The 57,671-nt window shown below is 40.2% G+C and carries 42 protein-coding genes and 4 pseudogenes (2 of these 46 running past the window's edge); 24 read left to right on the forward strand and 22 right to left on the reverse strand.

The annotated features are described in order from the left end of the window. On the reverse strand, nucleotides 1-1,449 hold the 5' portion of the coding sequence (locus tag IPI59_04415) for a transglycosylase domain-containing protein (protein MBK7526797.1). The gene continues 1,086 nt to the left of window position 1, outside the view; the window shows 1,449 of its 2,535 coding nt (coding positions 1-1,449); its start codon is at nucleotides 1,447-1,449; its stop codon lies off the left edge, out of view. A gap of 260 nt (nucleotides 1,450-1,709) precedes the next feature. Between IPI59_04415 and icd the strand changes: the two genes are divergently transcribed. From icd to IPI59_04430, 3 genes are all read left to right on the forward strand, one after another. Next, complete coding sequence (gene icd, locus IPI59_04420; GenBank protein ID MBK7526798.1) at nucleotides 1,710-2,921, forward strand: NADP-dependent isocitrate dehydrogenase; 1,212 nt, start codon at nucleotides 1,710-1,712, stop codon at nucleotides 2,919-2,921. Between the two features lie 214 nt (nucleotides 2,922-3,135). Then, nucleotides 3,136-3,900 (forward strand): methyltransferase domain-containing protein, encoded by a 765-nt coding sequence (locus IPI59_04425; protein ID MBK7526799.1) that lies wholly within the window; start codon nucleotides 3,136-3,138, stop codon nucleotides 3,898-3,900. 111 nt (nucleotides 3,901-4,011) lie between these two features. Next, nucleotides 4,012-6,132, forward strand: a complete 2,121-nt coding sequence (locus IPI59_04430; GenBank protein ID MBK7526800.1) for an Omp28-related outer membrane protein — start codon at nucleotides 4,012-4,014, stop codon at nucleotides 6,130-6,132. Nucleotides 6,133-6,305: 173 nt separating this feature from the next. On the opposite strand, the gene IPI59_04435 is transcribed toward IPI59_04430, so the two are convergent. Further along, nucleotides 6,306-8,579, reverse strand: a complete 2,274-nt coding sequence (locus tag IPI59_04435) for an aconitate hydratase (protein MBK7526801.1) — start codon at nucleotides 8,577-8,579, stop codon at nucleotides 6,306-6,308. An 882-nt stretch (nucleotides 8,580-9,461) separates the two neighbouring features. Between IPI59_04435 and IPI59_04440 the strand changes: the two genes are divergently transcribed. The 4 genes and pseudogenes from IPI59_04440 (at nucleotide 9,462) to IPI59_04455 (ending at nucleotide 12,578) form a co-directional block, all read left to right on the forward strand. Next, entirely contained in the window at nucleotides 9,462-10,976 is a 1,515-nt protein-coding gene (locus tag IPI59_04440; protein MBK7526802.1) for a hypothetical protein, read from the forward strand. A 468-nt stretch (nucleotides 10,977-11,444) separates the two neighbouring features. Next, nucleotides 11,445-11,732 carry a transposase gene (locus tag IPI59_04445; protein MBK7526803.1) on the forward strand — a complete coding sequence of 96 codons (288 nt, stop codon included), beginning with the start codon at nucleotides 11,445-11,447 and terminating at the stop codon, nucleotides 11,730-11,732. Between the two features lie 16 nt (nucleotides 11,733-11,748). After that, a pseudogene (locus tag IPI59_04450) lies at nucleotides 11,749-11,970 on the forward strand (IS982 family transposase). A 218-nt stretch (nucleotides 11,971-12,188) separates the two neighbouring features. Next, nucleotides 12,189-12,578 carry a T9SS type A sorting domain-containing protein gene (locus IPI59_04455; GenBank protein ID MBK7526804.1) on the forward strand — a complete coding sequence of 130 codons (390 nt, stop codon included), beginning with the start codon at nucleotides 12,189-12,191 and terminating at the stop codon, nucleotides 12,576-12,578. A gap of 209 nt (nucleotides 12,579-12,787) precedes the next feature. Here IPI59_04455 and IPI59_04460 read toward each other — a convergent pair. The 5 genes and pseudogenes from IPI59_04460 to IPI59_04480 all read right to left on the reverse strand — a co-directional run bounded on the left by IPI59_04460 (nucleotide 12,788) and on the right by IPI59_04480 (nucleotide 17,712). Continuing rightward, nucleotides 12,788-13,380 (reverse strand): annotated as a pseudogene (locus tag IPI59_04460) (molybdopterin-dependent oxidoreductase). Nucleotides 13,381-13,450: 70 nt separating this feature from the next. Next, the gene (locus IPI59_04465) at nucleotides 13,451-15,463 is read right to left on the reverse strand and encodes a TonB-dependent receptor (protein MBK7526805.1); all 2,013 of its coding nucleotides are present in this window, start codon (nucleotides 15,461-15,463) and stop codon (nucleotides 13,451-13,453) included. A gap of 103 nt (nucleotides 15,464-15,566) precedes the next feature. Further along, complete coding sequence (locus IPI59_04470) at nucleotides 15,567-15,908, reverse strand: winged helix-turn-helix domain-containing protein (GenBank protein ID MBK7526806.1); 342 nt, start codon at nucleotides 15,906-15,908, stop codon at nucleotides 15,567-15,569. A 100-nt stretch (nucleotides 15,909-16,008) separates the two neighbouring features. Beyond that, nucleotides 16,009-17,508 (reverse strand): serine/threonine protein kinase, encoded by a 1,500-nt coding sequence (locus IPI59_04475; protein MBK7526807.1) that lies wholly within the window; start codon nucleotides 17,506-17,508, stop codon nucleotides 16,009-16,011. A 36-nt stretch (nucleotides 17,509-17,544) separates the two neighbouring features. After that, complete coding sequence (locus IPI59_04480) at nucleotides 17,545-17,712, reverse strand: hypothetical protein (protein ID MBK7526808.1); 168 nt, start codon at nucleotides 17,710-17,712, stop codon at nucleotides 17,545-17,547. 59 nt (nucleotides 17,713-17,771) lie between these two features. Between IPI59_04480 and IPI59_04485 the strand changes: the two genes are divergently transcribed. The 3 genes from IPI59_04485 (at nucleotide 17,772) to IPI59_04495 (ending at nucleotide 21,083) form a co-directional block, all read left to right on the forward strand. After that, the gene (locus tag IPI59_04485) at nucleotides 17,772-19,646 is read left to right on the forward strand and encodes an ATP-binding cassette domain-containing protein (GenBank protein MBK7526809.1); all 1,875 of its coding nucleotides are present in this window, start codon (nucleotides 17,772-17,774) and stop codon (nucleotides 19,644-19,646) included. Between the two features lie 60 nt (nucleotides 19,647-19,706). Beyond that, nucleotides 19,707-20,279: a hypothetical protein gene (locus IPI59_04490; GenBank protein ID MBK7526810.1), complete on the forward strand. Its 573-nt coding sequence runs from the start codon at nucleotides 19,707-19,709 to the stop codon at nucleotides 20,277-20,279. Nucleotides 20,280-20,342: 63 nt separating this feature from the next. After that, nucleotides 20,343-21,083 (forward strand): GNAT family N-acetyltransferase, encoded by a 741-nt coding sequence (locus IPI59_04495; GenBank protein MBK7526811.1) that lies wholly within the window; start codon nucleotides 20,343-20,345, stop codon nucleotides 21,081-21,083. A gap of 48 nt (nucleotides 21,084-21,131) precedes the next feature. Here IPI59_04495 and IPI59_04500 read toward each other — a convergent pair whose 3' ends face one another. Next, nucleotides 21,132-22,712, reverse strand: a complete 1,581-nt coding sequence (locus IPI59_04500; GenBank protein ID MBK7526812.1) for a PQQ-dependent sugar dehydrogenase — start codon at nucleotides 22,710-22,712, stop codon at nucleotides 21,132-21,134. Between the two features lie 347 nt (nucleotides 22,713-23,059). On the opposite strand from IPI59_04500, the gene IPI59_04505 reads away from it, so the two are divergent. From IPI59_04505 to IPI59_04525, 5 genes are all read left to right on the forward strand, one after another. Continuing rightward, entirely contained in the window at nucleotides 23,060-25,639 is a 2,580-nt protein-coding gene (locus tag IPI59_04505; GenBank protein ID MBK7526813.1) for a T9SS type A sorting domain-containing protein, read from the forward strand. A gap of 54 nt (nucleotides 25,640-25,693) precedes the next feature. Further along, on the forward strand, nucleotides 25,694-26,896 hold the full coding sequence (locus IPI59_04510) for a hypothetical protein (GenBank protein ID MBK7526814.1): 1,203 nt from the start codon (nucleotides 25,694-25,696) through the stop codon (nucleotides 26,894-26,896). A 462-nt stretch (nucleotides 26,897-27,358) separates the two neighbouring features. Continuing rightward, nucleotides 27,359-29,680, forward strand: a complete 2,322-nt coding sequence (locus tag IPI59_04515; protein ID MBK7526815.1) for a M4 family metallopeptidase — start codon at nucleotides 27,359-27,361, stop codon at nucleotides 29,678-29,680. Between the two features lie 5 nt (nucleotides 29,681-29,685). After that, complete coding sequence (locus tag IPI59_04520; GenBank protein ID MBK7526816.1) at nucleotides 29,686-30,339, forward strand: hypothetical protein; 654 nt, start codon at nucleotides 29,686-29,688, stop codon at nucleotides 30,337-30,339. A gap of 210 nt (nucleotides 30,340-30,549) precedes the next feature. Continuing rightward, complete coding sequence (locus tag IPI59_04525; protein ID MBK7526817.1) at nucleotides 30,550-31,197, forward strand: hypothetical protein; 648 nt, start codon at nucleotides 30,550-30,552, stop codon at nucleotides 31,195-31,197. A gap of 313 nt (nucleotides 31,198-31,510) precedes the next feature. On the opposite strand, the gene IPI59_04530 is transcribed toward IPI59_04525, so the two are convergent. Next, complete coding sequence (locus IPI59_04530; GenBank protein ID MBK7526818.1) at nucleotides 31,511-32,128, reverse strand: IS982 family transposase; 618 nt, start codon at nucleotides 32,126-32,128, stop codon at nucleotides 31,511-31,513. Between the two features lie 332 nt (nucleotides 32,129-32,460). On the opposite strand from IPI59_04530, the gene IPI59_04535 reads away from it, so the two are divergent. The 5 genes from IPI59_04535 (at nucleotide 32,461) to IPI59_04555 (ending at nucleotide 35,507) form a co-directional block, all read left to right on the forward strand. After that, the gene (locus IPI59_04535) at nucleotides 32,461-33,108 is read left to right on the forward strand and encodes a hypothetical protein (protein MBK7526819.1); all 648 of its coding nucleotides are present in this window, start codon (nucleotides 32,461-32,463) and stop codon (nucleotides 33,106-33,108) included. Nucleotides 33,109-33,272: 164 nt separating this feature from the next. Further along, entirely contained in the window at nucleotides 33,273-33,722 is a 450-nt protein-coding gene (locus IPI59_04540) for a transposase family protein (GenBank protein MBK7526820.1), read from the forward strand. Continuing rightward, entirely contained in the window at nucleotides 33,719-33,841 is a 123-nt protein-coding gene (locus tag IPI59_04545) for a hypothetical protein (GenBank protein MBK7526821.1), read from the forward strand. The genes IPI59_04540 and IPI59_04545 overlap by 4 nt, the downstream gene beginning before the upstream one ends. Nucleotides 33,842-33,887: 46 nt before the next feature. Continuing rightward, entirely contained in the window at nucleotides 33,888-35,201 is a 1,314-nt protein-coding gene (locus tag IPI59_04550) for an IS1380 family transposase (protein MBK7526822.1), read from the forward strand. Nucleotides 35,202-35,273: 72 nt separating this feature from the next. Then, on the forward strand, nucleotides 35,274-35,507 hold the full coding sequence (locus tag IPI59_04555) for a transposase (GenBank protein ID MBK7526823.1): 234 nt from the start codon (nucleotides 35,274-35,276) through the stop codon (nucleotides 35,505-35,507). A 198-nt stretch (nucleotides 35,508-35,705) separates the two neighbouring features. On the opposite strand, the gene IPI59_04560 is transcribed toward IPI59_04555, so the two are convergent. Beyond that, nucleotides 35,706-37,964, reverse strand: a complete 2,259-nt coding sequence (locus IPI59_04560) for a VCBS repeat-containing protein (protein ID MBK7526824.1) — start codon at nucleotides 37,962-37,964, stop codon at nucleotides 35,706-35,708. A gap of 258 nt (nucleotides 37,965-38,222) precedes the next feature. On the opposite strand from IPI59_04560, the gene IPI59_04565 reads away from it, so the two are divergent. Continuing rightward, nucleotides 38,223-38,645: an ATP-binding protein gene (locus IPI59_04565; protein MBK7526825.1), complete on the forward strand. Its 423-nt coding sequence runs from the start codon at nucleotides 38,223-38,225 to the stop codon at nucleotides 38,643-38,645. A gap of 29 nt (nucleotides 38,646-38,674) precedes the next feature. Here IPI59_04565 and IPI59_04570 read toward each other — a convergent pair whose 3' ends face one another. Then, on the reverse strand, nucleotides 38,675-39,628 hold the full coding sequence (locus IPI59_04570) for an acetyl-CoA carboxylase carboxyltransferase subunit alpha (GenBank protein MBK7526826.1): 954 nt from the start codon (nucleotides 39,626-39,628) through the stop codon (nucleotides 38,675-38,677). 225 nt (nucleotides 39,629-39,853) lie between these two features. Here IPI59_04570 and IPI59_04575 point away from each other — a divergent pair, with 225 nt between their 5' ends. Further along, nucleotides 39,854-40,546 carry an SOS response-associated peptidase gene (locus IPI59_04575; protein MBK7526827.1) on the forward strand — a complete coding sequence of 231 codons (693 nt, stop codon included), beginning with the start codon at nucleotides 39,854-39,856 and terminating at the stop codon, nucleotides 40,544-40,546. 122 nt (nucleotides 40,547-40,668) lie between these two features. Here IPI59_04575 and IPI59_04580 read toward each other — a convergent pair whose 3' ends face one another. The 3 genes from IPI59_04580 to IPI59_04590 form a co-directional block, all read right to left on the reverse strand. Continuing rightward, the gene (locus IPI59_04580; GenBank protein ID MBK7526828.1) at nucleotides 40,669-41,286 is read right to left on the reverse strand and encodes a hypothetical protein; all 618 of its coding nucleotides are present in this window, start codon (nucleotides 41,284-41,286) and stop codon (nucleotides 40,669-40,671) included. 230 nt (nucleotides 41,287-41,516) lie between these two features. Further along, nucleotides 41,517-42,380: a methyltransferase domain-containing protein gene (locus IPI59_04585; protein ID MBK7526829.1), complete on the reverse strand. Its 864-nt coding sequence runs from the start codon at nucleotides 42,378-42,380 to the stop codon at nucleotides 41,517-41,519. 31 nt (nucleotides 42,381-42,411) lie between these two features. Continuing rightward, nucleotides 42,412-42,936 (reverse strand): hypothetical protein, encoded by a 525-nt coding sequence (locus IPI59_04590; protein ID MBK7526830.1) that lies wholly within the window; start codon nucleotides 42,934-42,936, stop codon nucleotides 42,412-42,414. Nucleotides 42,937-43,026: 90 nt separating this feature from the next. Between IPI59_04590 and IPI59_04595 the strand changes: the two genes are divergently transcribed. Beyond that, nucleotides 43,027-43,368 carry a YegP family protein gene (locus IPI59_04595; GenBank protein MBK7526831.1) on the forward strand — a complete coding sequence of 114 codons (342 nt, stop codon included), beginning with the start codon at nucleotides 43,027-43,029 and terminating at the stop codon, nucleotides 43,366-43,368. A gap of 135 nt (nucleotides 43,369-43,503) precedes the next feature. On the opposite strand, the gene IPI59_04600 is transcribed toward IPI59_04595, so the two are convergent. Both IPI59_04600 and IPI59_04605 read right to left on the reverse strand, forming a co-directional pair. Then, nucleotides 43,504-44,826 carry a RagB/SusD family nutrient uptake outer membrane protein gene (locus tag IPI59_04600; protein ID MBK7526832.1) on the reverse strand — a complete coding sequence of 441 codons (1,323 nt, stop codon included), beginning with the start codon at nucleotides 44,824-44,826 and terminating at the stop codon, nucleotides 43,504-43,506. A gap of 176 nt (nucleotides 44,827-45,002) precedes the next feature. Further along, nucleotides 45,003-46,994, reverse strand: coding sequence for a TonB-dependent receptor (locus IPI59_04605; GenBank protein MBK7526833.1), 1,992 nt, complete (start codon nucleotides 46,992-46,994; stop codon nucleotides 45,003-45,005). A gap of 209 nt (nucleotides 46,995-47,203) precedes the next feature. On the opposite strand from IPI59_04605, the pseudogene IPI59_04610 reads away from it, so the two are divergent. After that, a pseudogene (locus IPI59_04610) lies at nucleotides 47,204-47,979 on the forward strand (hypothetical protein). Between the two features lie 208 nt (nucleotides 47,980-48,187). Here the strand turns inward: IPI59_04610 and IPI59_04615 are convergent. From IPI59_04615 to gyrA, 6 genes and pseudogenes are all read right to left on the reverse strand, one after another. Further along, nucleotides 48,188-49,178, reverse strand: a pseudogene (locus IPI59_04615) (carboxypeptidase-like regulatory domain-containing protein). 278 nt (nucleotides 49,179-49,456) lie between these two features. Further along, nucleotides 49,457-51,184 (reverse strand): T9SS type A sorting domain-containing protein, encoded by a 1,728-nt coding sequence (locus IPI59_04620; protein ID MBK7526834.1) that lies wholly within the window; start codon nucleotides 51,182-51,184, stop codon nucleotides 49,457-49,459. Between the two features lie 67 nt (nucleotides 51,185-51,251). Beyond that, on the reverse strand, nucleotides 51,252-51,917 hold the full coding sequence (locus tag IPI59_04625; protein MBK7526835.1) for a T9SS type A sorting domain-containing protein: 666 nt from the start codon (nucleotides 51,915-51,917) through the stop codon (nucleotides 51,252-51,254). A 68-nt stretch (nucleotides 51,918-51,985) separates the two neighbouring features. Beyond that, nucleotides 51,986-54,823 carry a hypothetical protein gene (locus IPI59_04630; GenBank protein ID MBK7526836.1) on the reverse strand — a complete coding sequence of 946 codons (2,838 nt, stop codon included), beginning with the start codon at nucleotides 54,821-54,823 and terminating at the stop codon, nucleotides 51,986-51,988. A gap of 644 nt (nucleotides 54,824-55,467) precedes the next feature. Then, entirely contained in the window at nucleotides 55,468-55,608 is a 141-nt protein-coding gene (locus tag IPI59_04635) for a hypothetical protein (protein MBK7526837.1), read from the reverse strand. Nucleotides 55,609-55,649: 41 nt separating this feature from the next. Further along, nucleotides 55,650-57,671: the 3' portion of a DNA gyrase subunit A gene (gyrA, locus tag IPI59_04640; protein ID MBK7526838.1), read on the reverse strand. Its footprint extends 510 nt past the window's final position; 2,022 of the gene's 2,532 nt are visible here — the last part of the coding sequence; its start codon lies beyond the right edge, outside the window; its stop codon occupies nucleotides 55,650-55,652.

Consider the following 57,671-nt stretch of genomic DNA (forward strand, 5'->3'; position numbering starts at 1 on the left):
CTTAAAAGTTGAACCTACCTGCCTGTGAGCTTGTACATGGTCAAACGGAAAATATTCGTGGTCAATACTGCCTACATAGGCTTTTACAAATCCGGTTTGCGGGTCAATGGCTTCAAATCCGGCATTTAAAAACATAAGATGGTAAGCTACGCTATCTAACGGGGTCATTGTTTTTGTTATTTCATCGCCGTAGCTAAACACGTTCATTTTAACTGGGGTTTTAAATGCCTTGTCTATTTCTGTGCGGTTTGCCCCAGCATCTGCCAAAGCTTTATAGCGGTTCGAGCGTTTAATGGCGGCATCTAAAATGTCGGTGGCGTTAGTCCAAGGCCTATTTTTGCCCCAATGTTTTTCAAAATCGGCTTGTAGGGTTTTCATGTGTTTGGCTACTGCTTGTTGGGCGTACTCTTGCAAATTAGCATCAATTGTCGTGTAAATTTTAAGGCCATCGGCAAACAGATTGTATTTCGAGCCATCGGGTTTTGGGTGTTCATCGAGCCATTTTTTTACTTGTTCCCTAACTCTGTCGCGCAGGTGGGCGGCTACCGCCTCTGAGGCCGAGCGTCTTTTATACTTCACTTCAATGGGTTTTGCTTTTAGAGATTCGGCTTGAGTTGGGTTTAAATAATTGTAACGCACCATTTGGTCGAGTACAACATTTCGGCGACTCAAAGATTTATCCGGATTTAGCCTTGGATTAAAAGTTGTTGTAGCTTTTAACATTCCCACTAAGACGGCACCTTCTTCTACTCTTAAATCTTTAGGTGCAACAGAAAAATACCGTTGCGAAGCAGCTGCTATGCCATACACGTCTTCGCCAAACGAAACCGTATTAAGGTAAAGGGCTAAAATTTCATCTTTAGTATATATATTTGATAAACGGCGGGCAATAATTGCCTCTTTCATTTTAACAACCGGAAGGGTTAGCAAACCGTACGATTGCCTTGGGTACAAGCTTTTAATTAATTGTTGGCCAATGGTACTGCCGCCCCCGCCCGATTCGTCTCCTAATAATATTGACCGGATGAGCACACGTAACAAACTGCGGGCATCAACGCCCTGGTGTTGGTAAAAGCGGGCATCTTCGGTGGCCACTAAAGCTTGTATAACGAAGGCGGGTATATCGTTGTACGAAATTATTTGCCGGTTCTGGTAGTAAAAACGCCCCAAAACTTGGCCTTCGTTGGCATAAATAGTACTTGCCGTTGGAGTTTTAATCGCACGCAAGTCGGCATAATTTGGTAACTCGCCAAACATGCCCTGCCGAACCATGAAGTAAAAACTAATCAACAAAAACGCACTTATTAAAAACAACGAGCCCAAAAAGCGCAGTAAACGCCATCCAAAAGAAGTTTTTTTACCAGATTGCCGGCTGTTTTTGCCGTTGTTATTGTTTTTGTTCGGTTCGGGTTGGTTGTTTAAGGACGATAAAATGCGGGTTTGAGTCATGACAGATAGTAAAGATGGGGTTGTGTTTGCCCAACAAAGATAAAACGCTTAGCATAAATATTTAGTTCTTTGTGAATAAATTTTGATAATTATAAACCTACTGCTTTGCTATTGTTAGTTTATAAACATAAACGGCGTAAACTACTGAAACAAAAAAGGTTGGTTAAAACTGTAGTTTCTTGTTATTCTTGCTATACTTGGTAAAACTCCGTAACTTTGCAGTCTTATTTAAAACTTATAAAACATAACACAATCTTATTATGAGTGGTCAAAAAATCCGGATAGAAAATGGGAAATTACAAGTTCCCGATAACCCCATCATTCCATATATAGTAGGCGACGGTGTAGGCGTTGATATTTGGCCAGCCGCGCAGATGGTATTCGATGCCGCCGTTGAAAAAGCATACAACAAAACACGGAAAATTGAATGGGTTGAGACCCTTGCCGGAAAAAAAGCCTTCGATGAAGTAGGCGACTGGCTACCCCAAGCAACTGTTGACCTTATAAACGACTGTCTTTTTGCCATTAAAGGCCCCTTAGAAACACCAGTTGGCGGTGGCTTGCGGTCGTTAAATGTGGCATTACGCCAACAACTCGATTTATACACTTGCCTTCGGCCGGTAAAATATTACCCCGGCGTGCCATCGCCAAATATTTATGCCGATAAAGTTGATATGGTGATATTCAGAGAAAACACCGAAGATATTTATGCCGGAATTGAATATAAGACAGGAAGCCCAGAAGCAGAAAAACTATTAGCATTTTTACAAAACGAATTAGGAGTTAAAAAAATTCGCTTCCCCGAATCCTCATCGTTTGGTATAAAACCCATTTCAAAAGAAGGCACTATGCGTTTGGTTCGCGAGGCTATAAAATTTGCCATCGAAAACAACCGCAAATCGGTAACTTTGGTACACAAAGGCAATATAATGAAATTTACCGAGGGGAGTTTCCGCGATTGGGGCTACGAGCTGGCTAAAACCGAGTTTGGCGCTACCGAAATTGACGGCGGCCCCTGGTGTCAACTGCCCAACGGCATTATTATTAAAGATTCAATTGCCGACGTATTTTTACAACACCTGCAACTGCGCCCACAAGATTTTGACGTAATTGCCACTATGAACCTAAACGGCGACTATATAAGCGATGCCTTAGCTGCAATGGTGGGCGGTATTGGCATTGCCCCTGGTGCCAATATTAACTACCACACTGGGCATGCCGTTTTTGAGGCTACTCATGGCACAGCTCCCAAACATGCCGGATTAGACAAGGTAAATCCAAGCTCCGTTATACTATCCGGAGTTGTGATGCTCGAATATATGGGCTGGAAAGAAGCTGCCGACCTCATAGAAAAAGGTTTAACCGGCGCAATCGCAGCCAAAACCGTTACCTACGATTTTGCCCGCCTCACCGAAGGTGCTACCGAAGTTAGCTGCTCGGGGTTTGCCCGCGCAATTATTGCTAATATGTAAACGAAAGGCAAAAAAATATTTAATTTTAAAATGTGTGCCTCGCCTACTACAAAAGCAAGGCACACATTAAGTTACAAAAAGAAAAACAGCTACTTCTGCTTTTTACTTGCCTTATAAACAAGTAAGTAAATTATGGAGCCAAGCAAACAAACAAGTTAATTTAGTTTAGTTTGTTTTAACAACGTGTTTTTAGTAATATTGTTGAATTAAAATTATGTTCGATACATACCAGTTAAAACAATTAGTAGAACCAATAATTCCGCGTAAATATTTAAGAGTAGCTGGCATGTATGCTATGCGGTTAACCGGATTATTCTATTGGGGTAAAAAATATACTTGTCCTTGCTGTGGCCATAGCTATAAAAAGTTTGCCAGTTATGGGCTGGTAAAACGCCAAAACGCTTTGTGCAGGTGGTGCTTATCTTTAGAGAGGCATAGAGGTTTATGGCTTTATTTCCACGAAAAAACAAATATTTTGCAACAAAAACTGCGTGTTCTACATTTTGCCCCCGAGCACCAGTTCCAAAAACTGTTTAAAAATAGCCCTAATTTAACCTATTTAAGTGCCGATTTAGACATGCCAACGGCGATGGAAAAAATTGATATTACCAATATTCCAAAACCCGACAATAGCTTTGATGTAATAATTTGCAATCATGTGTTAGAACATATTCCGGATGATAAAAAAGCAATGCATGAACTATATCGCGTTTTAGCCCCAAATGGCTGGGCAATTTTACAAACACCACAATTAGACTCCAATCAAACAATTGAGGATTTAACAATTACAGACCCCAAAGAGCGCGAGCGTTTATTTGGGCAAAACGACCATGTGCGTATTTATGGAAACGATAAAAAAGAACGGCTTGAATCTGTTGGCTTTACCGTAATTTTAGACAACTACTTATTACAACTTCCGGAAGAAATTGTACAAAATTATGCCCTTGTTCGCGAACCAATATGGCTATGCAAAAAATAGCAATTAAAGGTCAAAATTTTTTCTGCCATATTAAATAAAAATTGTTTAAAAAAGCGTAGCTTGGCCGCAAGTTTTACCATCAGAATCATTCTCTACAAACATTAAAAAAATATGCAAAAAATTTTTTACTCCTTAGTTGTAATCTTGTGTTTTTCGTTAATAAACCAAGATACATTTGCACAGTGTTCGGGCTTAAAGGCTGTTGTGGTTAGCATTACCACCGACAATACCCCCGCCCAAAACTCGGGTAGCGTAGTTGATGCCGTTACTGGCAGCGTTTACCTTAATTTTGGCCCCTATGCCTTTGCCGACAAAAACAAAACTTTTAACTACAATATTAACTTGCCCAACACTGCAACCGTATTGTTTTCAATTTACGATACCGGCGGAAATGGCGGTGCATCCTTCTCGGTTACCTCAGGCAGCGATACCTATGTGTCGGGGTCGGGCAACTGGGGCGATGAGTACAAGCGTTATTTTACTACTTGCGCCGTTGAATACGATTTAATGGTTTACGATTCAAATATTAAACCTTTGACACTTGGCGGCGAATATTATGTTGTAGGCTATGTACAAAACCTTGGCTCAAAAAGTATAACCAAAGCCGATTTGCATTACCGCAAAGATAACGGCCCCGTTGTTTCGAAGTTTGCCCATAATTTTACACCTCCTATACAACCCGGACAGACAACTACATTTTTGCATAATATTAAAAAATGGTGCGCCGATGGTGGCGACCACGATATAACCATTTGGGCATCGAACCTTAACGGCACCAACGAAGACCAACGGCAAGATAATGATAAATTGATAGTTCACACCCAAGTTCCAACTGCGTTTACCTATACAACCGTTTTGGTTGAAGAGTTTACCCAGGCATCATGCGGCCCTTGCGCCTCGCAAAACCCAGCTTTTAACGCGCTGCTTGAAACGGTAAAGGACAAAATAGCCGCTATTAAATATCATACTTGGTGGCCTGGATACGACCCCATGTATAACGAAAATACCCCCGATAATAACACCCGAATTGGGTATTACAATGTAAACGGCGTTCCGCATGTTGAGTTACAAGGCAACGTTAAGGAAGGCTCACCTTCATCCTATACCGCCAATGATTTTAACGATATTTACAACAACCCAAATAGTATGGCTTTTGAGGTTGATGAAACCCTTAGCGGCTCGACTGCAAATATTAGCGTAACGGTAAAACCTTTTGCCGATATTAATCTGAATAATTTACACCTACGAGTTATGATAATTGAAGATCCGGTTTCTTATTCTACACCACCCGGAACGAATGGCGAGACGGTATTTCCACACGTTCTGCGCAAAATTGTACTTGACCAAACTTTGCCCCCTCTTACAGCTAATAACAACCTTACTTACAGTACAGCTTCATACACCTTCCCAAGTTATGTAGTGCCAAGCAAGTTACGCACCGTTGTATTTATTCAGGACGACTCAGATAAAGCCGTGCTTCAATCGTATGTTACGCCAAACCAAACCGGCACTAACGTAGATGTCGGCAATACCATCTACTATCCGGCCAATTGCCCTCCCGATGTAACCACCGATGTACCCGTAAAAGTAAAATCGTACTTGCAAGGCGCTTTCGATGCAAATACCTCCGAAATGCGCACCACCTTGTTGGCAAATAATATGTTGCCCACTGCACAACCATTTAACACTACCCCATGGAATTATAATGGCACCGAAACAGTTGCTAATTTCCCTACAAATACCGTTGATTGGGTATTGATTGAAGTGCGCGACCCCGTTAGCTATGCCTTAGTTGACCAAAAAGCTGGCTTGCTGCAAAAAGATGGCACTGTGCTTAACGTTGATGGCAACGATATACTAATGAACGACGTATTTGCCAATACGGTTTATTATCTTGCTATCCGCTCGCGCAACCACCTCGATATTTTAGGTGCACGCCTGGTAAGTTTGCCTAATGTCAACACCTACGACCTAACCGACCCCAACGCTGTTGCCGGTACTAACCAAGTTGTTAAATTGGGTAATACTTCTATCTACGGGATGCGCGCCGGCGACATCAACGGCGATGGTTATATTACAGTTGCCGACTATAATCTATACTCGGCAAATGCCTCAAAAATTAATATTTACCATCCGAGCGACTTAAATTTAGACCGCAATATAACCGTATCTGATTTTAACTTGTATCAACCCAATTCAAGTAGTATTGCCGTTTCGCAAATGCGTTATTAAGAGGGATAGTTGATATTTAGCCCTTTCCTAATTAAAAAACTACTAGAACAAACAAAATCCCTGCTGTTTTTTAGTTAACAGCAGGGATTTTAGTTTATATCAGTTTTAGTTTTTAAATAGTCTAAACTGAGTACTTTGTTTGCAGTTTCTATACGATGGTGAACTGTTACTGCTTATCCGGCAATTTGTTTCCGGATTAAATTTAAGGCGCTGCCAGCCTTAAACCACTCCCATTGGGCTTGGTTATACATTTGTTTTACTTCAAAACTTTCGGTGCTGCCATCGCTATGATGCAGGGCTATGGTAAAGTTTTTTCCGGGTTCAAAATGCTCAAGCCCTAAAATATCTATAGTATCATCTTGCCTGATTTTGTCGTAGTCGGCGTGGTTTACAAAAGTTAGGGCTAACATACCTTGTTTTTTAAGGTTTGTTTCGTGAATACGGGCAAACGATTTTACCAATACTGCGCGTACGCCTAAATGTCGGGGTTCCATGGCGGCATGTTCGCGGCTGCTGCCTTCGCCGTAGTTAAACTCGCCCACCACAATAGTTCCAATGCCAGCGGCTTTATAGGCGCGTGCGGTAGCGGGTACAGGGCCAAATTCTCCGGTAAGTTGGTTTTGCACCATATCTGGTTGGCCGTTGAAGGCATTGGTGGCACTAATTAGCATATTATTCGATATATTGTCTAAATGGCCGCGGAATTTAAGCCATGGGCCAGCCATTGAAATATGGTCGGTGGTGCATTTGCCTTTTACTTTTAGGAGCAGTTTTAATCCGGATAAATTTTTGTTGTCCCATGCTGCAAATCCCGCTAAAAGTTGCAGGCGTTCGCTATCGGGTTTTACCACCACGTTTATATTGCTACCATCGGAGGCGGGTTTTTGGTAACCTGCATCTTCAACATCAAAACCTTTTGCCGGAAGCTCTTCGCCTACAGGTGGGTCTAAGGTTACGGCAAGGCCATCTTCGTTAATTAGGGTGTCGGTTAAGGGGTTAAAGCAAAGGTCTCCGGCAATAGCAAGGGCGGTAACAATTTCGGGCGAGGCTACAAATGCGCGCGTTGCGCTTAAGCCATCGTTGCGTTTTGCAAAATTGCGGTTAAACGAGGTGATAATACTATTGGCTCGGTTGGTGTCGTCAATATGCCTTGCCCATTGCCCAATGCAGGGGCCGCAGGCGTTGGCCAATACTACGCCGCCAATACTTTCAAAAATATCGAGCAGGCCATCGCGCTCAACGGTATAACGCACTTGTTCAGAGCCGGGGGTTATGGTAAACTCAGCTTTGGTTTTAAGATTTTTTGCTTTGGCTTGCTTAGCTATGCTCGCAGCGCGGGTAAGGTCTTCGTAGCTACTGTTGGTACACGAGCCTATAAGTCCCACTTCAAGTTTTTGGGGGTAATTGTTTTCTTTAACAGCTTTGGCAAATTGCGATAGTGGCCAAGCCAAGTCGGGAGTATAGGGACCGTTAATATATGGTTCGAGGGTTGAGAGGTCAATTTCGACAACGCGGTCGTAGTATTTTTCCGGATTATTATGTACTTCGGCATCGCTGGCAAGGCAGTCGGCAATTTCATCGGCAAGGTCGGCAATTTCGGCTCTGCCGGTAGCACGAAGGTAGCGGCTCATGGCTTTGTCGTATTCAAATATAGAGGTTGTTGCGCCAATTTCGGCACCCATATTACAAATTGTACCTTTTCCGGTACAAGAAATAGCATTGGCTCCGGGGCCAAAATATTCTACGATGGCACCCGTACCCCCTTCGACAGTTAAAATGCCGGCTACTTTTAATATCACATCTTTTGGCGAAGCCCACCCCGATAATTTTCCGGTAAGTTTTACCCCAATTAGTTTGGGCATTAGCAATTCCCAAGCCATTCCACTCATTACATCAACGGCGTCGGCACCACCAACGCCAATAGCTACCATGCCCAAACCTCCGGCATTAACGGTATGCGAGTCGGTGCCAACCATCATGCCCCCCGGAAAAGCGTAGTTTTCAAGCACAACCTGGTGGATAATGCCTGCGCCGGGCTTCCAAAACCCAATACCATATTTATTTGATACGGAGGCTAAAAAATCAAAAACTTCTTTATTTTTATCTAAGGCGGCGGCAAGGTCGGTATTGGCGCCTGTTTTAGCTTGTATTAAGTGGTCGCAATGCACGGTACTTGGAACAGCTACTTTAGGACGGCCACACATCATAAATTGCAATAAAGCCATTTGTGCAGTTGCATCTTGCATCGCAACGCGGTCGGGGGCAAAATCAACGTAGTCAATGCCGCGCTGGTGGGGCGAAGCTGGCTGCTCGTTTTGCCAAAGATGGCTATACATAATTTTTTCTGAAACGGTTAGCGCACGGCCAAGCATTTTGCGGGCGGCGGCAATGCGTTGTGGCATTTGTGCATACACCTGCTTAATAAGGTCTAAATCGAATACTGACATTATTATTTATTTATGATATTGTTTAAATTGTTTAATTTTATTTCCGAAGCGGCAACTATCAATTTATTAAAACGGGGTGCAAAGGTACAATTTTAGTAGCATATATTAAAATGCGTTTGAGCCTGGTTTAGTTCAAAAAAACAAGCGTTTTAACACGCTATTGCCAATAATTAAGGTTTTGGGGGAGTTATTGATATTTTAATTCTGAAGCAACAGAAATTACAGCCATTTTTTTGAAATGCCATAGCTGAAACTATATAAAACGGATAGGATAAATTTTGAAGAAGCACCTGTTTACATCCGGATAATATCGCATTTATTTTTTCCGGATTAATAAATCCCATCCCTTTTCCGGAAATTAAATCTCTTCTTATTTACACGTATATTCATTGGTAATTTCAACATGTAAGAATCTGAAGGGTTCAAATGTTTATAGAACAGATTGTATTCGGTTTTTATACGACCCCGTTTGGGGTCGAACCTTTGGCTTTTCTAAAAAACATAAAATCCCTTTGGATTGATTGGGTTTGTTCATGTATAACGGCAAGCCATAGCCCATTTGAAGCAATGTATTATAAATAAAATTATATTTTAACAAATTTTTGTTTTGTCTTTAATTTTAATGTACTTTTGTAGGACGCACCAAAACTAATAAACCTTTTAAAATATAAAAAAAAACTGACCTGTTAACGGCAAGTATTTTTTTAAACAGAATAGCTTGAGAATGCCGAAAAGCGATACGGGCAGGAGTACCGTACTAATTGAGAATGAAGAATTAAGAATTGATAATTAAGCATGCAATAAATAACGCATTATCAAGTAGTTATAACGAAATTATAGTATAAATTAATTTTAGAAAACCACTTATAAACAAGAACATTTATGAAAAAAACATTATTTATAACAACTGTTTTTTTGTGCATGACTGCTCTTTTTTCGAGCCAAACATACGCGCAAGTTTTTACAAATTATACCACGGCTAACACTTCGACAACACTTTGCAACAATGCAAATTTCTCCTTTGGTATTGATGCCGGAGGAAATAAATGGTTTGGAACTTGGTATGGTGTGTCGAAATTTGATGGTACTAACTGGACGACTTATACCACCGAAGACGGATTAGCTGATAATTTTGTAAGCTCTTTAGCCATAGATGCCAAAGGAAATTTATGGTTTGGAACTTATGGTGGCGGGGTGTCGAAATTTGACGGCACTATTTGGACGACCTATACCGCCGCAGACGGATTGGCAGCTAACAAAATTAAATCTATAGCTGTAGATGCCGATGGGAGTTTATGGTTTGGAACTTATGGCGGCGGGGTGTCGAAATTTGACGGCACTATTTGGACGACTTATACCACTGCAAACGGATTAGTCAATGATTATGTTAATTCAATAGCCATAGATGTCGAAAAAAATTTATGGTTCGGGACTACAAAAGGGGTGTCGAAATTTGACGGAACTACCTGGGCGAATTATACTACCAAAGAAGGATTAACTGATAATTGGGTTAATTCCATAGCCATAGATGCACAAGGAAACAAGTGGTTTGGAACTAACGATGGGGTGTCGAAATTTGACGATATTACCTGGAAGACCTATAAAACTGAAGACGGATTAATAGATAATGATGTTAACTCAATAGCCATAGATTCAACAGGAAATAAATGGTTTGGAACTTTGAAAGGTGTTTCTAAACTTAACGGTTCTATCTGGACGACTTATACCACCTCAGACGGATTAGCTGATAATAATATTCTTTTGATAACTGTTGATGCTGGAGAAAACTTATGGTTTGGAACTTCGAAAGGGGTGTCTAAATTTGACGGAACCACATGGACAACCTATTCCGTAGATGGATTAGCCTTAAATTTCGTTCGCTCCACAGCCATAGATTCCGAAGGAAATAAATGGTTTGGAACGAATGGCAGTGGGGTGTCTAAATTTGACGGTACCACCTGGACAACTTATACAACCAAAGACGGATTAGCCCACAATACTGTTTATTCCATAGCCATTGATGCGGAAGGAAACGAATGGTTTGGAACTGATGGTGGCGGTGTATCGAAATTTGACGGAACCAACTGGATAACTTATTCTACCTCAGATGGATTAGCCGGAAATAAAGTAAATTCTATTACCATTGATGAAGAGGGAAGCTTATGGTTTGGGACCACAAAAGGGGTATCTAAATTCGATGGTGATACCTGGGTGAAATATACAGTTTCAGATGGATTAGTCGATAATAATGTTACCTCTATTGCCATTGATGCCCAAGGAAATAAATGGTTTGGAACTTGGGGCGGGGTGTCGAAATTTGACGGCAATATCTGGATAACTTATGCCACAAATGGACTATTATTTAACGTGAATTCGGAGCTAAGCTATAAAAAATAGGGGGATTAGTATAGTTGATAGGAATAAAAACAGGAGCATAGTTATCTTTGTAGTGTCCAAAACTGCAAACAATACTACCCCCTGTTTTTATGAAGTCCAAAGATACAAAATTTGATGTGTCCATGTTATTTGAATTATTTTTTTTGTAGATAATGCCTTTTTGCTGATGCAACAATGGGTTGCTCAGCATTGGCTTAGCGAAGGTAAAACAATGCCACGGCCTCGTAGTGTGCCCAAAATTTCGGAAAGTGAGATACTTACGATTCTGATTTTCTACCACTATTCGGGCTATAAATGTTTTGAATATTACTATAAAGCATTGGTTTTGAATGACTTAAAGACCTATTTTCCTACTGCCCCATCCTACAACTATTTTATAGAGTTAATAGAACGGGTTGCTCTTCCCTATGGCGATTTTAGCCAAATTAACCTGCCAGCAAGCAGAAAAAACAGGAATTTATTACATAGATGCCAAAGCGCTACCTGTTTGTGGACATGCTGCGAGCCAAGCAACATAAAGTTTTTGCTCAAACCGCCTCGAAAGGAAAATCTTCTATGGGGTGGTTTTTCGGCTTTAAGCTCCACCTGATAGTCAATCACAAAGGACAAATCGTGGACTTTGCTTTGACTACAGGACAGGTGGCAGACAATAGTAAAGACCTCTTAAACAAGCTATTAGAGAAAATATCAGGCACATTGTTTGGCGATAAAGGCTATTTGACTACCTTATGGAACAACTTTTTGAAAAAGGACTAAAAATAATTACCAAAGTCAAAAAGAATATGAAAAACAGACTAATGTCCTTAGAAGAAAGGCTCTTATTGAAAAAAGACCTATGATTGAAGCCATTAATGATATTTTGACCTCGGTTTTTGACTTAGAACATACCAGACACAGAAAACCACAGAATGCTTTTGTCCATATAGTCGCTAGCTTGGTAGCCTATCAGTTTTACCCCAATAAACCTCAAGTAGATCTTGCTAAAATTTACTAAGTAAATCTCCGAACTCACGTTTATTTAATAAAGTTAACTCCATAGCCATTGATGCCCAAGGAAATAAATGGTTTGGAACAGATGATGGGGTATCTAAACTTAATGACAACACCTGGACTAATTATACCACCGAAGACGGATTAGCCCATAATGAAGTTAACTCTATTGTCGTTGACTCAGAAGGAAACAAATGGTTTGGAACTTTTGGGGGAGGTGTATTGAAATTTGACGGCACCAACTGGACGACCTATACCACCGCAGAAGGTTTAGCCTATAATATCGTTTTTTCCGTTGCCATTGATGCGGAAGGAAACAAATGGTTTGGCACTGGCGCCGGAGTATCTAAACTTGATGATAGCAATACCGCCGTTTCAATAACCAACAACCCCGCTGCCGTTCAGGTTTTCCCCAACCCAACAAACGAAGTTTTGTATCTATCCGGAATAGAAAATGCAAGGGTTCAAATTTTTTACTTAGCAGGCAAATTGCTACTAAATTTACCTTCTGTCAATAATCAAATCAATGTAAAAAATTTACCAAACGGCATTTACACCATTCAAATTTCAAACCAAAACCAGGCAACTGCTTGTAAATTTGTAAAACAATAAGGCGCTAAATTTGTGAAGAAGCCGCTTGTAGTTCTGTCAGTCGGTTGTATAAACGTGTGCCGAGTTTTAAGAAGTTTCACTTTAGGTTTTGCCCGCCCCAAAAAAGAATCTTTTTGCGGCCATGCGCCTCCGGAAAAGTTTTTTCTTTGAAAAAAAAATTCAAGCAGTTATAACCTTCTGAGTTGGGCAAAACCACGTAAATGTGCTTTTCAATCTACCCGGTGCACTTCTATGCTGCTTAACCAATAAACATGGCGAGGTCCGGTTTAATATCGTTTTTACAAATTAAAATCATTTCTCCCTGCGCCTTTATAGGCTGGCCGTTTTCTTCAAATAGCACATAAACGTTATCGCCTGTGGGATTATTGAATATTTCGGCCCACGAAAAAGTTGCTTTATAATTATCGGTAGCGCGGGCAACAATATAAAAATTTCGGTCTTTATGATTAATTTGGGCTATTTTTGCCTGCTCCAAAATATCTCGCAACAAAACTCCTTTACAAGTTTTATTTTCTTTCATACTCGCTCCGCTTTGGCAAACTACTGTAAAGTTTTCAATGGTGGCCACATTCATATTTTGAAGCGAATTCACTGTTAAGGTAAGCTGATTTTCAACATCTCCCTTTACAATTAGCTGCTTACTGATGTATTTAGCACTATCTTCGGGTGGTATCGGCACCATACACAAATTGGATGCGCCCATATTGTTTGCCGTTTTACTCGCATCTTTTCCATGATGCTCCGAATGGTTTGCTTCGGTGTTCATACAAGCACTATATACAATAACGAAGGCAAAGGCCATAAAGGATAATATTATTTTTTTCATAATGTTTTGTTTTAATTATTTGAGATTTATTTAATTGTTAGATGGTTTAGTTATAGTTGAAAAATCGCAAGGTCATAAAAAAGTTCATACCCTCTTCCGGATAGCCTTCAGTTAGCATATAGTTTTTATCAAAAATATTGTTTACACCAGCCTCAACACTAATATATTTCCATACTTGGCCAGCTATCATGGTGTTGAAAACCGTAAATTCGGGGGCCTTTGTTCCGTAGCTTGTACTGTACCGTAAGGAATTGTACTCTGCGTTTAACATTATCCGGATTTGTTTTATTGGTTTATATTGTAAATAAGAGCAAACTTTTGTGTAAGGAACATCGGTAAAAAGAACATTTGGGTTTGTTAGGTTATGTCTTTCGATGTAAGAATAGTTTGCACCCATTAAAATATTTTCCAAAATGTCGTATTTTACAGCCATCTCAACGCCCATAAACTCTGCCGAACCTGTGTTTTGCATTTGTGATTTACCCGGTTGAATATTGCTTACGCTAAGAATTGCGTCTGTAACATGGCTATAAAAAAGAGAGGTTTGGAAACTCAGTTTTTTAAAGAATTTACTTTCGTAAGTTAAATCGTAGTTGTCGGCTGTTTCGGGCTTTAATTCCGGATTGGGTATGGCCGTTCCCATTCGGTAGGAATACCTGTCTTTAATTGTTGCAAATCGGGTTTTCCGCGAGGCTGTTGCGCTCAGTTTATGATTTTTCTTGAAGTAATAAAATATACCTAACTGGCCATTCAAAGCGGTGCTTGTTCCTGCTTCCGGATAGTCAGATATTGTGCCAGAATTACTGTTATAATCTTGGGCAACAATATTTTTTCGGGCATTATAGCCAATTCCGGGAATGAGTATAAATTTCTCGTTTATTCGAAATACATCTTCGAGGGAAATATTTATAGTGTTATCTTCAATGCGTCTTACGGGTTCATTCAAATTATTTTCTCTATGAATGTCTTCTTTGAAATGTGCTGCCAATTTCAATTCATTTTTCGGAATAATGGTTGTGCCATATTCAATACTGCCGCCATAGGTATAATCGTTGTACCAACTTTGGAAAGCATACGGTTTTGTTTGTGTGGTATAAGTTGAATCGTCATAACTATTAAGCGAATTTTTAAAAATATCATAATATATGCGACTTTTAATATAGTCTTTTGCCCCTAATTTGGTATTAGATAAAAAATAATAGGTTTCTTTATCCCAATTAGGCCACTGCCAGTAACGCGGTTTCGAATAAAGTGAATTCGATTTGTCGTCTCCGGCATACACTGGTGTTCCTTTTTCTCCTTGTTGATTAATATACCCCAATACATATTCATGGTTTTTGTTTGGTGTCCATCCTAATTTTAAATTTATTTTTTGGTCTGTTCGATATGAATTTTCGCGCTCACCACCGTTTTCATGAGCGCGTGGCTTAAAATCATTTGACATTTTATAAGAATCTCGATGTAAATAAGAGTAACCACCTTGAAAATAAAATTTATTAAAATTAGAACCTATATTTATATTGCCTCTAAAACCATTTTTGTTAATCATTCCTATTGCCCCATCATAGTCTAATTTTTTAACCGGTTTTCTCGAAATTAAATTAATTGCTCCGCCTAAAGAGTTTGGACCATAAAGCATAGAAGAAAAACCCTTTGAAACATCAATTGTTGCTAAATCGAAGGTGGTAAACCTTGCTAAATCTACCAACCCATCATAGGGCACGTAAACCGGAATTCCATCCATGTAAACAGGTATTGCCCGCAAATCAAATCCTCGCACCGAAACCATTGACTCGTTGCGTTGGCCAGAGGCAGTGAGATTTATTCCGGGAAGCATATTTAAAGTGCGCGAAACTTCGAATTTATTTTGAGCTTCCATACGCTGTTTAGTTATTCGTCCTGTCATTTCATCCTTATGGCTGGCAGTTATTACAACCTCTCCAAGATGAAATATTTTTGTCGTTAAACTGTCCGGAATATTGTTTTTAGGCGTTTCCGGATTTTGTGCAAAGGCAAGAACAGGTATCAAACTTGCCAAAAGTAGTAGTTGTTTTTTCATGTTTATTATTTTTATTTTGTTTAAATTACACTATGCTTTTTTGGGAATAGTGATATATAAAAAAAATTACACTATTATCGTTTTGTGAAATTATCTGCTCAAATCACAGGGCAATCTTTTTCGATTTTAGTTCTACATACTTTTTAATCTCTTTTTCAAGTTTATGAAATTCACTTATTACCCTTTCCCCTTCGGTTGTTAATATAGTGCCACTTCCATTTTTGCCGCCCAATATTTTTTCTACCAACGGAAGGTTTGAGCGTTTATTCATGTCTTCAACTAATTGCCATGCTTGCCGGTACGACATTTTTATTGCTTTTGCAGCATTAGTTATAGATCCGGTTTCTTTAATCTTTTCTAAAAGTATAACTCGCCCTATCCCTAAAAAGGGGCCGGTTTCCTCATCAATCCAAACTCTAATTCGTATTGTATATTTTTTCTTCATCACTATGTTTAACAAAGCATGGTGCAAATGTAGAAAGTTTAAATTTTACAAGCAACTTTTTAGCCTAAAAATTATGCAGAGTCGTTTTTTTGTCTGCCTATTATTTTTTTTGCCCTCGCCACCAGCTAAAAATACTAAGGCCCGTAGCTATTGATATAACTGCAAATGATACCACCGGATAGTTAAATGCAAAACCATGTTCGGCAAAATTAAATGGCACACCCGCAGCGGCATAGCGGTATTTGAGCCACGCCTCGCCGGTATAAAACAACAGCAACAAGCCCGAAACGGCATAAGTAAGCCACTCAAACCAATGGCGGGGGCGCGGCAACACAATAGATAAAACGTTAATTGCCAACAACAAACCGCAACTAATTGCCGCTGCCAACATGTATTGGTAAGTTGGCCCGCCAAACAAGGTTTGTTTGCTGTTAAACAAAATATAACCTAATAAAAAAGTAATTAACGGCACAATTACGCCAAACCAGTTTTTAAAACTAAAATTGGCTGTAGTTGCTGAGGGAAAAGTAGTGTTATTTTTATTGGAGCCTGTAGGTTTTTTTTCCGGATAAATTGGCTCATCATACGGAAATATTGTTCTATTTTTATTTGCGGTTATCTGATTTCCTGTATCAATTTGTTGTGTTTCTAAACTGTCGTTGCTATTATTAGTTGTATTTGGCAATTGGGTTGTGGCAAAGGCAATTGTTTGCGAGTTTACCACGCCAGCGGGTTGCATTAACAACGCCAACAATTCGGCTACCGATTTTTCCCTGTCTTTCGCGTAGCGTTGCAAGCAGCGTTGTATAACGACCTTAAATCGAGGAGGTATTTTTTCGTCGAGTTTGGCGGCGGTAATCTCAGTTTCTAAAATATTGCGCATAATTTCGTCTCGCGGCACGCCTTCGGTACTTTTGCCAAACGGAGCTTTTCCGCTAAACGCCTCGCACATAATTACCCCCAACGACCAAAGGTCTAAATTAGTGTGTAGCTGCCCATTTATCCCATAGCGTTGCACGTTAAACTGCTCGGGCGACATGTATTCAACCGAGCCTATCACCAGCGACGAAGCCGCCGAACTGGCAGTAGAAGCAGCATTGCTGCCGTCTATAGATTTGCTAATTCCAAAATCGGCAATTTTTGGAATTAACTGGCCGCTGCCCTCGCGCTGTATTAATATGTTTTCGGGTTTTAAATCGCGGTGAATAATGCCTTGTTGGTGCAAATATTGCAAACCGTATAAAATATCGGTAAAAATTTGTTCTAACAAGGCCGTTGAGGGTTTAGTTTGCAGCAGGGCAAACAAATCGCCGCCATTTACATACTCTAAAACTCCTACTTGAATTTTATCGCCAAACGCCGTTGTATCTTCAAGCTCAAAAGCATCGTAATAACGCACCAAATTAGGATGGTTTAGTTTAATGGCGCGTTTAATTTCTTCAAACAGGCTGTACTTGGCCGGCAAATTGCCCGAGTATTTTTTAATAGCCACCTCAAGTCCAAGGTTTAAATCGCGGGCTTTATACACCATTCCAAACCCTCCCTGCCCTATTAGGTCTTTAATTGGGTCGAAAACATAGGTTTTTTTTACCGTAATCATAAATAAATTGCTGACAAATTGCGGCATGAAGATACGTTACTTCTGTGAATTTACGTACATTAGTTTTTTATCCGGATATTGTTGCCCTGTCTGTTTCTTTAGCATCTTCCGGATATTAAACTTAAACCGCCGGTATTGGGCGCAAATTTTTATCCGGATAAATATTGTTTTATCATAAATTAATATTTCTATTTGTTTAAACATTGTTAAGCCGGCATTTTTTGCCCGTTTATCCGGAATTTAATGCCTAATTTTGCCCCCATATGAGTTCAAATAGTTTTTCGGACAGCAGTAACTTCGCTGCCAACAACGATACTAAAAATCCCAAAGCCGACACTAAAAAAAAGGCAAATCTCCGCGATGTTGCCGGCCTTTTTAGTTATGTTTGGCCTTATAGAGGCATATTTTTTTTAGGAATGGTATTTTTAGCCTTATCAACATCTACGGTTTTATTGTTTCCTTACCTTGCCAGTATGCTGGCCGACTCGGCTTTGGGTAAAGCCCCCTTAACGGTTTACCAAATTGGTTGGCTGTTAGTGATATTATTGGCTTTACAAGGTATTTTTTCGTTTTGGCGCATTTGGCTGTTTGCGCGGGTTAGCGAACAAGCCATGTCCGATATTAGGCAAGCCTTGTACGCGCGTTTGGTGGCTTTGCCCATTTCATTTTTTGAGCATAGGCGCGTAGGCGAGCTTACCAGCCGAATATCAAGCGATGTTACCCAACTACAAGGCACTTTAGCAAATGGCTTAGCCGAGTTATTTAGGCAGGCAGCCACCATCATTGCAGGCATTTTTGTTATTGCTTTTACTTCTATAAAACTAACTTTGATAATGCTTTCGACCCTGCCGTTGGCTATTATAGTGGCCATATTTTGGGGCAAACGCATCCGCAATTTAGCCCGCACCACCCAAGATAAACTTGCCGAAACCAATACTATTGTCGAAGAAACTTTACAAGCCATTCAAACCGTAAAATCGTTTGCCAACGAGTGGTTCGAGGTTGGTCGGTACCGCAAAACAATGGTGCAAACCGTTGATGCTGCCCTATACGAAGCCCGTTTTCGGGGTGGTTTTGTATCTTTTTTAATTACTGCCGTTTTTGGTGGCATTGTATTGGTGCTTTGGGTAGGGGCAAGTATGGTACAAGCGGGCTCGCTTGATATTGGCGAACTGTTGCGTTTTATTTTATATACCATGTTTATTGGTGGCTCAATTGCCGGCACAAGTGCTTTGTATGGCGAGTTTCAAAAAGCTATTGGAGCCTCGGAACGCATTAAAGAAATATTGACCATACCCGCCGAAGATGTTGATATTGCCCAAGCAGCCGTGCGCCCCTCGTTAAAAGGACAAGTGATTTATAAAGATATTAGTTTTGAATACCCCGGAAGACCCGATGTTGCCGTACTTAAACAGGTAAATTTACATATTGAACCCGGACAAAAAATTGCTTTAGTAGGTGCCAGCGGTGCCGGAAAAAGTACTATTGTGCAATTATTGATGCGTTTTTACGAGCCCACAAACGGGCAAATTACTATTAACAACCAGCCACTTAATGAGTTTAATGTGGGCAGTTTAAGGGCAAACATCGGCTTAGTGCCACAAGAGGTATTGTTGTTTGGCGGCACCATTGCTCAAAATATTTTGTACGGAAAACCTAATGCCACCGAAAGCGAATTAATTGAAGCCACTAAAAAGGCAAATGCCTACGAATTTATTCAGCTATTGCCCGATGGTTTTAATACGATAGTTGGCGAGCGGGGTATTAAACTGTCGGGAGGGCAGCGCCAACGCATTGCCATTGCCCGCGCCATTCTTAAAAATCCGGATATTTTAATTTTAGACGAAGCTACCAGCTCGCTCGACGCCGAAAGCGAACACCTTGTTCAACAAGCATTAACCCAACTTATGCAGCACCGAACTACCATAATTATTGCCCACCGCTTGGCAACCATACGCCACACCGACCGTATTTATGTGCTCGAAAAAGGGCATATTGTTGAAGAAGGCTCGCACAACGATTTAATAGCAAAAAATAACGGTGTTTACCAAAATTTACTTAAATTACAAACCGATGCCTACGGCAATTTACAAGAAAATTACCTGCAAACAAACCCCGAAAACTTATTGATAGCTTAACGCAGCTGCCCCCGGTTTTATCCGGATAAGCAAAAACATCGGCCACTAACAACTACTAAAATGAATAATTTAACGGCTAACGAAAAAAAACTATTCCTGCAACTCAAACAATTTTTAAAAGGAAATAACGAGCAGCACAACGAAAATATAGATTTACTTTTTCCGGACACATGGGGGCTTTGGCAGCAAGTTTATGATACCTTTAAACGAGTGGCCGTAAAAGAAGAGGTTTTATTTAAACGCTCGTATGCCTATACCAATTTGTTGGCAAAACTGCGCCAAGCATTGTTAAACCGCAATGTTGCCCAACTACAGCAAACTTTAACAGAGTGGCAAGAAAAATTGCCCCCAATTAATATTTTAGAAACCCAAAAATCAGTAGCGTTAGCAAGTCAAACAGAGTTGCAACCCCTTAACAGTTTAATACGTATTGTTGGCGCAACCAACGCACATAGTTTGGTGGCTTTAGTGCTAAACCAACAAGTTTTATCTTATACCCATGCTAATGCAGGAGGCGTATTTGCCTTCGATATGGGCTTTCCGGAGTGTAAACAGTACGAAATTGATTTATATAATGTTCATTTCTTTTTTTTACCCAACCAGCACACCCATATTCAAATCACCTGCGATTAAAATTTCAAGAATCACCCAAGCGTAATCACTAATGTCTATTTATTATTTCAATGGCTACTTGGTATGATTTTTTGCCTTGGGACAGCGATTTTTTTTGGTTGCCAAATTGCCCAGGTTTCAACCAAACAATTACTGCGCGAGGGCTTAACTTATCCGGATGCTTTGGCCTTATTGCAGCAAAAAAATATAGATTTGGTCTATATTTTTGCCGATTCGCCTATTTTTTCGGCCTCAACTGTAGCAGGTTTTTCTCTATCCGGATATACGCTACAATTAACGGGCATCAGAAAAACCTACGCCAAACAATTAAGTTTACAGGTTTTGCCGTCCTATACACCTGTTTCCAAAATTTTGCCCTACCAACAAGCAACGGCAAGCAAAGAATTAACAAATTTATGTCAGCTTTGCGCGCCAACTTCGCGTTTTTATTTTGACCCTCGTTTATCCCGTCAAAAAATTGTTGAGATGTATGCAATTTGGCCGCAAAACGCCCTTAATTTAGGCAAAAAAATATTTGTTTACCAACACGAAGAACAATATTTAGGTATGGTTTGCATTGCCCTTAATGAAAATACAAATACTTATGGCAGCAACGAACTTATGAGCGTTAGCCCCAAAGCACAGCGGCAGGGCATTGCGCAGCAATTAATTACTTATTACGAACAATGGTTGTTAAAGCAGGGCATAACAAAAGTTTATACCGTAACGCACCAACACAACCCCGCCACCTGCGCCCTGTTTGAAAAAAACGGGTACAGCTTAGAAAACAAAATTTGGTGCTACCATGCGTGGCGCCAACAATAAAATAATGGTTCGCGTTTTAAAAAACGTCTAACTAAATAGGCAAACAAACTATGGGTTGGTTACAACTACGTCAATAGTACCATTTGAGCTTACCCAGTTTACCACAATACTTGAACTGCCTTGCCCCGATACAATAGTGCCGCCTGTTACCGTCCATTGGTAAATAAAACCCGCTTTGTTTTCGACCGAGTAGGTAGCAGTTACGCCCAAACAAGCTTCGGTTGGCCCGCTTATTACTGGCGAGGGTGTATCTTTTCCGTTTATAAAGATGGCACTCGAGGTGTTTGAACAATTATTAGTATTGGTAACTTTAACTTTATAGGAATTTATACCTTGTAAAACCGGATAAAATGGGTCGGATTGTGGTGTCTGTGCTACATTATTTACATAAAAAGTATAAGTAAAACCTTTACCTGCTTGTGCGTACACGTAGTCGCCCTCGCAAACTACCCCTCCGGGCGAAATTATCCGGGCAATAGGGTTACAGTCATTGGCTTCTGATATTTTATAAACTTTATTGCTGCTATGTCCGGCAATATACAACTCGCCATAAATATCTTCGCCTAAGCCAACATATTGGTAAGTATTAAAAACGCCCAAGTCGTAGCTGTCAAAACTGTTCGGGCCGTCGGGGTATAAAGCCCAAAAGCGCCCCGAGCAATAATCGGTTACTAAATAATAACCATACATATCGCCAAACTGCACCCCCCTATACACAAACCCACCCGTAATGGAGCAATTGCCGTTTGCGTGCGAAAACTCAAAAACGGGGTCGGTAAGTGTGCCCAGACCTACGCATGTGCCTGCATTATAGGTAGCAGTGCCCTCTTTACAACGCCAACCGTAGTTTATAGCCCCGGTTGAGGCCGCAGGTTGGTAATCTACCTCTTCGAGGTTACCTTGCCCCACGTCTCCAATCCACATATCGCCCAAAAGCGCATCAAAGCTAAAGCGCCAAGGGTTGCGTAAGCCAAGTGCCCAAATTTCTGGTAAAGTATCGGTTTGGCCGTAATAAGGGTTTGATGCTGGAATACCGTAAGGGTTGCCATTATCAACATCTATTCGCAACATTTTGCCCAAGTGCTCAAGTGGATTTTGTGCGTAGTTATCAGGGTCGCCGCCGCTACCGCCATCGCCCATGCCAATATACAAATAGCCGTCTGGGCCAAAGTTTATACAGCCGCCGTTGTGGTTCGAGTAAGGCTGGTCTATAACAAGCAAAATAAGTTCACTATCCGGAAGTGCTTTATTGGGGTCGTTTGGATCGCGTTCGTAGCGGGCAACAACTGTGGCGGCATCTGTTTCGCGGGTATAATTCACATATAAATATCCATTTGTAGCATAATCCGGATGAAAGGCCAAACCCAACAAGCCTTGTTCGTTGCCGTTGCTTTTAACCTTCGGGTCTATATCTAAGAAAGGCGTTGCGGTAACATTGCCATTCAAATCTACAATTTTAATTTTTCCCCCTTTTTGAACCGCAAACAAGCGTTCGTCGCCGCAGTTGGTAATATCTACCACTGTTGTTAGCCCACTGGCAAATTCAGTTAGCGTTATAGTTGGTTGCGCTTGCGTTTTTATTTTAACACTAAAAAGAAGAACAAAAAATAAGGTGAAAATTAGTCGCATATTATATACATTTATGTTTTAATTATTTGCGTGCTTTATAGTAAAGTTGTAGTAGCAAGGCAAAGATACAGTAAAAAACTAAAAAAAAGCAAGTTAATTCACATTGTTAGGAGCACCACCGCCTTTTGTTGCACAGAATATTTTTTTATGATGAATTTCTTGCAATTAAATAAAAAATGCGTTAAATTTGCCGCTAACTAATATAATTTTCATTTTAAATTTTAAAAATTATGTGTTACAAAAACAAAAACAAAACGCTGTTTCAATACAGCCAGGCGTTTGTTGGTAAATTAGCCAACACATTATTTATTTTTGCATATATGGGGGGGTATAAGTACCTTTTATATATGTTGTTATTTATTGGATTTATGGGTAGTAGCCCAACAGCAAAGGGGCAGCAAAATTTACATTGTCCGGGCATTGATATTACTTGGAGTAACGATGTTTTAAATGGCGGCACTTACACCAATCAAGATATTGGTGTTAATGGCACCTTAACCATAACGGGTATTGTTACGTTTAATAATTGCAATTTTAAAATGGCAACCGATGCGGTAATTAATATCATGGGGGCCGGAAGTAAGTTAATACTTAACAACTCTACCCTTTTTGCTTGCCACAATGATATGTGGCAAGGTATTCGGGCAAATATTTTTACTGCTTTAACAATGAATCAGTCAAATATTCACGATGCCGAAATTGCCGTATATGGCAAAAGCAACGCAGATTTAGAAATTGTTGGCAACATTTTCGACCATAATTATAAGCATATACGCTTAGAAAATTATAGCCAGCCCGCAATGGTTAATATCATAAGCAACCATTTTCAATCAACCTTAGTTCCTTTAGCAAAACATCCGGGCTTTGGCACTAAATACTTAATTTTTCCTCATACCGACAGCCCATTTACTACCCAACGAGTAGCTATTGGTATAGAATGCGATAATGTTGATAATGATATACTGATAGGTAGCAATCAGCTACTCAATATGAATTATTTCGACAATCTCGAAATTGGCATTTATGCAATTAATTCGCAGCTTATAATAAGATATAACCAATTCGACAATATATATCCGGATATAGTAAACGACCCCAATTTTGAAGTAAAAGCGGCTATTAAAGTAGAAGCCGATGACGGCAGTTTAGATTCGCGGGTCGAAATTGGTAGTTTATCCCACGAAAACTATTTTAACAACTGCTATAATGGCATTTATATAAGCCGCCCCGTTGATACTGAAATTATACTAAACAAATTTACAACTATAGCCAATAAAGCAATTACTTGTAGGAGTATTAATGGCAAAAATATAGCCATAACGCATAATAATATCATAGATGCAAAATTTGGCATATTTTTAAACAATACAGAACTAAGTACTGCATTAGTGCAATGCAATGGTATAGTTGGCAATAATTTGTGTTCGGGTGGTGCTATTGTTGGCATAGCCGATATTGGCATGTTAGAAAACGAACAACCACCGCAGCATCATATATATCATAATTATATAGACGATTACGCACAAGGTATTGTGTGTGTAAGTATAGACAACCTAAGTATATCACACAATGAAATTCATGTAAATTATTGCGAATCTGTTGCCCGTGCGGGTATAACGGTGGTTTCATCTATTTTACCTTATATATACCACAATGTAGTAATTGGAGATGGGCAGTCTGCCAACTTTTTAGCTTCGGCAGGGGTAAAAATAGTAAGTAATACAGGCGGATTTATAAAATCAAACTGGTTAGAGGGTTTAGGCGAAGGGTTTTCGGGGCAGGCAAATAATATGCAATGCGAAATTTTTAATAATATTCTTCACGAAAATGTCGTTGGATTTGGTTTGGGTAATGCAGGTATTGTAGGTATGCAAGGCAGTATTTTAAATGATATACCCTGCTATAATGAATGGACCAGTAATTCGTTGAGTGATTGTTACGCCTATAATTCTATCAATGGGAGTCTTTCGCCAATAATATGGCTTTCAACAATACCGCCTATAAATGCCTTTAACCCTAACCCGTCGCTTTTTGATGGAATAAGTAGTGCGATTACAACACCCTCTATCTCTATTCCAAGTATCCTGCCTATCCCATGGTTGCCAAATGATGACGCATGTTATATTGAGATAGACGGTTTTGCCCCAAACGATACGGTTAATATGGCTATTTGGGCTGATATATTACAAAACTACGCCGAACAAAAACAAAGCTACGAAGTATATGTAGAAGAACAAATATGGTGGGACAATTATAATAGTTATAGAATGATGCGCCGCTACCCCGAATTAACAACCAACAACGATATAATTAGTGCGTATTATGCCAAACTGCAACAAGAACCCATAGGCAAACTAACCGATTGGATGTATGATTTAGGCAATTATTTGGAAACAAGCGATAAAACCAATTTTGTAGAGACGTTAAAAGCATTTGAAACCAACCTTAACGCAATTACAACCACCAATTTGCAAGAGGGCAATTTGCAGCAACTATATACTATAATACTTAGCCAATTACAACAAACCACCGAGGGCGGTTATGGCACCAACACTATAGCCACGCTTGAAACCATGGCTAATTATTGCCCATTCGAAGGCGGACCAGCAACCTACCAAACTGCCGCTTTATTACATAAACCGCCAGTTTATTTTGATGATTGTAATTATAGTGGCAAAAAACAAACAGCACTTACCCAAAAGCCACAACTAACCATTAACCAATGGGGTGCTGCTATAGTGTTTAGAGCTACGCCACAAACCCCTATAGAACAAATAACCATTAGTGCTATAGACGGGCGTATTTTATACCAAACTAGCCCCAACAATAGTATGGTAGTAAAAAACAGTTTAAATGCGGGCATGTATGTATATATTGCTAATTTAGCAGACGGCACCATAGCTAAAGGTAAATTTATTGTTCATTAGTTTTTAAGCTGTAATACATGGCGCGCCAAACACGCCATGTATTTTTTTATTATTATGACAAATTTACTTTATGTTTGCTTGTTATGGCAAACCATAATACCGTTTACTAATCCCTCGTTTGAAGGTCCCCCAAAATTAAGTACTACAGCCCCTGGTTGGTTTTTTTGTAATGAAACCCCCGATATATTTGGTGAATCGCTTTTTCTTGTGCCTCAACATGGGGCAAGTTTCGCAGGGATTCAGTTTAACATACATTGTTACGGCTTTCCAGGGGTAGTATGTTTTGAATCATTTGGCCAGCAATTAGTAACTCCCCTTGTACCTAATGCCCCTCACCAATTTACTATGTTTACCAATGACTGGGCTCATTCAGAAAGTTCTTCAGAATGTGGCATTGAAATTTGGGCAGGGCAAGATAGTTGCCAGCAAGAACAATTACTATGGGTAGGGCGCACCCGTGGCGATGAAACTTCTCCTATACCCCCTTATGAATGGTTTAAAGAAACCGTTGAGTTTGTACCTAATGCTGCTTATACTTATATACGTTTTCAAACACGCGAAGTAGATATAGATACATCTGCTGTCTTGTTTATTGACAATCTATCGCCGATATATATAAACAACCTTTATGTAAGTACCATATTTGCCGAGCAAACTGCCTTATGCCCCAATACTTGTACGGTTTTATGGATTGAGCCATATAGCAGTATCAATACCAAGGAGGTTACTATATCGTGGAGTAGTATTCCGGAGGGTTACAACAACGAGCAAAATAAAAAGTGGGTGAGTGTATGTCCCACCGAACCCACCTATTATATAGCGCATATTTACTATAACGATAATCCTGAAATAGATACCTACGATACCATTTTAATAACCCTGCTCGATACTGCCTTATACGATTGCAACACCCTGATAGATACCACCACCAACCCCATAGACACCTTTAATTACCAACCCATAAAAGGCGCTACGCGCTACAAGCCGCCGGGTGAGCGGGCTTTGTTTCCAAACATGGTTGCGCTGGGTGGTTCGGTTAATATACACGCGCCCCAAGCGGGGCAGTTGGCTTTGTACAATACACTGGGGCAGTTGGTTTGGTCGGTTGCCGCTATCCCATCCGGATATAATGCTTACAATTTACCCAATAATTTAGCCCAAGGCATGTATTACTACCATTTCACGCCAAACAATCCAGAAGAAGAAGAAAAAAACCCTGTCATCATGGGTAAAATTTTGGTGGTAAGTGGTTGGTAAAATCCTAACCAAAGCCTGCTAATCCTTTAATCACAAAAATCAAAATTCAAGACATTATTTTGTAACTACCCAGGTCTATTTTTTGAATTTTGTTTAGTTTTTAAGTCAAAAATTGTATTTTATTTCAACTTTTGTGTCAATTTTTGAATAAATCTCATGGAAGGTCAAAATCAAATACGGAATTACAATAATATTGCACTATTATAGATGTTTAATGGCTTGATTGCCAACCTGTTTGAGTACCTGAGTAGTTGCATTATTTTTACCCACACCCCTTGCAACTAAATAAAAAATGCGTTAAATTTGCCGCTAACTAATATAATTTTCATTTTTAAATTTTTAGAATTATGCCTAACAAAAACAAACCGCTGTTTCAATACAGCACACGCCTTGTTGGCAAATTAACCAACACATTATTCACTTTTACATATATGGGGGGGGGGGTATAAGTACCTTTTATATATGTTGTTATTTATTGCGCTTAGTAACTACCCGCAAAAGGTGTTGGGGCAAAATTTTGTTCCAACTGCTTTACAAGCTGGCAATACTACTATGCAAAACCTATGCGATAGACGAGACCCTGCCGGTTGGCTGTTTTTTAAACAATCGGTTGACTTATACAATAACGATTTATTTACAACCTACAAAACAGCTATGGGCTTGGGTAATGATGATGTAATGCAAAACTACAAAACATGGACAGACGAGTTAGGCTACGAATACAAACGTTATCGCCAGCATTACAGAAATGTCCCTGTTGAAAACGGCATTTATACCGAACAACTATTCAACTGTCGCGTTGAACTGGCACATGGACAACTAATTGAGGGTCTAAACTTAATCACCCAGCCCGAGTACGACGAAATTGATGCCCTAAATGCCGCTTTAGATTCTATTGGTGCCACCGCCTACGCATGGCAAGATACGGCAAGTGAAAATTGGTTAAAACAGATAACCGGCGACTCTACCGCCACTTACTACCCCACCGGCAAACTTAAAATAATACATTTACAGGGCGACCCACTGTTGGCTGCAAATTATATATTGGCTTGGCAGTTTAGTATATGCGCCATAACTCCATTTAGCGACCAAACTGTGTATATTAATGCCCACACAAACGCAGTTTGCAAAATAACCGAAAATAGCTGCCAAAACGGAACAGCCACCCTGCCCCACTATGGCGAACAAGATATAGATACCAAATGGTGCGGTGGCTTTATTAATAATTTTAGGTTAGAGGCAAACGACAACGGGCGCGACATACGAACCAGATATGGAACGTATGACGTTTTCGATTTTGATTTTGGTGAACTTGACCATATAGATAATCCGGATGGCAACTGGGGCATAACCAATAATTTGGGCACCCGCCCCCATTGGTGTGCGCAACAAGCCTGGGATTTTTTTAAAGCCCCTCCCTATAACCACGAAAGTTTGGATGGAAACGGCGAGGAAATAATATTGGTACTTGCTAATTCTAATTTTGACAAGGGTGCAGTATATAGACCGGTTATTGATGAGAATCATAGTTATATTGAATTTGGCTCATCAAACGGAATATATTCGGCTTCGTTAGATGTAGCAGGACACGAATACACCCACGGCGTTATTTCTCACACCTCTGAACTACCCCATGAAGGCGAAAGCGGTGCCCTTGGCGAATCGTTTGGCGATATTTTTGGAGAAATGGTTGAACACTATGCTTCGCCCTTATTCATTGACCCGCAAGAACCCAGCCCATTTCCGGATTGGGTGAGTGGCACACATGCCGAACCTCTTCGTTTTTTGAGCGACCCCTATAATTCGCCACAAAACACGGCTACGGTCATTCAGCCGCTAACCTACCAAGAACCCAACCATTGGATAGACCCAACAAGTAGTTTTGACCATGGCGGGGTGCATGTTAATTGCAGTGTTCAAAGCTATTGGTTTTATTTATTGGCAATGGGCGGCACTCACCCAACAACAAATATTACCGTTCAAGGTATTGGTTTAAATAAAGCAGCACTTATTGCTTTTAATAATATGACGGACGAGTTAGACAGCGAGAGCGATTATTCCGATGCCCGCACGGGGGCAATAAATGCCGCCGAAAAATTATATGGTGCTTGTAGCAACGAGGCCAAACAAACCGCTATGGCTTGGCATGCTGTGGGCATAGGTGCGCCTTATATTTGTTTTGGTGCGGTAAAAGGGCAGTTTAATATATGCAATAACCAGTTAAACTACCCTTATGTTTATGAAGCGTTTGATTTGGAGGGCAGCCAATTTACATGGTCGTTTATACCTGCCACATGGACATATAGTTTATCGAGCACAAACGGGTTTACCAATAATATTCTAACTGTTACAAGTTTTGGCAGTTTACCACTTGGGTATAGTTCGCAAACAATTGTAGTTTATAGCAGTGCTTCAAATATTACGACGAGTTATATATTTGAGTTTGACGATTGTGGCGGTATTGTATTTGGAGGCAACAACAACAATAGCTGGTCGGTTGGTTTAGAAAACTGCTTGCAAAACAGCAATAAAACAGCAATGCCACCAACTATTGAAGCTCTATACAATTGGCAGTTGGTAAATACCCTTGTAAACGACTGTTTAATAGTTGAGGTATTAGATAATACACCGTTACAAAGCCTTACAATTTATAATAGTTTGGGGCAAAAGGTGGCAACACCAAATATTACGACAGGGATAAACCATATAACCACTAACACCCTGCCTGCGGGGGCTTATTATGTGCAAAGCGGCAACCATATTGTTAAATTTGTTAAACCATAATAGCCATGAAAAAAATAGTAACAATAGCAGCACTATGGTTATGGTACTTAATAAATAGTTACGCCCAGCACCCCAAAAACCAAATAGAAATTGGTTATCCCGGCATTTATTTTTTCGATAATCTGCCCATGAGATTTAATAAAACAAATTTTGCAAATTGGTATAGTGCTGATAACTTTAACTATAATTATACGCGGTATTTTAATAAAAACAAAAGTGGCATACAAATAGGGTTTTATAATTTTTATGTTGGTGATTATATGAAATTGTTTAAAACTGAACCACCTCTTACCTGTATAGGACGAGCTTTCACCGCTATTCACCTAAACTATAAACACCGGGTATTCAACAAAAAATACGCCCATATACACCTAAAAGCAGGGGGTGTTTACCGTTATAACGGGTATGAAATGTACACAAATGGACCGGACGCCGTAGCTAAGGATTATTTAATTAATAGTAATCATTTTAGTTCTCAGTTTGGTCTAAATACAGGTATAGAACCGCAGTTGCGGTTTTTTAATCGTTTAACCTTAGGTTTAGATATTAGCTATCAATATTACTTTTTTAAACTAAGTCCTAAAGAGCAAAAACAAGAACACCCTACTACCCCTCATAGCAATTTTTGTTTTGGGGGTAAAATAGGGGTATTGTTTTAGGGTTTGTTTACTTATATATTAGCTATACAATGCGGTATAAGCTACCGTTTAGACCGCATTTTTTATTATGTTTACAATATTTATAAATCAATTAAACATTATGTATTATTTTATTAATGTAAGCCATATAACCACTAACACCCTGCCTGCGGGGGTTTATTTTGTGCAAAGCGGCAACCATATTGTTAAATTTGTTAAACCGTAATAGCCATGAAAAAAATAGTAATAATGACAGCACTATGGTTATGGTGCTTAATAAATAGTTATGCCCAGCACCCCAAAAACCAAATAGAAATTGGTTACACGGGTATTTACTTCTTCGATAATAAGCCATTAAGCTTTGACATACCAAATTTTGTAAACTGGCATAGTGCTGACGACTTTAATTATTTTTATACCCGGTATTTTAATAAAAACAAAAGCGGGATACAAATAGGGTATTTTCGTTATTTTATTGGTTATAAGCAGCCCAAAATAGAAATTCCCCTGTCCATTATTAAACGCGGCGCAAGTGCCATTCACCTAAACTATAAACACCGGGTATTCAACAAAAAATATGCCCATATACACCTAAAAGCAGGGGGCGTTTACCGTTATAAGGGACATGAAGCCTATACTAATGCCGAAGATGTGGTAGTCAAAGATGTGTATAGTAATTTTAACGCAATTAAATCACAGTTTGGCATAAATACAGGCATAGAGCCGCAGCTACGGTTTTTTAATCGCTTAACTTTAGGTTTAGATATTAGCTATCAATATTACTTTTTTAAACTCAGCCCCAAAGAGCAAAAACAAAAATACCCTACTACCCCTCATAGCAATTTTTGTTTTGGGGGTAAAATAGGGGTATTGTTTTAGGGTTTGTTTACTTATATATTAGCTATACAATGCGGTATAAGCTACCGTTTATACCGCATTTTTTATTATGTTTACAATATTTAACGTGAGTTCGGAGATTTACTTAGTAAATTTTAGCAAGATCTACTTGAGGTTTATTGGGGTAAAACTGATAGGCTACCAAGCTAGCGACTATATGGACAAAAGCATTCTGTGGTTTTCTGTGTCTGGTATGTTCTAAGTCAAAAACCGAGGTCAAAATATCATTAATGGCTTCAATCATAGGTCTTTTTTTTCAATAAGAGCCTTTCTTCTAAAGACATTAGTCTGTTTTTCATATTCTTTTGACCTTGGTAATTATTTTTAGTCCTTTTTCAAAAAAGTTGTTCCATAAGGTAGTCAAATAGCCTTTATCGCCAAACAATGTGCCTGATATTTTCTCTAATAGCTTGTTTAAGAGGTCTTTACTATTGTCTGCCACCTGTCCTGTAGTCAAAGCAAAGTCCACGATTTGTCCTTTGTGATTGACTATCAGGTGGAGCTTAAAGCCGAAAAACCACCCCATAGAAGATTTTCCTTTCGAGGCGGTTTGAGCAAAAACTTTATGTTGCTTGGCTCGCAGCATGTCACAAACAGGTAGCGCTTTGGCATCTATGTAATAAATTCCTGTTTTTTCTGCTTGCTGGCAGGTTAATTTGGCTAAAATCGCCATAGGAAGAGCAACCCGTTCTATTAACTCTATAAAATAGTTGTAGGATGGGGCAGTAGGAAAATAGGTCTTTAAGTCATTCAAAACCAATGCTTTATAGTAATATTCAAAACATTTATAGCCCGAATAGTGGTAGAAAATCAGAATCGTAAGTATCTCACTTTCCGAAATTTTGGGCACACTACGAGGCCGTGGCATTGTTTTACCTTCGCTAAGCCAATGCTGAGCAACCCATTGTTGCATCAGCAAACAGGCATTATCTACAAAAAAAATAATTCAAATAACATGGACACATCAAATTTTGTATCTTTGGACTTCATAAAACAGGGGGTAGTATTTGTTTGCAGTTTTGGACACTACAAAGATAACTATGCTCCTGTTTTTATTCCTATCAACTATACTAATCCCCCTATTTTTTATAGCTTAGCTCCGAATTCACGTAATATTTATAAATCAATCAAACATTATGTATTATTTTATTAATGTAAGCCATATAACCACCAACACCCACCTGCGGGGGTTTATTTTGTGCAAAGCGGCAACCATATTGTTAAATTTGTTAAACCGTAATAGCCATGAAAAAAATAGTAATAATAACAGCACTATGGTTATGGTGCTTAATAAATAGTTACGCCCAGCACCCCAAAAACCAAATAGAAATTGGTTACACGGGCATTTATTTTTTCGATAATAAACCATTGAGGTATGACATCCCAAATTTTGTAAACTGGCATAGTGCTGATGACTTTAATTATTTTTATACCCGGTATTTTAATAAAAACAAAAGTGGCATACAAATAGGGTATTTTCGTTATTTTATTGGTTATAAGCAGCCCAAAATAGAAATTCCCCTGTCCATTATTAAACGCGGCGCAAGTGCCATTCACCTAAACTACAAACACCGGGTATTCAACAAAAAATACGCCCATATACACCTAAAAGCAGGGGGCGTTTACCGTTATAATGGGCATGAAATGTACACCAACGCCGAAGATGTTGTAGTTAAAGATGTGTTATCAAACAGCAATGGTTTTAAATCGCAGTTTGGCATAAATACGGGCATAGAGCCACAGTTGCGGTTTTTTAATCGTTTAACCTTAGGTTTGGATATTAGTTATCAATATTACTTTTTTAAACTCAGCCCTAAAGAGCAAAAACAAAAATACCCTACTACCCCACATAGCAATTTTTGTTTTGGGGGTAAAATAGGGGTATTGTTTTAATAACGCTTTAAGGCATTACTCAAATAGAAAAGGCAATATTTCCTTGTTGCGGTAACCCGCCCCATAGTAACAGATACCCCCTGCAAAGAAGAATAGACCTCTTTCGTAATTCATATTGGTTATAAGCTATTTTGTATTTACCCAAAGAATTGCGAACTTTGAGCATGAAATGGCAAGATATAGAAAATAGTTCACCGAGCGAATTTAAGCGTTTAGTAGGTGTCGGTAAAGATTTGTTTAAGGAAATGACTGATGAGGCGCTACGCTTAGCTCCCCAGTCTACTCATAAAGTTACAGGGGCTAAACGCGGTCCGAAGCCAAAATTGAGTATGGAAAATCAAGTATTAATGCTCTTGATGTACTATAGAGAGTACCGAACCTATTTACACATTGCCAAGACATTTGGAGTTAGCGAAGCGCAGTGTTGGCGTATTATTACCGGCCTAGAAAAGACCTTACTTAAAAGTGGGTTGTTTCATCTGAAAGGCAAAAAACGCTTGCTAAGCGAAGATAGCTTTGAGGTTGTCTTGATAGATGTAGCAGAAAGCCCTATTGAGCGACCAAAAAAAAGCAAAGAAAATATTATTCAGGGAAAAAGAAAAGGCATACCATAAAAAGTCAAGTGGTGGTAGATAAGACTACTAAAGAAATCATATCCGTAATTCAGGGCAATGGCAAAAAACACGACTATCGGTTATTCAACCCGGATTCCGCAATAGAAAAAAAGTATTAATTTTGTTGCTAAATTTCTAATGCGTAGCGTTAGAAAAAGTAAGCGTATGAAATTCGATATATCCTTTACCAACAAAGAGATTACGCCTTGGGGTGGCATGGTATTTTTGCGGCAAATGTTGTCAAAAATTGGCTTTGGCGAGCAAGTTTCAAGTTGTAGTGCTTTACCGACCCAGAATTCAAATCGGGGTCATAGTTTAGGGGTGCTGATAGAGGCATTTATAACAAGTATATGGTGCGGAGCCAACCGCTTTATGCACACCGAACTTACCCGCAATGATAAAACACTGGCAAGAATATTCAACTGGAGAACAGTTCCGGGGCAAGATGCCTATAAGCGGTATTTTGGCAAATTTACCCAATCAACCAATCAAAAAGTTGGGAGACATTTTTTTAGTTGGTTTTTCAAGCACTTGAATATTGACTATTTTACCTTAGATATTGATTCTACGATTATGACCCGTTATGGCAAACAGGAAGGTGCAAAAAAAGGCTATAATCCGAAGAAAAAAGACAGGTTAAGCCACCACCCAATTATTGCCTTTGTAAACGAGGTAAAAATGGTAGCCAATTTTTGGCTACGGAGCGGCGACAGTAGTTCGGCGAATAATTTTGTAGGTTTTTTGGCTGAAACATTATCTAATTTTGGAGATAAAACCGTAGGACTAATACGTTTAGACAGTGGGTTCTGTCAAAAAGAAGTACTAGATTATTTAGAACAAAACACCTTAGATTACATCGTTGCCGCCAAGTTTACCCACCCAATACAACACCTCATAGACAGCCACCAGGCGTGGGTTTCGGTAGATGACGGCATAGAAATATGCAGCAAAACCTACAAAGCTTGTAACTGGGAACAGGAAAGAAGAATAGTCATTGTGAGGCAAAAAATTCAGCAAAGACCTAATGCACCCGGAAAAATACTTTCGCTGTTTCCCGAAAACGAACTGCATAGAAGCTACCGATATTCAGCCTATTTTACCAATTTAAAACATAGTGCCACCGACATTTGGAGAAGCTATAGAGCCAGAGGCGATGCCGAGAACCGAATAAAAGAACTCAAGAACGATTTTGGAGCAGAAAGTTTTAATTTAAAAGGTTTTTTTGCAACAGAAGCAGCACTAATCTTTGTGATGATTGCTTATAATCTCATGTCCCTGTTCCGCTTCTTTGTGTTACAAGAAAAAACCCAAAAAACATTATCCACGCTCAGATACAGAGTCTTTGCTATTGGTGCTTATTTTGAAAAAGTAAACGGAATTTTAAAACTCAAAATAGCACTCACCAAAAAACGCCGAAAATGGTTCGCCGCTCTTTGGGATTACCCCATCGACTTTAACCCCAAAAATCCTATCGCGTAATTTGGGTTCAAAGAGAGTAGAACCTACATTCATAACACAATAAAAGTTCAAGCTGATACAGGCTATAAAGGATTGGATAAGCGTCATAAAAACACAGAAATTCCTAAAAAACGCTCTAAGAAAAACCCTTTGACAAAAGAGGATAAAAAAGAAAATCGCAAAATATCAGCCAGTAGAGTTCTTGTAGAAAATGTGATTAGATGTTTGAAAATATTTAGAATCCTATCTGAAAAATATAGAAACAGGCGAAAAAGATATGGATTAAGACTAAATCTAATCGCAGCTTTATATAATTTTCAATTATGAAAGAAGTCTAATATTTTTTTTGCAAGGGATTTTTTTCTTTTCCATCCGGAAAGAAGCGGTAATGTGGTAGGTGTAAATCCTGCCCATCATTTAATCCTAAAAATCATGGTTCAAGACAATCAAGTGGTTTACCCTTGCCAATCCTTTAAGCAAAAAAATTATCAGGCAGTTAATTTTAGTACGCAGTAGCGTCTTGATTTAAGGTAAAGAAAGCCATTTTCCGGAGGCAATTATTTGCCCATTTTTGGCTGTTATCAGGTACAATGCTCCGGGCGACAATACATCTTGTGTTTGTATTTGCCATTGCTTATTGCCTATGTATTGCGCTGGTAAATGCCAGGTTTTACCGTTAGTTGCATGGGCAGTAAATATAAATTCCATGTTTTGCGCTTTATTATTATTCATTTGCCAATTTTGGAATATTTTGTCGGGCAATACAAGCTGAATTGTAAGGATTGACGTTTTATTGTTGCTGCCCGGATTAGGCAAAAACTGTAATTGGCCAAATTTGTTTGGTGTTATAGCGGTAGTGGGCAACAAAGAGGGCGGTGCATTTAAGGCAAGGTCTTGGGTAAACAGCGCCAAGCCTCCGCGTTGGTTTCCTACTGCTAAACTATACAATTCATTATTGCGCAGTTTAGCGGCACTAAGGCCCCCACGCCCTCCCTCATAAATTTTGGCAAAACTGCTATCAAGCAAAGTAAACACCGAATCTGTTAGGTTTGTATAACAAAAAACACGACCGTTATCGGCATTTACCAACAAAACGGGACTATTAGCAGTAGTATCGGGGTAAAAAATTAAAGGTGAACTATACCCGCCTGCGCCTGTTAAATTAACATTTACTTTGCCCCAAAAATTGTCAATAAGGGTAAAACTTAGTGTATCGCTGGGTTGGGTAATGTTTTGGTAATAGCGCAATTTGCCTTCGCTGCTTCCTACAATTAAATCGGGCAGGCCATCGGCATTTACATCGTAAAGGGTGGGCGAGGCCGCGCTTAATTGGGGCGGCAAGGGCGGAATTTTTGCCTTAGTGGGTGTAAGTTGCATTTTTTCTCCGGATGGCGCCGTGTTTTTAAAATAGTGCAAATTACCCAACTCGGTGCCAATAATCAGGTCGGCATCGTTGTCGCCATCTAAATCGGCAAAACTTGGGTAAATACCTCTAAAGCCCAAACCTGCTAAATTGGCAAAATTGCGTGTAACTAAGGTAAACTCCGGATGCGTTTTTGTGCCAGTATTCTCGTACAAAGCCAAGGACGGTTTATGAATATTTTCTATAGAGTCAAAAACGCCATAATTGCCAACAAATAAATCGGGCAACGAGTCGTTGTTGTAGTCTTGAAAAGCGGGGTAGGCGCGAACCCCAACATCGAGCATATTACCCGCTAAAAAATGTTTGCTTACAAAGGTATAGCGGTCGGTATCGCTGGGGGTGGGGGCAATATTTTTGTAGAGCCAAACTTGGTCGAAGCTGGTGCTGTAAAAATCAGTTGTCGAGGCAATTAGGTCGTCAAGGCCATCGTTGGTAACATCGGCTTTAAAGGCTGCCGGAAAAATTGGCAAATAAGCACTCGTATCGTAGCTCGGAAAAAAAGCATCTTGCGCCGTAACCCACGCCTTTGCGGTATCGCCCGTATTAAATAACCGAACCAGCCGGCTTGATGACACATCGCCTAAAATTAGGTCTTGGTCGCCATCTTTGTCGGGGTCGTAGGCTAAAATTGTTGAGCCTGCGTGGCGGGTTTTGCCCTCGTCCTCATCGCCTTCCCAAAGTTCGGCACATCCGGTTTCTAAAATAATGGTGCTCGAGGTATCACTTTCTTTAAATCCACCCCAACAGCGCGTAATCCGGTTAAAAAATAAGGTATCGGCAGATGTGCCGGTCAATTCTTGTGCGCGGTTTTCGTAATACGAGGCATAGGCTCCGGCAAAATCAAACGAAATAATATCTAAGTCGCCGTCGTTTGCCACATCAACAAAGGCGGGCAAATCGAGCACCGTTGAAGGAATATTTAAGATGCTGTTTTTGCCTTTATACACTAATTTGTTGGTAATAAGCTGAAAACCGTCTTGTAAGGTTTTGCCACCGTAATACATCCGGATATTGCCGATGTAGTAGGTAAATAAATCCGGATTTTTGTCGAAATTAAAATCGGCCATTAAAGCCCACCCTTCTAATTCCTCCGGAAAAAAAGGAGCTAATTCCGGATGATAGGTAAAACAAAGCGTATCGGGTAAGCCACAATTTATAAAAACCATCGGAAAATCATTGGCTTTATCAAACACGAACAAATCGGTAAAACCGTCTGCATTGGCATCGAAGCCCGAAAATACGGGTAAATTTAGCCCGCCTGCCCAAGCTAATGGCAAGGCTTGTTTATTTTCGATAACCGGCACTTCGTTATATCGCTCAAAATTTGGGTATTGGGCATAGGCATCGGTGTGCTTGCCCACAAATTGGCAGGTAATTAATAGAGATAAAATAAGGGTTGGGTAAAAAAAAATTGCCTGTAAATACTTAAAAAAAGTGTGGTACTGTTTAAAAAAACAAGTAAAAAGTATTTTTTTTAAAAAAAACATGATTTAGGAAGTTCAAGTGACAAAAAAAACTTGCATCGTCTTAAAGGTTGCCGTAATTTTGCATTGTTATTCACATTTTGCTGTTCAGCTCATTTTTGTAGATTTTTGTTTTCTGTTTCTAATTGGTTGTCTATGCAGTCAAAACGTTTACCCAGTTCTTGTTTATCTTTAGCCTCTAACCCCGATAATATTGCCCTGCTTGAGCCTTTTGTGCAAGCGTTACAATACAAATATGGTATAGACGAAAATCAGTATTATAATATATTGTTGGTTTTGACGGAGGCAGTAAATAACGGTATTTTACACGGAAACTGTGGTAATCCTAACAAATTGGTAAACGTAAATTTGTGTAAAAGGGGGCGTAGCTTGTTAGAATTTACCGTTACAGATGAAGGAAATGGATTTGACCCTGCTAATTTGGCTGACCCTACTTGTAAAGAGCGGCTTTGCGAACCCAACGGGCGCGGTGTTTTTTTGATGCAGCAACTTTCGCACTCGCTTAGATATTGCGATAACGGGCGCAAAGTAGTATTTAGTTTTAAGTTAAACCAATAAAGCAAATAAAAGGATTTACCCCTTTTCATTTATACCTCTTTAAATTTACCCATATTGGCAAACTTGTCAATACGTTGGCCAATACGTGTAGCCGGCGATAAGGTTTCGAGCTGGGCGGTATGATGCAATATAATACGTTTTACTATTTGTGCCATTTCTAATGGGTTTTGATGTGCGCCGCCTAAGGGTTCGGGAACAATTTCGTCTATCAGTTCAAACGATTTCATATCGGCGGCGGTCAATTTAAGTTGTTCGGCGGCAATTTCTTTTTTATCCCAGCTACGCCAAAGAATAGAAGAGCACGACTCGGGCGAGATAACCGAATACCAAGTATTTTCGAGCATCAATACGCGGTCGCCAACGCCTATACCCAGTGCCCCGCCCGATGCGCCTTCGCCTATAATAATACAAATTACCGGAACCCGCAAACGGGTCATTTCGTATAAATTGCGGGCAATAGCTTCGGCCTGGCCGCGTTGTTCGGCTTCAATTCCCGGAAAAGCCCCCGGCGTATCAATAAAACAAACAATGGGTTTGTTAAATTTATCGGCCAATTTCATTAGGCGCAAAGCTTTGCGGTAGCCTTCGGGGTTGGCCATGCCAAAATTGCGGTACGAGCGCGATTTGGTATCTGTGCCTTTTTGATGCCCAATAAGCATAAAGGTGCGGCCGTCAATGGTGCCAAAACCGCCTATAATTGCTTTGTCGTCTCCAAACAGCCTGTCGCCCGAAAGTTCGGTAAAATGCTGGCATATTTGTTGAATATAGAACAGCGTATAGGGTCTATCCGGATGTCTTGAAAGTTGTACCCTTTGCCACCGCGTGAGGTTTGCGTACAAATCGCGCCTTGTTTGTTCTAATTTTTCTTCTAACTCGTGCATAGCCGCACTAATATCAATATTTTCTTTAAGGCCAATGTCGCGCAATTTTTCTATGCGTTCGTAAAGTTGGGCAATCGGTGCTTCAAAATCTAAAAAAAACATAATAACAAAAGTAATAAACAGCAAACAGCAAAAATACAATCAAAAAAAAAGAGTGAACCCACGTTTTGTTTGAACCAAACAAATTTGGCGTGCTTTATTACGGGCAAAGTTACAGCGTTTTTGCACAACGGGAGCATCTATTTTCCGGAATAAATACTTATTTTTACCTCTTAATATCATTTTGTTAGGCAATACTGTTTTAATAACTATCTTTATATTTATGTTATGTGTGGACGTTTTATGCTTGTAGCTACTGAACAAGACGTTATAAATACTTTTGATGTTAATGAAATATCCGGAGAAGGAGACCTTATTCCACAACAACAAATTTATCCTACGCAGGCTTCGGCAGTTATTACCCAACAGAGCCCTAAAATGGTGCAGTTTTACCACTGGGGTTTGTGGCCACAATGGGTTACAAATAAAACTATGGCTGCCAAACTAATAAACGCCCGCAGCGAAACTTTAACTGAAAAACCAGCCTTCAAACCTTTAATTACCCAAAACCGGTGTTTGGTTTTAACAAATGGTTATTACGAGTGGCAACTTAACGAGGCAAAACAAAAAACACCTTATTTTATTACCTTAAACCAAACAGCACCTTTTGCCTTTGCTGGCCTGTTTACTACCTGCCAGCAGCCACACCAATTAATGCCCTTGCACAGTTTTACCATTATTACCACCCAGGCGGTGCCAGCTATTGCACATTTACACCAACGAATGCCCGTAATTTTAACGCCCAAGAATTACCACAGTTGGTTAAGCTCAGAAATTTCGGCCACGCAAGCCTTACAGTTATTAAGTGCGCCCTACCAACTTGCCGAAAAAATAATTTTTCAGCCCGCTGCCCAATTTATGGCGACCAAACCTAAAACAAGTAGCAGCAGCAGTTTGCAAGGTAATTTGTTTGAGGATTAATTTAACGCATAGTTTTTTAATGTTGTATGAGGTGTAAGTTGATACCTACATTTTTTTCCGAAACATTGGTTGCCCGAATGCCCGCAGGTACGGTATCGCGTGAAAAGCCTGTAATGACACCATTACCGCTTTTCATGGCAGTATTCCCAGCATTTAAGCTCTCTTTTTTTTTTATAAAAAAATGAAGTCTTTTCGTATTTTGCCCCTTTTCGCCCTAATATTTTGTCATACAGGGCTATCTTGTACTGTTTATCAAGTACAATAGGATTCACAATCCATGTGGCATAAGATATCCAAGCGTTTTTAGGATTTACGAATCTGTAAATATTCTTGTTTTGTGGGTCTCTTTTGACAAAAAATAAGCCCACTTCCAAACGCCCATGCGACCATTCACCTAAATCGTAAGTAGCGTTTTGGGGCTTCCAATTAGCTATTATTGAAATGGTGTCCTCCCCTTTAAACACCTTATGGGGTTCTAAGGTATAAACGTTCTGTTGTTTATCCCATAAGGCTCGTCCGTCTATTATTTCCCCTTCAAAAACCACATCAGCCTCTTCAAAAAGGCGAGCAATGAGGGTGTCGTTAATTTTGGGTTTTAGGTACTTGTCTATGTACTTCATGGCTTCGGTATCATTTTTTGGTGGATTAGCCATGTCTTCAAAAGATACTTGCCCCCAGCAATTTACCCCCATTAAAGCGGTGGTTAGCAATAAAAACAGGGTGTTTACTACGTTTTTCATGTTTAGAAGTAATTTTTTGTTAAAAATGAGGTTTAAAGTTTGTTTTTATGGCATTACAAATATAAGTGTTTTTTTATTATATGGGTCTCTATTTTTTCCGGATATTATTTAAGTCGCGTGTTAAGTATCAAAAAACTACGAATCAAACGCCGTTAGCATGGGTTGGTTATTGTAAAACAATTCGTCGTAAACAAAAACCAAACTCGCTGTATCGTTGCGCTATTTTAAATTTAGGCTTTTACGGCACTAACCAAATAGTATTGCCATAAATTTTTGCGCAAGGCAATGTACTGCCAGTAGGCCGTCCAAACGTTTTGCTGCACAAATGAGGGTACTTTTTTGTATAAACCATAGAGCCGCGTTGCCACCCATCCGGGAAAAAAATGCCAGTACAAGCGTTTTGCCGATGGCAAGATATGGGAGGTAATATTTTTGACTTCAATATCTCTGAATCCCGACTGGTAAAGATTGGCCTGCATTTGCCCAATGGTATCGAACTGAGGAACTGCCCAACCATTAGCCCATTTATTTATGATGCGGGTTTCGGTGGTATTTAAGGGCGGGGTTTGGCGAATAAAAAAATCGGCCACCACAAGGCGGCCACCGGATTGCAAAATGCGGGCAGCTTCGTTTGTAAAAGCCAGTTTGTTAGCAGCATGGCAAAGGCTTTCAATAGCCCATACCGCGCTAACGTGTTGGTTGGGCAACTGCGTTTGGGTGTAATCGGCGCAGCCAAACTGAGCTAAATGTGCTACGCCTTGTTGTTGTGCCAATTTGGTAGCTGTTGCCACTTGTCGTTGGCTTAGGGTAATACCTAAAGTACGGCAACCAATATGTTTGGCCAACCAAATTGCCGAGCCACCAATACCGCATCCGGCATCTAAAACAAAATCGGCATTATTTAAGGCAATGGTATTTGCCATTACGGCATTAATGCGCTGCAACGCCTGGCTAAAATTGTGCGTGGTGGCATCCCAAAAACCATAATGTAAGGCGTGGCTATTGCTTAAATCCCAATGAAGTCGGTAGTGTGGTTCGCATCGGTCGTAATATTGTATAATTTGTTGTGTCAGTTCTTGGTTTTGTTGCGTCATAGCAATGCCTTGTGGAGGGGTAAATAATTACTTAATTTTTTGCACTTGACGAGGAGGCTTTAGTTGCCAATAGGGTTGCAATATATTTGCCCAAAATAAACAAACTATACATAAAAAGGGCTGCGCCAATACTGCCAATTACAATAAATGCCATGCCCAAACCTTGTAAAAATTTTAAACTATTGCCCGAAAAAACAAAGTACATGATACTGCCAACGGCCAACAAGATTAAAGAAATATTCCGGAACAACAGCATCTTTTCCCTCCGGATTTGTTTGCTCTTTAACTCTTCTTCAATAAAAACATTGCCATTTAAATCGAAATTATTAATAGCATTTTGACGAATTTGTTTGGCGTTTATAAAGGCATCGCTGCCAATTTTAATAAAATATAAAGCGGCTATTAAAACCGGATATAAAAAACCCATATAAAATTGCAATCCAAAATCGTTAGCTAAAACGGCCAAGCCCAAAAGAGCAAATCCGGATAAAGCATATACAACACCTGCCGTTGACAGGCTGTTATAATACTTGGTAACGTACAATTTGGAGTTCATTATCTTTTATTTTTGCAATATCAATACTTTTATCTATCTTGGCGCGAAATTAGTCACTTTTTATAACTCAAAACAATAAACAAACTAATTATGGGTAAATTTACCATCAAAACAGGCAAAGATGGCTCTTTTTATTTTAATTTGAAAGCCGATAATGGCCAAATTATCTTACGCAGCGAGGGCTATACTACAAAATCGGCCTGCGAAAACGGCATTAATTCGGTCAAAAATAATGCCATCAACGAAAACCGCTTTGAAAAATTAGTTTCATCCGCGGGCAAACCATTTTTTAATTTAAAGGCAAGTAACGGGCAGATTGTTGGCACCAGCCAGCTTTACGAAAGCGAAAATGGCCGCGACAACGGCATTGACTCGGTTATGCGCAACGCCCCCGATGCGCCCATAGTATTAGACGATAGCAGCGACGATTAAAAATGCTGTTAAAATCTGCCTAAGTATTAAAATCTATCTTGGGGTTATAAAAAACCTCACTTAATTTATTAAAAAAACAAATTAAGTGAGGTTTTTTTAAGTTTCTTCCTTGTAGTTACAATAATTTTTTAAGGCTTAATTTTCGGTAATAGGTATCGGAAACGCCGACCAAACATCGTCTTCTGCGCGGTCAATAGGCAGTTCGCCTAATTTACCATATCTGCGCATATCAATCCAACGGTGGCCTTCGGCAAACAGCGAGTATCTGCGCTGTTTTAGCATTTCATTAATTAATTCGTCGGTAGTAACACCGCCGCTATATGCGCCTAAGCCATGGCTAACTCTAATGGTATTAAGCGTATTCACCGCCTCGTTATTATCGTTTAAATGAATCATTGTTTCGGCATACAGCAAGGCTAATTCTTCGTTGCGAATAATGGCAATAGGCGCAGCATTTGAGGTGTAAACCCAAACATCGTAACTGCTTTTTAGCTCGCTTTGCGCTGCCTCTTCGGCACGTTGCGGCGCTTTTGCTAAGCGGGTATCGCCAGCTTCGGCGTTGCTAATAAAAGAAGGTTGGGTAGCCCTTAGTTCGCCGGTATTATTAAGCGGATAAAAGGCTTTGTTAAGTTGGTCGTTGGTCGAGCCCGAAAAAATATGGTAAGCACCTGCCATCCAGTTGCCGGTTTTATCTAAAAACGAAGCCTCAAGGTTTGATTTTGCCTCGGTCCATTGCCCCCTGTAAGCAGCTACGCGGGCAGCCAAAGCACGGTTTACTTTCCGGAAATTAGCCGGTGTGTTAAACCCATCAAAGCCAGCACCTAAATTAAAAGCAAACACATCGCCAGCAGCACTTAGGTCGGTGTCGGCCTCGTTAAGCAGGGAGGCAATAGCGGCTAAGGCATCGGTTTTATTTACTATTGGGCCTAAACTTAATGGGTCTTTAACGTTAATTCTGATGCCATTTTCGTCGGTAAGGTTTAAGTTCATTAACAACTCGTTTGCTTGTAGGGTTTTAGCTACGCCCAAATAACCTTTGGCTTCGGCAGCAGTAATTAAATTGGTATTATTTACCCCATCAATTAAAATATTGGTATTGCGCACAGTGCGGTAACGCGATTGCCAAGGGTTGTTAATATAAAATGTGTTGTTGTCAAGGACAGCTTCGCCTGCGCCTAATAAATCGGAGGTAAAGCGGGGGTCAGCACCCGAAAAGCGATAGTATTCACGGCCAATAACGCCTACATCATCCAAATAAGTGTCAATGCGGTCGCGCATAGCCGATAAAGTACCAACCATTACTGCATTTAATTGTGATTTTGAGGCATTGCTACCCAAATCGCCAATTACAGGGTCGTTTAAATTGCCTTCGTCATCAAACGAGCAACTTTGTAAACTTAAAACGACAGCTAAAAAAATATAAGAAGTCCACCGTATATATGAAGTTATTTTTTTCATTGTATTATGGATAAAATAGAATAATATTAATAATATTTATTACAAATAGTAAGATAGGATTTGGCTAAACATCCGGATAATAAATTAAGACATACATATAGAATTTATAGAATTTATAGAATTTTTATCCGGAAATAAGCTGACAACTATCTGAGAAAAAAGAATAATTTAATTGTTTAAAAATCAACCGACAAATGGAATAAAATGCGTTTTGCTGTTGGGTAAGGTGTAACCTCTACACCTGTTGAAATGCCATCAATACCAAAGTTTGATACTTCGGGGTCATAGCTTTTATATTTCGACCAAGTGTATAAATTAGTACCCGATACGCCAAGGCGCAGTTTATTTACTTTTTTTCCGGAAAATGGGAGGTCGTAAAACAAACCAAGTTCGCGCAGTTTAACATAGCTGGCATCTTGCACAAATGGTTCGGCTGTTACACCCAAAGCGTTAATGCGGTCTAAGGCATCTTTTGTGCCATTGCCATCGGCATCAGCGTCATAATCGTAGCTTGTGCCGCCCAAGTCGGTTAGCAGTTCGGTTAGGTTAATATTGTCGCCGCCTTGTTTTACATGCAAGTTAAAACTTAACGATAAATTGCGTTTAATTGTCAGTTCGTTGGCAAAGCCCATTTGAAAATCGGGTTCGGCATCGCCAATTGCTTCAACTACCGATTCGCCGGCTGAATTTACAAACCTGCCAACAATTTGAGTAGCGGGTTTACCTTCTTCAATTTTAAAAGTACCCAAGGTGTTGCCAAAGCCACCTAAATTAAAAGCAGGCACTAACAGTTCGGTAATTTCTGAGGTATTTCGCCAAAATGTTACGGTCGAACTCCAGCGTACATTTTCGGTTTTAACCGGAAGTGTGTTTAGTTTTATTTCGAAACCATTGTTTACTAATTCGCCAAAATTGCCAATTTCTGTGCCAAATCCGGAAGATAACGGCATGTTGCGCCTCAAAATTAAATCTGAGCAAGTTTTTTGGTAATAAGTAAATTCAAGTCCTAAGCGGTTTTGTAAAAATGCTACATCAAAGCCAGCTTCTAACTCTTTTTGGCGTTCGGGGGCTATATTGGCGTTGCCCAAAGTAGTACCTATTTGTAAGCCGGGCAAGCCACTAATATTAGCTGGGCCTAAAGTGGTAAATTTAGCAATATAGGGCGGAAAATTACCTGCCTCGCCATAGGCTAAGCGCAATTTTAGTTGCTGCACATCTTCTGAAGCCCAAAATGGCATTTTGGTTATATTTAATGCAACCGAAGCTTTGGGGTAAGCATAAAACTTGTTTACATCGCCATTTACTGTTGATTTATCGAACCTAACACCTACGGTAGCAACCACCATATCGGCATAGTTAACCTCTTCTTGGGCAAAAAGGCCGTTGCCTAATTGTTTGGTGCGGGTTTGCGAAACCGAAACCGAGCCGGCTTGGTCAATATTAGTTTGGCCTATTATTAGGTCGCTGGCGGTGGCAAGTACATTGTCAAAATTAAACGATTCGTAGGTTGTACCAAGCGAGGTTACTAAGTTTAATTTTTCGCTTGCTGCAAAATTATTTACCAAATAGGCAGCCGTATTTACGTTGGTGTTGTTTACAAAGCCTTGAACCGATAAGCCACCTAAGCCTTTTTCTTGGAATTGCAAAATACGCGGAAACTGGGCATTGGTTTTAAGATTGTAGTAATCTAAACCGCCGCGCAACACTAATTTAGTATAAGTTTTTGCTGTTTCGTACAAAATAGCATTAATGGTTAAACTTCCGGTATAGCGGTTAGTGGTTTCGTTATTAGTCATTAGGTCGCGCGTTTCTAAGGGGTTTGAGGCGGCATAAGGGTTGCGCGGGTAATTGCCTTTATCATCCGGAAATAAATTAGCAAAACTGGGTGTCGAAGAAAGGGCAACACCAAAAGTAACGCCGTTGTTATCGTTGTTAGTCAAACCTCTGTCGGCGCTTGAATTACTAAATCCGTTGCTTAACGAAATAGTAATGCGGTCGCCAATACGATGGTCAACGTTGGCGCGCAAAGATTTGTAGTCATATCCGGTATTTTTTATAATGCCCTCTTCATTTTTTAGATTTCCGGCCAAATAAAAAGTAGTTCTGTCGTGGCCTCCCGCGCTTAAACTTAAACGAGTATTGCGCAAAAGACCAGTGTTTCCGTACATTTCTTTTTCGTAATCGGGGCTTAATGGACATTTTTTAGGCTAAAAACCTTCGAAAGCATTACTATTGTTAGCTTTGAGGACAATCAAAGGTTATGAATAAAAAAATGCTTTTACTGTGGTAAAGGTTTGTAAAGAAAAACGGACTTGTAAAAGGAGTTCAATTGTATAAGTGTGCTCATTGTGGGAAACAATTTTTAGGGGGGCAACGCATCAAAAACGAGCAAATATGGGAAGAATACAAAGGTGGTAAACAGACCTATTTGCAGTTAGCTCACAAGTATAATTGTTCTGTTAAAACGATTCAAAGGCGGTTAGACAAGATTAAAATAGTGGCTACGAAAAAAACAGGTAGAGTAGTCGTTGTATTAATGGACACCACCTATTGGGGGCGGGGTTTTGGCGTAATGCTTTTGAAGATGCCTACACCAAAGAAAACCTTTTGAAATATTATGTAAAGACAGAGACCAATGGGCTGTATATAGAAGGAATTAAGGAGTTAAAAAGGCGAGGTTTTACTATTTCGGCTATTGTTTGGACGGAAGAAAAGGCTTAATTGCGTCGTTTAAGGGTATTCCTGTTCAAATGTGCCAGTTTCATCAAGCAGCAATAATTCGAAGATATTTGACCCGTAAGCCAAGCTAAAAGCTGCACAAGAGCTGATGGATGTTGTAGATTTGATGAAGCAAACAGACAAAGAAAGCTTTGTCGGAGCATTAGGGCTATGGCTTGAAAAATGGAAAGTGTTTCTAAACGAGAGAACTGTAAATCCGACTACAAACAAATCGTTTTATACGCATAAAAGGCTTAGAAGTGCTTATCGTAGTTTGAAGAATAATTTCCTTGGTTTACTTGGCACGATAACAGGGAACTTCAAATACCTAACACAACCAATGCTATTGATGGACATTTCGCAGATTTAAAAAACAAATTAAGAAACCATAATGGCCTATCAATGAAGGAAAAGAAATTTATAGAGGGGTTTTAAAGGTAAGGGCTTTATATCAAAGGCTTACAATATACAGCGCCTTAGATAAGGCCTTGCACCTCTGTTTTACCCCTGACAAGTTGCTCCCCAGCAGAGCTTGTTTCCGTTTTACAGACATGCAAAGAAAAATATTCAAGAATAATGTAAAAAAGTGAATAAAAAAACAGCATTAAAAATGTCCACTTGAACCAAGCGTCTAAAAAATAGCCTAATTTTTGTCCATTACTCCGTAATCGGTAAAACCACCGCCATTTTTGGCGGCTAAAAAGTCGGCAACAGCATTTTTGCCCCACTGCGCGCTAATTTGGGCGGTATCTAAACCCGACAGGTCGCGGACACCTAATAATTTGTTGGCCATAGCTACGCCAATATCTTGCGACAAGTTTATGTTGGTACGACCCGCACTACCGCGTTTAGTGCTAATAATTACAACCCCCGATGCTGCCAGCGAGCCATAAATAGCGGCTGCCGAGGGCACCTTTTAAAACTTCAATACTTTCGATGTCGTCGGGGTTTAAGTCGGCAATACGGTTCGAGGCGTTATCTTGCGTTGATGCGTTGCCCCCGGCGGCGGCAGCCGTAACGGCGTTTAGCCCGCCCGATGTAGAGGAATTGTCCATAATAACGCCATCAACAACAAATAAAGGTTGCGACGAACCCAACACAGTGGTAACACCGCGCAATTTCATTGAAATACCGCCGCCCGGCGCGCCACTGTTAGCTACTAAATTGGCACCCGGAATTTTGCCTGAAAGCCCATTTTGAAGGGTTTGCGGTGGGGTAACGCCTGTTAGCTCTTTTGCCGATAAAGTAGCTACGGCATTAGCTAAATTACTGCGTTTTACATTGGTAGCCAAGCCGGTTACTACCACCTCGTCAAGTTTGGCTACGTCTTCAACTAATTGCACGTTAATAGCTGTTTGGTTATTTACGGCTATTACTTGTGTGCGATAGCCAACATACGAAAATTGTAACGAGGCATCACTTGGTACCCGAATTTCGTAATTGCCATCAAAATCGGTTATGGTGCCGGCTGTATTGCCCGGCTTAACCAATACGGCTACACCCGGAAGTCCCTCGTTAGTAGCGGCATCGGTAACGGTGCCTTTTACGGTTGTTTGCGCCCATGCACTAAAAGAGATGGTAAGCAGCAAACAAAACGTAACAAACAAAATACTTTTACAGTAAAGGTTTTGCATAAGTTTGCAGTTTTTGGTAAATGTTAATTCTGAAGATTATTTGAAGAATTGTGCGGTGAAGTTACGTTATTAATATCAACCAACAAACAAAGAACTAATATTTTTTTTGTAAATAAATTTTAATGCTAATGATTGATAGTTAAAAACGCGGTCAAACAAACAAAAAATCCGGAAAAGTTTTCAAATTTTTCCGGATTTAAGCCAAACATAGCTTGTATTTAGGGAGGGTTTTTTGTAGGTAGGAAAATTAATCCGCCCCTGCACCCCTAAAATAGGAATTAGTAGAGCAGGAGTTTAACGCCTTCTATCTCCGGATGGTTTTGAAGGCGGCAGTAGTAGATTCCGGATGTAAAGTTGGCGGTGCTGAAAGTGGTTGTTTCCCCTTCTGATGATAAAGGAACGGTTTTAACTAACTGCCCTTGGGTGTTAAAAATTTCAAGAGCTTCGCCTTGGTGTATTAAATGGGTATAGTTGGGGTTGAGGGTTAGGGTAGCGGTTTGGTGGGCGGGGTTGGTGCTTACTACCCCTAACGCCCTTGAAGAGGGGGAATTTTCTATGCCGTTGGGCCATGTGTTGATGGTTTCTTGGTAAACACTGGTATCTTGGCATACCACAGCGGTAAGGGTAACGGTGTATATATTATTAGATGCCGCCGGAAACGTATGCGACTGCCAGGCATTGCTGTTTACCACTTGTGCGGGGGTGCCGTCGCCAAAATCCCAAATAAAATGCCCACCGTCTATGCTGTCGGGGTAAACGTATTGGCTTTTGTTGGTAAACGTATAGGTATAACCACTCGCCAAAACATGTACAAACTCGGCTTTTGGCTCGGTGAGCAAGCCCATGCAGTTGGTTTTTAGTATATATAACAACGCCGTGTTAATAGAATCTTGGCGACCAACGCCTATAATATCGCCCCTGTCAGTTCTTATAGCTTCGAATATATAATCGTGCATGGTAGGTACGCCATATTCGCGCTGCCACAAAATACTCCCATCAGACGACAAGCGGGTTATTAAATTATCTATACTTGTTTTTTTATTATCGTAACCTGAACCAACAGCCAAATATCCTTTATCAGGAAGCTCAAGTATTAGAGGTGTTGTGCCTTCTTTACTAATTTTTGTTTGCCAGTTTATTGTAAAATCTTCATTTACTTTAGTTAAGTGGTTCTCAAAATCTTCTCTACCGGTAAACAAAAAGTTATCATCGTTTGAATAGCTAAAACTAAAAAACAAATCCCAGCCTTCGTTTACAAAGATTACCTCTTTTAAAATATTGCCTTTTTCGTCTATTTTAAAAAACCAAGGGTCAGCTTGGTCTATATCACCATACTTTCCTCCGGGAAATTCGTAAAATCCCTCGTTGGTTAAACCAGCTATATAATATCCGGTGCCATCTTTTGTTGGTTCAATATCGTACAAACGGCTATGCATATTTTTGGCGGCGTATTGTACATACACGCTATCCCATAGCAAATCGCCTAAGGCATTGTATTTTATTATATACGGGGCTCCAACGGCATCGTTATAGGCATAAGTGCCTACACATAAATAACCCCCATCGGTGGTTGGTGTCATTGCCCACGACCGCGACCAGTTGGGGCGAACAACCGTAGTGTGTTTTATTACATTACCCTCCTTATCTAAAAATCCAAAACAGGCATTGGCATGGGTTATCGAGTCTTGGTTACCAATATAAGCAAATCCCGATGTAGTTGGGATAATATCTAATAGCCAACGACCAAGACCCACATTGTTGAGCAATTTACTTTGTGATGTATCGCCATAACTATTCATCTGTATTGTCCAAGGCTGGTGTAATTCTAAATTGTTTTTATACAAAAGACCACCCGAAATAAAATAAGTACTATCGTTTATAGGAAGCACTTGCCAACCTTCGGTTACATAGCCTAAACTTAAGGTTTTTTCAAAATAAAGAGGCTTTTGGGCTTTTACTATTACTGTTGCCATCAAGCAAATAATCAAATATCGCAAATTTTTCATAAAATCAACATAAAAATCTCGTTGGCAGTTTTAACAATACTGCCGACAAGGGTTAATAAATTAATACTTAGCGCACTATTAATAATTTTTGGCGAATTGCAGGTTCGTTTGCCGTTTTAACAACTGCAAAATATATTGCAGGCGGTAAATGGTGCGCACTTATGGTTGTTTTGCCTTTGCCGTTTACGGTTTGCCTCGATACCAAATGCCCCAAGGCATCATAAACCATTACTTCGGCTTGTTGGTTATTGTTCAAGTTATGGCTGAACTGCCAGTTGTGTTGGGCTATTGTATTTTCGAAATAAACTGCGGGGTTAGGAGCATGAGGTGGTGGTGGTTGGCGTTTTCCGCTAAAACTTGTATCGGGCATATTAACCGGCGGTAAATAATATTCGCGACCAATACTTAGCGCAAGCAAGGCTTGGGTAGCAAAACCTGTTTTTGTATTGGTTTCTGCCAAGTTTTTTGCCCATTCTATTTCTGTTTCGGTTAGTTGCCACCAAGCCTGATTAGTGGTGTTTTTGTTTAATAACAACTGAGCTAATGCTTTATAATTTATTTCGGCAGTAGTGTTTGTTGGTAATCCGTTTATTATACCCGCTGCCATAGTATCATTTTTATTTTTCAAATACACAGGTAATAATAACTGCGCTGCAGCGGGGTCGGCAATAGCCTGTTCTAATAAACTAATGGCTTGGGCAGTGTCTTGTTGAAACTCGGTAAGCAAAGCCACCGCCAAATTAATACGCTCGGTATTGGTGCCATTTTGCAGGGTATTATTTATCTCTTCGGGTGTGGGAGCTATTCCGGTGGCTCAGGTGTTAAACATGCAAAGTTAGCATCTTCTAATGCGCAAGGATTTAGAACTACAATAGCTGGATTGTTTACCGTAGGGGTATATTCGGCACTTGGGTAGTAAAAATAATTAAAATCATTAGCGGTATAAACGGCTGTAATATCCGGAAACGTTTGGTTCCATGGCGTAAAAAAACTGTTATTAGCAGGTTCGGGGTTATCTTGTAAGCAATTTCCTTGGTCATCTAAATTTCCGGCACCGGCGGTATTTTCGTTAAACACCATTGCCCCCAGATAATTATCAAAACGATTGCAAAAAATTTGTGTACCAATATTATTATCGGTGGTTATAATGCCAAACACCGTATTGTCAAAATCATTATTCGTAACTTTGTTTGCCAAATTAGTGTTGGTTGAGCCAGATGTGTTTATATTATCGAGCAATACCGCCGAGGTGGTATTGCCGTCGAAGTGGGCCTCTTTTAGGTTGTAGGCGCATCCGGCTAAATATACCCCAATAGTGCTGCTGGTACTATTTATATTATTCTGAAACAGATTAGAGCTAAGCGAGGTTGATTTAACTATTTCTATATGCTCGTTGCGCGCTTGCAAGCCCACGGTATTATTAACAAATCTATTAGAATAAAATAGGTGGGCATCGTCTGCCAGGCTTGCCAATACATCGGCTGCATCGAAACCCACCGAACATTCTTTGACTATATTGTAATCAAAAAATATATTGTCGCAAACGTTTGTTTTTTGCCCGTATTTAAGATTGGTAAAAAGACTGCCGCCTGTTGATACCGTGCTATAAAATAGTTGCCGCACGGCGGTTTCAGATTTGCTGCCAATAATGGCAGGCATCGAAAGGGGGTCGAATGGGTAGTATAAATCGGCTGTTTGGTTTACATATACTTTTGATATAACTGTAACAACATGGTTAGGCAGAGGCGGAAAAAGTGCAATTTGTTGATACCAGCCCAAAAAAACGCCATCGAAGCAATTAAAAATTCTTGTTGTCATAGACGAGGGGTCGGTATTAACACCTGTGTTATTAAACGCGACTACTCCACCTGCGGTACTAATGGCTAAGGGTGTATAGTACATATCGTTTAAATTAACGGCGGGCAAGGTTGTTGATTGGTTTTCGTCTTCTTGAATATAGTTGTTTATATTGGCTACGATATGTGTCATATCAAATTTGGGTAAATCATTGGCGGCTATGGCTACAACGGCATCTGAAATTAATACATTATTTTCTACTTTTAAGTATCCAAAGTTGTTTGGGGCTGATATATCGTTGCCGTAAACCCGTTTTTGGTTAATTCCGGGCCCTAAAACCCTGATGCCGTGCCACATGGTACTGCAACGGTCATCTCCGGATAATTGGGCATTTTGCAAGGTTAAAACACCACCCGGATGAACTACAATTCTGCCATTGGGTCCAAAGCGCAAGGTCATATTAATAATTAGCTTACCATGTATGTTTATATCATCGTTAATATATACCGTGTTGCTGTTCCATGGGTTGCTTACATCTGCCCATGTAGTACTTGTACCGGTACTGCTATTATCGTAAGGTATATCAACGGCGGGTTGGTAAACTTGCTCAAAAGTGCAGCAATAGGCGTGGCTGCTATTAACCACTATTGTTTTGGTAGCGGTGCAGCCTTCGGGGGTTGTAGCTGTTAGGGTTACTGTTCCGCCGTTTATACTGCTCCAAAGCACGTCTATACTGCTGCCATTATTTGCGGTTATGGTGCCGCCGTCAACCTGCCAATTTATGACATTAAACAAGTTGGCATTTGTTACGGTATAGGTTTGGGCCAAATCGCCGGGGCAAATATTGGTATTGCCTGCCACCTCAATAGTTGGGGTTTGGCTAACTACAATTGGTTTTGTTACAGTGTATTGCATACCGTTTTGGTCTGTAATGGTTAGGGTTACTAAATAGGTGCCGCCGCTGGGGGCTGTCCATTCGGGGTTTTGTTCGGTAGAAATAACCACATCTGCAATTTTCCATTCCCAGGTTACGGCACAGTTCGACAGGTCGGTAAACTGTACTTCGTTGCAGTTGGTGGCATAGCTAAAATCGACTGAAGGTTCGAGAATGGTAATGGTTTGGGTTGCGGTGCTACTACCGCAGTCTGTTCCGTCGTCTGAATTGGGGAGGGTCAGTGTTGCGGTTATGGTATAGTTGCCAGGGTTAAGATAGGTATGGCAAATAGGAGTGCCTGTATCGAATAGTACACATGGCAAATTAGGGTTCCAGTCCAAGCAAGTTTCGGTGCCATCGCCCCATTCCCAGACTACGGATATATCGTCAAAATCAGCGTCATCGCCAATATAACTTTTGTCAATATATTCGCCATAGACAAAGCACGCTTCATAACTGCATACCTCAACTGACTGGGGAAACAGCTTTAAAAAACCTTCCCCCCAAACCATAAAACAGGCACCCTTACATTTTACTTCAATTATATTGCCTTCATTATCATAGCAAATTGCATCGGCAAAATACATACCGGGTTCAGTAGGTGTATAATCTATATAGGGCTCGTTAGCGGGTACTGTTTCAGTATATACTACTTCAATTTCCTCATTTTCAATCAATTTGGATATAACGTATTCAACTGAATTAACGTTGGTAGAAAAATCGCTTAAACCATAGTCTATAAATAATGTTTGCCCAAGGCATACATCAAAGCAATTTCCGGCTGTATTAAAATTATACGAGCCATCGCCCACAAAGCTAAAGCCAACATAACAATTTGGTACTTGTGGGTTTCCCGCATTGCCATTTTGTCCTCGCACCCCTATACTACCCGTCAAAAATATTGCCATAAAAAGCAGTAACTTTACAGGTTTAAAATTATTAGCTGTTGGGCTGTTGGGCTGTTGGGCTGTTGGGCTGTTGGGCTGTTGTAGGTATAGTGCCTACAAAATTAAGAAAAAAGTTTTTCATTTTAAGATGGTTTTTTTGAAGTTAAAAAATTGGTTTGGTTTGTGGTTTTTTATCCGGATTTTGTCTGAACCACTGATGTAGCGGATTAACGGATTAGCAGGATTTTGCAATTTCCCCTCCTCGGAGGGGCAGGGGTGGGTTATTTACTTGGAGGGGCGCAGGGGTGGGTTAATCTTCCGGATGAGGGAATTAGAGGCAAATACAAGGCGGTAAGCTACGCGCTTAGTATTTACCCCTGCCCTTGCTTAAAGCGCGGGAGGTGCCGGTGCGGGGCGAAGTGTTAAAAATCATAGCAAATGGTGGTTATATGGTTAAATATAGCGGCAATTTACGGCATTTATTTTAAGTTGTATGTGTTTAGGCAAAAAAATTCGTCTTGAAGTTTGATTTATAAGAATAAATAGTGGGCAGAATTTTGTTTGCCGTTGCTCTTATCCGGATAAACTTCCCTTCAACTGAACAGCTCCGGATACATTAAAACTTTGGGTACATTAAAATCAAACCGGGCAAAGAAAAGTACTCTTCAGTTAGGGCCATCTGCCAACTCAAGCTGATACAAATCTTCAAGGTTGTTTGACGCTCGGCTTTGAGATAATATTAGCCCTACAAAATCGCGCAAGATTTTATCATTCTTCCGGATTTTGCTTTGTGTTTCGACCCTCAAAAATCAACTTATTGTCTTTAAACTTTTGATGCTACCATTTTCTACGGCTCTTCAGTTGTAATGTTATTATCGGGGGCATCGGGTTTGGTGGTGGGTATGCTGTCGTCGGTAGGTATTTTGGCTACGCTGGCTATGCTATCGTCATCGGCAATATTAATTAGGCGTACCCCTTGCGTGGCGCGTCCGGTAACCGATATGGCTTCAACGCTGGTGCGCAGGGTTATACCCGATTTATTGATAATCATTAGCCCGTTTGTATCATCAACCTCTAAAATGGCAATAAGAGCACCCGTTTTGGCAGTAACATTTAAAGCCTTTACGCCTTTACCGCCTCGGTTGGTAATACGGTATTCGTCTAACTCGGTGCGTTTGCCATAACCGTTTTCTGATACCGATAGTATTTGCGGAATAATTTGTGCGGAGGTATCAACACATACCATTCCTATTACCTCATCATTTCCGGATATATCGATGCCGCGCACGCCGGCGGCTGTTCGGCCCATGGGTCGCACTTTATTTTCGGGGAAACGAATGGCATTGCCCGATTTTACACCTATTAATATATTACATTGGCCGTTGGTTAGTTTAACTTCAAGCAGGCGGTCGCCTTCGTTTATGGTAATGGCTTGTATTCCGTTGCTGCGCGGGCGCGAGAATGCTTCGAGGGTTGTTTTTTTAATTTGCCCTTGTACAGTGCAAAATACTAAGTAGTGGTTGTTGATATAGGCTTCGTCGGCAAGGCTTTTAACGGTTATGTATGCCCTTACTTTATCATTGGTGGCTAAGTTAAGCACATTTTGTACCGCGCGCCCTTTTGATTGTTTTGTGCCTTCGGGTACTTCGTAAACTTTAAGCCAGTGGCAGCGGCCCTGTTCGGTAAACATCAGCAGGTGGTCGTGGGTGGTGCCTACAAAAAGGTGTTCAATAAAATCTTCTTCGCGCGAGGCTACGCCTAACGAGCCACGCCCGCCGCGGTTTTGCTCGCGGTACTCGCTTAGGCTGGTGCGTTTTATATAACCAAGGTGCGATATGGTAATAACTACCTGCTCGCGTTCTATGAGTTCTTCAAAGTGAATGTCGCCGGTTTCGGCATATTCAATTTCGGTGCGACGTTTATCGGCATATTTGCGTTTGATTTCCAACAGTTCGTTTTTGATGATATCCATCCGGAGTGATTCGTTGGCTAAAACTTCTTTGAGGTGTGATATGTGTTTTTGAAGTTCTTCGTACTCGTTCCGGATTTTATCGCGTTCTAATCCGGTGAGGCGTTGCAGGCGCATTTCTAAAATTGCTTTTGCCTGTATTTCCGACAGTCCAAATTGGGTTATTAGTCCATCGCGGGCATCGTCGGGGGTTGCCGCTTTCCGGATGAGTTGAATAACGGCATCTAAATTATCTAAGGCAATAAGTAAGCCTTCTAAAATATGGGCGCGTTCTTCGGCTTTCCGGAGTTCAAATTGGGTGCGGCGCACTACCACCTCGTGCCTAAACTCAACAAAGTATTTAATTAGCTCTTTTAGGTTTAAAATGCGGGGGCGGCCATTGACCAAACAAACATTATTTACGCCAAAACTGCTTTGCAAACTTGTGTGTTTAAACAGTTGATTTAGCACCACATTGGGGTTGGCATCGCGTTTAAGCTCGTAAACTATACGCATTCCGCGGCGGTCGCTTTCGTCTCGTATATCGCTAATGCCTTCAATAGTTTTATCGTTTACCAAGTCGGCAGTTTTTTGTATTAGCAGGGCTTTGTTTACTTGGTAGGGTATTTCGGTAACTATAATTTGTTCGCGGTTGCCTATTTGTTCAATTTCGGTGCGGCCCCGCACTATTATACTGCCGCGTCCGGTTAAAAAAGCACGTTGCACGCCCGATGTTCCGTAAATAATACCTCCGGTTGGGAAATCGGGGGCTTTAATATGTTTCATCAGGTCGGCAATACTTATTTGATTGTCATCAACATAAGCTATTACGCCGTCAACTACCTCGGCCAAATTATGTGGCAGCATATTGGTGGCCATACCAACGGCAATACCGCTTGCGCCATTTACCAATAAACTTGG

It is taken from the genome of Sphingobacteriales bacterium (assembly GCA_016706405.1).
Taxonomy (GTDB): domain Bacteria; phylum Bacteroidota; class Bacteroidia; order Chitinophagales; family UBA2359; genus BJ6.

What these genes read in the sequence shown, in the direction of transcription:
- icd (MBK7526798.1), top strand. Translation starts at nt 1,710, where the DNA reads ATGAGTGGTCAAAAAATCCGGATAGAAAATGGGAAATTACAAGTTCCC.
- IPI59_04425 (MBK7526799.1), top strand. Translation starts at nt 3,136, where the DNA reads ATGTTCGATACATACCAGTTAAAACAATTAGTAGAACCAATAATTCCG.
- IPI59_04430 (MBK7526800.1), top strand. Translation starts at nt 4,012, where the DNA reads ATGCAAAAAATTTTTTACTCCTTAGTTGTAATCTTGTGTTTTTCGTTA.
- IPI59_04435 (MBK7526801.1), bottom strand. Translation starts at nt 8,579, where the DNA reads ATGTCAGTATTCGATTTAGACCTTATTAAGCAGGTGTATGCACAAATG.
- IPI59_04440 (MBK7526802.1), top strand. Translation starts at nt 9,462, where the DNA reads ATGAAAAAAACATTATTTATAACAACTGTTTTTTTGTGCATGACTGCT.
- IPI59_04445 (MBK7526803.1), top strand. Translation starts at nt 11,445, where the DNA reads ATGCCAAAGCGCTACCTGTTTGTGGACATGCTGCGAGCCAAGCAACAT.
- IPI59_04465 (MBK7526805.1), bottom strand. Translation starts at nt 15,463, where the DNA reads ATGAAAAAACAACTACTACTTTTGGCAAGTTTGATACCTGTTCTTGCC.
- IPI59_04470 (MBK7526806.1), bottom strand. Translation starts at nt 15,908, where the DNA reads ATGAAGAAAAAATATACAATACGAATTAGAGTTTGGATTGATGAGGAA.
- IPI59_04475 (MBK7526807.1), bottom strand. Translation starts at nt 17,508, where the DNA reads ATGATTACGGTAAAAAAAACCTATGTTTTCGACCCAATTAAAGACCTA.
- IPI59_04480 (MBK7526808.1), bottom strand. Translation starts at nt 17,712, where the DNA reads ATGTTTAAACAAATAGAAATATTAATTTATGATAAAACAATATTTATC.
- IPI59_04485 (MBK7526809.1), top strand. Translation starts at nt 17,772, where the DNA reads ATGAGTTCAAATAGTTTTTCGGACAGCAGTAACTTCGCTGCCAACAAC.
- IPI59_04490 (MBK7526810.1), top strand. Translation starts at nt 19,707, where the DNA reads ATGAATAATTTAACGGCTAACGAAAAAAAACTATTCCTGCAACTCAAA.
- IPI59_04495 (MBK7526811.1), top strand. Translation starts at nt 20,343, where the DNA reads ATGATTTTTTGCCTTGGGACAGCGATTTTTTTTGGTTGCCAAATTGCC.
- IPI59_04500 (MBK7526812.1), bottom strand. Translation starts at nt 22,712, where the DNA reads ATGCGACTAATTTTCACCTTATTTTTTGTTCTTCTTTTTAGTGTTAAA.
- IPI59_04505 (MBK7526813.1), top strand. Translation starts at nt 23,060, where the DNA reads ATGTTGTTATTTATTGGATTTATGGGTAGTAGCCCAACAGCAAAGGGG.
- IPI59_04510 (MBK7526814.1), top strand. Translation starts at nt 25,694, where the DNA reads ATGACAAATTTACTTTATGTTTGCTTGTTATGGCAAACCATAATACCG.
- IPI59_04515 (MBK7526815.1), top strand. Translation starts at nt 27,359, where the DNA reads ATGTTGTTATTTATTGCGCTTAGTAACTACCCGCAAAAGGTGTTGGGG.
- IPI59_04520 (MBK7526816.1), top strand. Translation starts at nt 29,686, where the DNA reads ATGAAAAAAATAGTAACAATAGCAGCACTATGGTTATGGTACTTAATA.
- IPI59_04525 (MBK7526817.1), top strand. Translation starts at nt 30,550, where the DNA reads ATGAAAAAAATAGTAATAATGACAGCACTATGGTTATGGTGCTTAATA.
- IPI59_04530 (MBK7526818.1), bottom strand. Translation starts at nt 32,128, where the DNA reads ATGCAACAATGGGTTGCTCAGCATTGGCTTAGCGAAGGTAAAACAATG.
- IPI59_04535 (MBK7526819.1), top strand. Translation starts at nt 32,461, where the DNA reads ATGAAAAAAATAGTAATAATAACAGCACTATGGTTATGGTGCTTAATA.
- IPI59_04540 (MBK7526820.1), top strand. Translation starts at nt 33,273, where the DNA reads ATGAAATGGCAAGATATAGAAAATAGTTCACCGAGCGAATTTAAGCGT.
- IPI59_04550 (MBK7526822.1), top strand. Translation starts at nt 33,888, where the DNA reads ATGAAATTCGATATATCCTTTACCAACAAAGAGATTACGCCTTGGGGT.
- IPI59_04565 (MBK7526825.1), top strand. Translation starts at nt 38,223, where the DNA reads ATGCAGTCAAAACGTTTACCCAGTTCTTGTTTATCTTTAGCCTCTAAC.
- IPI59_04570 (MBK7526826.1), bottom strand. Translation starts at nt 39,628, where the DNA reads ATGTTTTTTTTAGATTTTGAAGCACCGATTGCCCAACTTTACGAACGC.
- IPI59_04575 (MBK7526827.1), top strand. Translation starts at nt 39,854, where the DNA reads ATGTGTGGACGTTTTATGCTTGTAGCTACTGAACAAGACGTTATAAAT.
- IPI59_04580 (MBK7526828.1), bottom strand. Translation starts at nt 41,286, where the DNA reads ATGAAAAACGTAGTAAACACCCTGTTTTTATTGCTAACCACCGCTTTA.
- IPI59_04585 (MBK7526829.1), bottom strand. Translation starts at nt 42,380, where the DNA reads ATGACGCAACAAAACCAAGAACTGACACAACAAATTATACAATATTAC.
- IPI59_04590 (MBK7526830.1), bottom strand. Translation starts at nt 42,936, where the DNA reads ATGAACTCCAAATTGTACGTTACCAAGTATTATAACAGCCTGTCAACG.
- IPI59_04595 (MBK7526831.1), top strand. Translation starts at nt 43,027, where the DNA reads ATGGGTAAATTTACCATCAAAACAGGCAAAGATGGCTCTTTTTATTTT.
- IPI59_04600 (MBK7526832.1), bottom strand. Translation starts at nt 44,826, where the DNA reads ATGAAAAAAATAACTTCATATATACGGTGGACTTCTTATATTTTTTTA.
- IPI59_04605 (MBK7526833.1), bottom strand. Translation starts at nt 46,994, where the DNA reads ATGTACGGAAACACTGGTCTTTTGCGCAATACTCGTTTAAGTTTAAGC.
- IPI59_04620 (MBK7526834.1), bottom strand. Translation starts at nt 51,184, where the DNA reads ATGAAAAATTTGCGATATTTGATTATTTGCTTGATGGCAACAGTAATA.
- IPI59_04630 (MBK7526836.1), bottom strand. Translation starts at nt 54,823, where the DNA reads ATGGCAATATTTTTGACGGGTAGTATAGGGGTGCGAGGACAAAATGGC.